At 69.7% G+C, this 54,665-nt stretch carries 48 protein-coding genes and 6 pseudogenes; 25 read left to right on the top strand and 29 right to left on the bottom strand.

Annotated elements, in window-relative coordinates; all coding sequences use genetic code 11:
• Positions 1–141 precede the first annotated feature (141 nt).
• Complete coding sequence (locus ACWDEN_RS41360) at positions 142–1,083, bottom strand: helix-turn-helix domain-containing protein (protein WP_351610870.1); 942 nt, start codon at positions 1,081–1,083, stop codon at positions 142–144.
• A 247-nt stretch (positions 1,084–1,330) separates the two neighbouring features.
• On the opposite strand from ACWDEN_RS41360, the gene ACWDEN_RS41355 reads away from it, so the two are divergent.
• Positions 1,331–2,815 carry an MFS transporter gene (locus ACWDEN_RS41355; RefSeq protein WP_351610872.1) on the top strand — a complete coding sequence of 495 codons (1,485 nt, stop codon included), beginning with the start codon at positions 1,331–1,333 and terminating at the stop codon, positions 2,813–2,815.
• Between the two features lie 425 nt (positions 2,816–3,240).
• Entirely contained in the window at positions 3,241–3,573 is a 333-nt protein-coding gene (locus ACWDEN_RS41350) for a hypothetical protein (RefSeq protein ID WP_351610875.1), read from the top strand.
• Between the two features lie 345 nt (positions 3,574–3,918).
• On the opposite strand, the gene ACWDEN_RS41345 is transcribed toward ACWDEN_RS41350, so the two are convergent.
• Positions 3,919–4,731, bottom strand: a complete 813-nt coding sequence (locus ACWDEN_RS41345; RefSeq protein ID WP_351610878.1) for a helix-turn-helix transcriptional regulator — start codon at positions 4,729–4,731, stop codon at positions 3,919–3,921.
• A gap of 72 nt (positions 4,732–4,803) precedes the next feature.
• Here ACWDEN_RS41345 and ACWDEN_RS41340 point away from each other — a divergent pair, with 72 nt between their 5' ends.
• Positions 4,804–5,520 carry an SDR family oxidoreductase gene (locus ACWDEN_RS41340; protein ID WP_351610881.1) on the top strand — a complete coding sequence of 239 codons (717 nt, stop codon included), beginning with the start codon at positions 4,804–4,806 and terminating at the stop codon, positions 5,518–5,520.
• Between the two features lie 258 nt (positions 5,521–5,778).
• Here ACWDEN_RS41340 and ACWDEN_RS41335 read toward each other — a convergent pair.
• Positions 5,779–6,030 (bottom strand): annotated as a pseudogene (locus tag ACWDEN_RS41335) (transposase family protein); the annotation flags it as partial.
• 171 nt (positions 6,031–6,201) lie between these two features.
• Here ACWDEN_RS41335 and ACWDEN_RS41330 point away from each other — a divergent pair.
• From ACWDEN_RS41330 to ACWDEN_RS41320, 3 genes are all read left to right on the top strand, one after another.
• Complete coding sequence (locus tag ACWDEN_RS41330) at positions 6,202–6,669, top strand: hypothetical protein (protein ID WP_351610883.1); 468 nt, start codon at positions 6,202–6,204, stop codon at positions 6,667–6,669.
• A gap of 370 nt (positions 6,670–7,039) precedes the next feature.
• On the top strand, positions 7,040–7,552 hold the full coding sequence (locus ACWDEN_RS41325) for a GNAT family N-acetyltransferase (protein WP_351610885.1): 513 nt from the start codon (positions 7,040–7,042) through the stop codon (positions 7,550–7,552).
• A gap of 815 nt (positions 7,553–8,367) precedes the next feature.
• A complete protein-coding gene (locus ACWDEN_RS41320) occupies positions 8,368–8,835 on the top strand; it encodes an HIT family protein (protein WP_351610888.1) in 468 nt (155 codons plus the stop codon).
• Between the two features lie 92 nt (positions 8,836–8,927).
• Here ACWDEN_RS41320 and ACWDEN_RS41315 read toward each other — a convergent pair whose 3' ends face one another.
• Complete coding sequence (locus tag ACWDEN_RS41315) at positions 8,928–9,461, bottom strand: MarR family winged helix-turn-helix transcriptional regulator (protein WP_351610889.1); 534 nt, start codon at positions 9,459–9,461, stop codon at positions 8,928–8,930.
• 250 nt (positions 9,462–9,711) lie between these two features.
• Here ACWDEN_RS41315 and ACWDEN_RS41310 point away from each other — a divergent pair, with 250 nt between their 5' ends.
• The gene (locus tag ACWDEN_RS41310; RefSeq protein ID WP_351610891.1) at positions 9,712–10,779 is read left to right on the top strand and encodes an alkene reductase; all 1,068 of its coding nucleotides are present in this window, start codon (positions 9,712–9,714) and stop codon (positions 10,777–10,779) included.
• 113 nt (positions 10,780–10,892) lie between these two features.
• Here ACWDEN_RS41310 and ACWDEN_RS41305 read toward each other — a convergent pair whose 3' ends face one another.
• The gene (locus tag ACWDEN_RS41305) at positions 10,893–11,486 is read right to left on the bottom strand and encodes a TetR/AcrR family transcriptional regulator (protein WP_351615830.1); all 594 of its coding nucleotides are present in this window, start codon (positions 11,484–11,486) and stop codon (positions 10,893–10,895) included.
• A 155-nt stretch (positions 11,487–11,641) separates the two neighbouring features.
• On the opposite strand from ACWDEN_RS41305, the gene ACWDEN_RS41300 reads away from it, so the two are divergent.
• On the top strand, positions 11,642–12,550 hold the full coding sequence (locus tag ACWDEN_RS41300) for an NADP-dependent oxidoreductase (protein ID WP_351615827.1): 909 nt from the start codon (positions 11,642–11,644) through the stop codon (positions 12,548–12,550).
• 257 nt (positions 12,551–12,807) lie between these two features.
• On the opposite strand, the gene ACWDEN_RS41295 is transcribed toward ACWDEN_RS41300, so the two are convergent.
• On the bottom strand, positions 12,808–13,272 hold the full coding sequence (locus ACWDEN_RS41295; RefSeq protein WP_351615824.1) for a MarR family winged helix-turn-helix transcriptional regulator: 465 nt from the start codon (positions 13,270–13,272) through the stop codon (positions 12,808–12,810).
• Positions 13,273–13,364: 92 nt separating this feature from the next.
• On the opposite strand from ACWDEN_RS41295, the gene ACWDEN_RS41290 reads away from it, so the two are divergent.
• Positions 13,365–14,204 (top strand): SDR family NAD(P)-dependent oxidoreductase, encoded by an 840-nt coding sequence (locus ACWDEN_RS41290; RefSeq protein ID WP_351615821.1) that lies wholly within the window; start codon positions 13,365–13,367, stop codon positions 14,202–14,204.
• Between the two features lie 83 nt (positions 14,205–14,287).
• Here the strand turns inward: ACWDEN_RS41290 and ACWDEN_RS41285 are convergent, their stop codons facing one another.
• Positions 14,288–14,716: a phosphotransferase family protein gene (locus tag ACWDEN_RS41285; protein ID WP_351615819.1), complete on the bottom strand. Its 429-nt coding sequence runs from the start codon at positions 14,714–14,716 to the stop codon at positions 14,288–14,290.
• An 838-nt stretch (positions 14,717–15,554) separates the two neighbouring features.
• Here ACWDEN_RS41285 and ACWDEN_RS41280 point away from each other — a divergent pair.
• Positions 15,555–16,250, top strand: coding sequence for a glycerophosphodiester phosphodiesterase (locus ACWDEN_RS41280; protein ID WP_351615816.1), 696 nt, complete (start codon positions 15,555–15,557; stop codon positions 16,248–16,250).
• A gap of 593 nt (positions 16,251–16,843) precedes the next feature.
• On the opposite strand, the gene ACWDEN_RS41275 is transcribed toward ACWDEN_RS41280, so the two are convergent.
• Both ACWDEN_RS41275 and ACWDEN_RS41270 read right to left on the bottom strand, forming a co-directional pair.
• On the bottom strand, positions 16,844–17,440 hold the full coding sequence (locus ACWDEN_RS41275) for a polysaccharide deacetylase family protein (RefSeq protein WP_351615813.1): 597 nt from the start codon (positions 17,438–17,440) through the stop codon (positions 16,844–16,846).
• Between the two features lie 1,734 nt (positions 17,441–19,174).
• Positions 19,175–20,494, bottom strand: a complete 1,320-nt coding sequence (locus ACWDEN_RS41270; protein WP_351615810.1) for an MFS transporter — start codon at positions 20,492–20,494, stop codon at positions 19,175–19,177.
• 65 nt (positions 20,495–20,559) lie between these two features.
• On the opposite strand from ACWDEN_RS41270, the gene ACWDEN_RS41265 reads away from it, so the two are divergent.
• The gene (locus tag ACWDEN_RS41265) at positions 20,560–21,606 is read left to right on the top strand and encodes an ArsR/SmtB family transcription factor (RefSeq protein WP_351615807.1); all 1,047 of its coding nucleotides are present in this window, start codon (positions 20,560–20,562) and stop codon (positions 21,604–21,606) included.
• Positions 21,607–22,560: 954 nt separating this feature from the next.
• On the opposite strand, the gene ACWDEN_RS41260 is transcribed toward ACWDEN_RS41265, so the two are convergent.
• Positions 22,561–23,193 carry a hypothetical protein gene (locus ACWDEN_RS41260; protein ID WP_351615804.1) on the bottom strand — a complete coding sequence of 211 codons (633 nt, stop codon included), beginning with the start codon at positions 23,191–23,193 and terminating at the stop codon, positions 22,561–22,563.
• 45 nt (positions 23,194–23,238) lie between these two features.
• Between ACWDEN_RS41260 and ACWDEN_RS41255 the strand changes: the two are divergent.
• Together ACWDEN_RS41255 and ACWDEN_RS41250 are read left to right on the top strand one after the other, a co-directional pair.
• Positions 23,239–23,500 (top strand): annotated as a pseudogene (locus tag ACWDEN_RS41255) (transposase); the annotation flags it as partial.
• A 71-nt stretch (positions 23,501–23,571) separates the two neighbouring features.
• On the top strand, positions 23,572–24,492 hold the full coding sequence (locus ACWDEN_RS41250) for an MBL fold metallo-hydrolase (protein ID WP_351615801.1): 921 nt from the start codon (positions 23,572–23,574) through the stop codon (positions 24,490–24,492).
• Positions 24,493–24,651: 159 nt separating this feature from the next.
• Here ACWDEN_RS41250 and ACWDEN_RS41245 read toward each other — a convergent pair whose 3' ends face one another.
• Genes ACWDEN_RS41245 through ACWDEN_RS41235 form a run of 3 tightly spaced genes read right to left on the bottom strand, consistent with a single transcriptional unit; the run spans position 24,652 to position 26,155 of the window.
• Entirely contained in the window at positions 24,652–25,455 is an 804-nt protein-coding gene (locus ACWDEN_RS41245) for an SDR family NAD(P)-dependent oxidoreductase (protein WP_450863096.1), read from the bottom strand.
• The gene (locus ACWDEN_RS41240) at positions 25,448–25,996 is read right to left on the bottom strand and encodes a carboxymuconolactone decarboxylase family protein (protein WP_450863094.1); all 549 of its coding nucleotides are present in this window, start codon (positions 25,994–25,996) and stop codon (positions 25,448–25,450) included. The genes ACWDEN_RS41245 and ACWDEN_RS41240 overlap by 8 nt, the downstream gene beginning before the upstream one ends.
• An 18-nt stretch (positions 25,997–26,014) precedes the next feature.
• The gene (locus ACWDEN_RS41235; RefSeq protein WP_450863092.1) at positions 26,015–26,155 is read right to left on the bottom strand and encodes a hypothetical protein; all 141 of its coding nucleotides are present in this window, start codon (positions 26,153–26,155) and stop codon (positions 26,015–26,017) included.
• Positions 26,156–26,320: 165 nt separating this feature from the next.
• On the opposite strand from ACWDEN_RS41235, the gene ACWDEN_RS41230 reads away from it, so the two are divergent.
• Entirely contained in the window at positions 26,321–26,623 is a 303-nt protein-coding gene (locus ACWDEN_RS41230) for a hypothetical protein (RefSeq protein ID WP_351615836.1), read from the top strand.
• Positions 26,620–27,507: a PucR family transcriptional regulator gene (locus ACWDEN_RS41225; RefSeq protein WP_351615833.1), complete on the top strand. Its 888-nt coding sequence runs from the start codon at positions 26,620–26,622 to the stop codon at positions 27,505–27,507. The genes ACWDEN_RS41230 and ACWDEN_RS41225 overlap by 4 nt, the downstream gene beginning before the upstream one ends.
• 67 nt (positions 27,508–27,574) lie before the next feature.
• Here ACWDEN_RS41225 and ACWDEN_RS41220 read toward each other — a convergent pair.
• From ACWDEN_RS41220 to ACWDEN_RS41200, 5 genes and pseudogenes are all read right to left on the bottom strand, one after another.
• A pseudogene (locus tag ACWDEN_RS41220) lies at positions 27,575–27,754 on the bottom strand (transposase family protein); the annotation flags it as partial.
• A gap of 331 nt (positions 27,755–28,085) precedes the next feature.
• Positions 28,086–29,744 carry a S8 family serine peptidase gene (locus ACWDEN_RS41215; protein WP_351615794.1) on the bottom strand — a complete coding sequence of 553 codons (1,659 nt, stop codon included), beginning with the start codon at positions 29,742–29,744 and terminating at the stop codon, positions 28,086–28,088.
• A gap of 219 nt (positions 29,745–29,963) precedes the next feature.
• The gene (locus tag ACWDEN_RS41210) at positions 29,964–30,425 is read right to left on the bottom strand and encodes a hypothetical protein (RefSeq protein WP_351615792.1); all 462 of its coding nucleotides are present in this window, start codon (positions 30,423–30,425) and stop codon (positions 29,964–29,966) included.
• 759 nt (positions 30,426–31,184) lie between these two features.
• Entirely contained in the window at positions 31,185–32,006 is an 822-nt protein-coding gene (locus ACWDEN_RS41205) for a hypothetical protein (protein ID WP_450863089.1), read from the bottom strand.
• A 112-nt stretch (positions 32,007–32,118) separates the two neighbouring features.
• Positions 32,119–32,757 (bottom strand): papain-like cysteine protease family protein, encoded by a 639-nt coding sequence (locus ACWDEN_RS41200; RefSeq protein WP_351615786.1) that lies wholly within the window; start codon positions 32,755–32,757, stop codon positions 32,119–32,121.
• A 246-nt stretch (positions 32,758–33,003) separates the two neighbouring features.
• Between ACWDEN_RS41200 and ACWDEN_RS41195 the strand changes: the two genes are divergently transcribed.
• Positions 33,004–33,987, top strand: a complete 984-nt coding sequence (locus ACWDEN_RS41195; protein WP_351615784.1) for a hypothetical protein — start codon at positions 33,004–33,006, stop codon at positions 33,985–33,987.
• Between the two features lie 13 nt (positions 33,988–34,000).
• Positions 34,001–34,511, top strand: a pseudogene (locus ACWDEN_RS41190) (DsbA family protein); the annotation flags it as partial.
• A gap of 171 nt (positions 34,512–34,682) precedes the next feature.
• Here the strand turns inward: ACWDEN_RS41190 and ACWDEN_RS41185 are convergent.
• A pseudogene (locus ACWDEN_RS41185) lies at positions 34,683–34,958 on the bottom strand (NUDIX domain-containing protein); the annotation flags it as partial.
• A 325-nt stretch (positions 34,959–35,283) separates the two neighbouring features.
• On the opposite strand from ACWDEN_RS41185, the gene ACWDEN_RS41180 reads away from it, so the two are divergent.
• The 5 genes and pseudogenes from ACWDEN_RS41180 to ACWDEN_RS41160 all read left to right on the top strand — a co-directional run bounded on the left by ACWDEN_RS41180 (position 35,284) and on the right by ACWDEN_RS41160 (position 41,161).
• Positions 35,284–35,970: a FadR/GntR family transcriptional regulator gene (locus ACWDEN_RS41180; RefSeq protein ID WP_351615781.1), complete on the top strand. Its 687-nt coding sequence runs from the start codon at positions 35,284–35,286 to the stop codon at positions 35,968–35,970.
• On the top strand, positions 35,967–37,409 hold the full coding sequence (locus tag ACWDEN_RS41175) for a hypothetical protein (protein ID WP_351615779.1): 1,443 nt from the start codon (positions 35,967–35,969) through the stop codon (positions 37,407–37,409). Before ACWDEN_RS41180 ends, ACWDEN_RS41175 begins: the two co-directional genes overlap by 4 nt.
• Positions 37,406–39,235: a GMC family oxidoreductase gene (locus ACWDEN_RS41170; RefSeq protein WP_351615776.1), complete on the top strand. Its 1,830-nt coding sequence runs from the start codon at positions 37,406–37,408 to the stop codon at positions 39,233–39,235. Before ACWDEN_RS41175 ends, ACWDEN_RS41170 begins: the two co-directional genes overlap by 4 nt.
• A 55-nt stretch (positions 39,236–39,290) precedes the next feature.
• Positions 39,291–39,673, top strand: a pseudogene (locus ACWDEN_RS41165) (Hsp20/alpha crystallin family protein); the annotation flags it as partial.
• Positions 39,674–39,982: 309 nt separating this feature from the next.
• On the top strand, positions 39,983–41,161 hold the full coding sequence (locus ACWDEN_RS41160; RefSeq protein ID WP_351615774.1) for an amidase domain-containing protein: 1,179 nt from the start codon (positions 39,983–39,985) through the stop codon (positions 41,159–41,161).
• Between the two features lie 529 nt (positions 41,162–41,690).
• On the opposite strand, the gene ACWDEN_RS41155 is transcribed toward ACWDEN_RS41160, so the two are convergent.
• The gene (locus tag ACWDEN_RS41155) at positions 41,691–41,900 is read right to left on the bottom strand and encodes a hypothetical protein (protein ID WP_450863086.1); all 210 of its coding nucleotides are present in this window, start codon (positions 41,898–41,900) and stop codon (positions 41,691–41,693) included.
• Between the two features lie 562 nt (positions 41,901–42,462).
• On the opposite strand from ACWDEN_RS41155, the gene ACWDEN_RS41150 reads away from it, so the two are divergent.
• Entirely contained in the window at positions 42,463–43,539 is a 1,077-nt protein-coding gene (locus ACWDEN_RS41150; RefSeq protein ID WP_351615772.1) for a hypothetical protein, read from the top strand.
• Between the two features lie 137 nt (positions 43,540–43,676).
• The gene (locus tag ACWDEN_RS41145; protein ID WP_351615769.1) at positions 43,677–44,795 is read left to right on the top strand and encodes a hypothetical protein; all 1,119 of its coding nucleotides are present in this window, start codon (positions 43,677–43,679) and stop codon (positions 44,793–44,795) included.
• Positions 44,796–45,125: 330 nt separating this feature from the next.
• Here ACWDEN_RS41145 and ACWDEN_RS41140 read toward each other — a convergent pair whose 3' ends face one another.
• Positions 45,126–45,995: an alpha/beta fold hydrolase gene (locus ACWDEN_RS41140; RefSeq protein WP_351615766.1), complete on the bottom strand. Its 870-nt coding sequence runs from the start codon at positions 45,993–45,995 to the stop codon at positions 45,126–45,128.
• A 700-nt stretch (positions 45,996–46,695) separates the two neighbouring features.
• Here ACWDEN_RS41140 and ACWDEN_RS41135 point away from each other — a divergent pair.
• The gene (locus tag ACWDEN_RS41135; protein ID WP_351615763.1) at positions 46,696–46,899 is read left to right on the top strand and encodes a hypothetical protein; all 204 of its coding nucleotides are present in this window, start codon (positions 46,696–46,698) and stop codon (positions 46,897–46,899) included.
• Positions 46,900–47,358: 459 nt separating this feature from the next.
• On the opposite strand, the gene ACWDEN_RS41130 is transcribed toward ACWDEN_RS41135, so the two are convergent.
• From ACWDEN_RS41130 to ACWDEN_RS41095, 8 genes are all read right to left on the bottom strand, one after another.
• Positions 47,359–47,667, bottom strand: coding sequence for an EthD family reductase (locus ACWDEN_RS41130; RefSeq protein WP_351615760.1), 309 nt, complete (start codon positions 47,665–47,667; stop codon positions 47,359–47,361).
• Positions 47,668–47,686: 19 nt separating this feature from the next.
• Positions 47,687–49,342 (bottom strand): alpha-keto acid decarboxylase family protein, encoded by a 1,656-nt coding sequence (locus ACWDEN_RS41125; RefSeq protein WP_351615757.1) that lies wholly within the window; start codon positions 49,340–49,342, stop codon positions 47,687–47,689.
• Positions 49,343–49,361: 19 nt separating this feature from the next.
• Positions 49,362–50,177: an MBL fold metallo-hydrolase gene (locus ACWDEN_RS41120; protein WP_450863082.1), complete on the bottom strand. Its 816-nt coding sequence runs from the start codon at positions 50,175–50,177 to the stop codon at positions 49,362–49,364.
• 5 nt (positions 50,178–50,182) lie between these two features.
• Positions 50,183–51,217: a sugar phosphate isomerase/epimerase family protein gene (locus tag ACWDEN_RS41115; protein WP_351615751.1), complete on the bottom strand. Its 1,035-nt coding sequence runs from the start codon at positions 51,215–51,217 to the stop codon at positions 50,183–50,185.
• Positions 51,218–51,236: 19 nt separating this feature from the next.
• Positions 51,237–52,151, bottom strand: coding sequence for a myo-inosose-2 dehydratase (gene iolE / locus ACWDEN_RS41110; protein ID WP_351615748.1), 915 nt, complete (start codon positions 52,149–52,151; stop codon positions 51,237–51,239).
• A complete protein-coding gene (locus tag ACWDEN_RS41105; RefSeq protein WP_351615745.1) occupies positions 52,148–52,690 on the bottom strand; it encodes a hypothetical protein in 543 nt (180 codons plus the stop codon). The genes iolE and ACWDEN_RS41105 overlap by 4 nt, the downstream gene beginning before the upstream one ends.
• Entirely contained in the window at positions 52,687–53,799 is a 1,113-nt protein-coding gene (locus ACWDEN_RS41100) for a ferritin-like domain-containing protein (protein ID WP_351615742.1), read from the bottom strand. The genes ACWDEN_RS41105 and ACWDEN_RS41100 overlap by 4 nt, the downstream gene beginning before the upstream one ends.
• Positions 53,796–54,665, bottom strand: an 870-nt coding sequence (locus ACWDEN_RS41095) for a GMC oxidoreductase (protein ID WP_450863079.1), incomplete at its 5' end; no start/stop codon positions are given. The genes ACWDEN_RS41100 and ACWDEN_RS41095, both read right to left, overlap by 4 nt.

Raw genomic sequence — 54,665 nt, 5'->3', positions numbered from 1 at the left:
CGGGTGGGCGTGGGGGGGGACGCCCCCCCCCCTCGTCTTGACCCCCGGCCCGGGTCTTCGGGTCCTGGGGCGCCCCGGCCCACCGGGGGGGTGCCGACGAAGACCTCCAGGAATTGCCGGCTCCGTCCGGGGGGGCCAGGCTCAGCCGGCGGAGGTGTGGGCCGGGGAAAGCGTGCCGGTGGGGCATGGCTCGTCGGCTGGCTCCGGATGTTCCGAGGGTACCGACTCCGGTCGGGCGCCCGCGGAGTCCAGGCGGAGCATGGCGGTCTCGTCCGGGGTGCCGGGGACTGCCTGGTAGACCACCATTCGCTGGCCGCCCGTCCGGGCCAGTTGCATGACCTCGTAGGTCAGGGTCATCGGTCCGACCTGCGGATGCCGGAAGGACTTCTGCCCTCCGCCGCGTTCGCAGACGTCGTACCGCTCCCAGAGCCGAGCGAACTCCGGTGACTTCACCACCAGTTCACCGACGAGCGCGGTCAGCTCGGGATCATCAGGATCGGCTCCGGCAACGGCCCGCAGATGCGCCACCGAGAGCGCGACGGTCTCCTCCCAGGGCTGATAGAGCGTCCGGCCGACCGGGTGAAGGAAGAGATAGCGGGTCAGGTTGCGCTGCTCCTGCGGCCAGTCCCAGAGTCCGGGCAGCAGTCGACGGCCGGGCGGGTTCGCCGCCAGTATGCGGTTGTAGCGGCTGACCACGTAGGCGGGGAGCGGACGCACCGACTCCAGCATCCGCAGCACCGAGTCGCGGACGGCGTGTTCGGAGGAGGCGGGCAGTTCACCGATCCGTCCGGAGGCCAACTCTGCGAGTTCGTGGAGGCGTTCGTAGGCGTCGCCGCGCAGGCGCAGGGCGCGGCCGAGGGCGTCCACGACGGCGGGGGAGGGGTTGGTCTCCCGGCCGCGCTCCAGACGGATGTAGTAGTCGACGCTCACTCCGGCCAGCGCGGCCAGTTCCTCCCTGCGCAGTCCGGGAGTACGGCGCAGTCCCGCGCCGGCCGGGAGGCCGACGTCCTCCGGCCGGACCTGCGCCCTGCGGGCTTTCAGATATCTGCCGAGTTCGGTGCCCCGTGGGTCTGCTGCTGCCATTCGGCCCATTGTGGCAGGTGGACCGGGGACGTGGGGGGCCCTGTCAGGACCTGGAACGCCGCACCCCGGGAACAGCCCGGTCTGCCAGGCGCCCACGTGAGGGCGGAGAGTTGTTCTCGCAGCGGGCGGCCCGGCCGCCGGAGCCCAGGGCGTGCGAGGCACAGGACCGCGGCCCCGGCAGGCTGAGGCCGCCCGCCGACTCTCTCCGATGTGCAGTCATTTCCCTTTGTTTACCAAGGAGTTCATCATGCGATCCGTCCCTGTCCTTGCCACCTCCGCGTCCACCGCGCCCGCCCACGGGCACGGTCGGCAGTCGTCTGCGCCCACGCTCCGGCGACGACAGCCGCACCGGTCCCGACCAGCCGCGCCGCCCGCCGACGCCCTCACCGTGCCGCGGCGTGGCGGCACCGCGCTGGTCGCTGCGCTGCTCGGCTTCACGGTGATCACTATCGACGTCTCGGCCGTGAACATCGCTCTGCCCGCGATAGGGAGGTCCCTGAACGGCGGGATGACCGGACTGCAGTGGGTGGTGGACGCGTACACCCTGATGTTCGCGGCCCTGATGCTGTCCGCCGGCGCCCTCGCCGACCGTGCGGGCGCCCGCCGTGCCTACGCCTGGGGCGTGGCCCTGTTCACCCTCGCCTCCCTCGGCTGCGCCCTGGCGCCCGGCATCGGCGTGCTGGTCGGCGCGCGCGTGGCGCAGGGCGGCGCAGCCGCGGTCGTGATGCCGGCTTCGCTGGCTCTGATCCGGCAGGCCTACGAGGACGCCCGGGCGCGTGCCCGCGCCATCGCGCTGTGGACGGTCGGTGGTTCGGTGGCGATGGCCGCGGGGCCGGTGCTGGGCGGGCTGCTCACCGAGTCGGCCGGCTGGCGGGCGGTCTTCCTGATCAACCTTCCGGTGGGCGCGGTGATCCTGGGCCTGCTGGTCCGGGTGCCGCGCTCCGCGCGCCGGCCCGCCGCGGTGGACAGCGGCGGCCAGCTCACCGCCGTGTTGGCCCTCGCCGGGCTGGCCTTCGCGGTGATCGAGGGCGGTCACCTGGGCTGGACCAGCGGCCCCGTGCTGGTCGCCGCCGCGCTCGCCGTCGCCTCCGGGTTCGCCTTCCGCGTGGTGGAGGCCCGGCACCGCCAGCCCATGGTCCCCCTGGGCATGCTGACGGACCACCGGGTCGCTGTCCCGCTGGCGGTCGGTTTCGCTGTCAACGCGGCCTTCTACGGCGGGGTCTTCCTCCTCGGGCTGTACTACCAGCAGCTGCGCGGGATGTCGGGGATCACGGCCGGGCTGATGTTCGTCCCTATGTCGGCGGTGGTGACGGCGACCAACCTGGTTTCGCCGCGGCTGGCGGAGCGGATCGGGCGGCGGCCGGTGATCGTCGCCGGTCAGCTGATCTTCACCGGAGCGATGCTGGCCATGCTGCCGCTGGCCGCGCACACCCCGGTGTGGCTGGTGCTGGTCCTGCTGCTGCCGCTGAGCGTCGGCGGGGCGCTCGTGGTGCCCGCGCTGACCGCGCTCCTGATGGACGCCGTCCCTGGAGAGCGCGCGGGGACCGCGTCGGGGCTGCTCAACTCCTTCCGTCAGACCGGAGGCGCGCTTGCAGTCGCCCTCTTCGGCAGTCTGCTCCCCGGCCCCGGCGGGGGCTTCTCGCTCCCAGGCATGCGCATCGGCCTCCTGGCCGTCGCCGCCCTCCTCCTCGCCACCGCCGTCCTGTCCCGCCTCCTCCTGCCCCGGGGCTGACCCCCGCGACCGGCTCCACTCGGCCACCCACAGCGGATCCAGGTCCACGAACACGAGCTCGTTGTGCCGTACCGCCTCACGCAGTTCGGGGTACCTCTCCTGCCGCAGCAGGCAGTACGGCACAGCTCGTCATCGCCTCGGCCAGGAACAAGGGATGCGCCTCTCGGCCGCCGGCGTCCAGTGCATCCTCGCCGAGGATCGCCTGGCCGACGGCGCGGGCTGAATGTCACCCACAGCTACTGTGCGCGACACGGCCGACCCGTGCGGACGGGGAATCAGGGTGAGCAGGTCCGGTGACCCGCTGAGTACCGGGTGGGGTCCGAGGGTCTGGATCAGACTGTCCGCCGGTAGGGTCGGTGCCCGGGCCGCCATGAGATCGGAGAGGCGCCATGCCCAGTCGGAACGGCGGCCGGAGACCTACGCCGTTGAGCGGCATCTTCGCCGCGGATCTGCAGGTGTTCCGGTTCTACGAAGACGGAACCGTCCTCGACGTGCTCGTGCGCCCTGCACCCCGGCCCGAGGACGCCGAGGCACTCGCGAGGTGGCTGCGACGCGAAACGCCTATTTCAGGTGTTCACACGGCACACTTCGAACAGCGCGGGGCGCGTATTGCGTTCACCACCCGCGGCCACCTCAGGCCCGAGGAGATCAGGGTGCGCGGCACTTGGTCCCACGGCCGACTCACCCTGGGCCTCGCGGGTAGTGGCTGGGAGATCAAACCCCAGCACTTCTCACGCTTGGACGTCGCCCGGCGGTGAGCCCGTGCAACGCCCTGCATGTGGCGTGTTCAGGCGTGGAACTGCGCACAGAGCCAATCCAGTCATGCGTTTCGACTCCCACGATCCCGAGGCCAGCTCCGACCGATCGTCGGTGAACGGCACATGATCACGGCCGAGTCCGCCGGTCTGGGCAGCGGGAGGCAAGTCCACGTGCAGTTGCCGGGCCCTGTACGTCCTGACCTCGGGTATCACGCCCCGTATCACGCCCCGAGGCAGCGGATCGCACGGCCCGGTTCCCAGACTTCGTATGCGGCTCGCGCCCACGTGCGGGCCCATCTGACATGCCGGGCAGGGTGCGGCGAGCATCTCCAGGAGGCATCGGTCTCAGGCGACCTGCCTGGCCAGCCTGTGCAGGGCCCGCGCGGATGGTGATCCGGGGTCTGCCGTGATCAGGACGACTTCCTGGTCATCCTCGGGCACCAGCAGGACGTCGCAGTTCAACCGCAGCGGGCCGGCTTCCGGGTGGTTCAGGGTCTTGGTGCGGTGCCCGGGAGCGTGGACCGGATGCGTCTGCCAGATCTGCCGGAACTCCTCGCTGCCGGCGTGCAGTTCAGCCAGCAGGGCGGTGAGCTGTGGGTCGCGCGGGTAGCGGTCAGCGGCCCGGCGCAGCCGCGCCACGACGATGTGCCCGAACTCCTCGGCTTTGGAGCTCTCGTGCATCTGTCGCTCGCCCAGAAAGCGGCGCCGGGCCAGGTTTGCTGTCCCGCCGGCGAGGTCGCCACCGAGCAGTGCCTGGGCCAGGGGGTTCCAGGCGACGACGCCGTACGTCGCGTCAGTGACGATGGCAGCGGTCTCCGGCAGCCGCTCCAGCATCCGGGCCACGTGCGGGCGTACCCGCCGCACGGCGTTGCTGCCGGGCGGCGGTGGCGATCCCGCCAGACGGAACAGGTGGCTGCGCTCGGTCGACGTGAGGCGCAGTGCCTGGGCCAGCGAGTCAAGGATCCGGGCCGACGGCCGCGGGCCCCGGGCCTGCTCCAGCCGCGTGTAGTAGTCGACCGACATATGGGCGAGCACCGCCACTTCCTCGCGGCGCAGGCCCGGCGTACGGCGGGCGGTGCTCGTCGTCAGGCCGACCTCGTGCGGACGGAGGCCCGCCCGACGGTCCCGCAGGAAGCGGGCGAGTTCCTGCCGCGCCATGCCACCTCCCGCCGCCTGCCTGGTACAAACTGTCCCTGGCAGGGTGCCCACCGCCAGGGGACCGTAGTTTGCATGAACGATCGCACAGCTCTGGTCACCGGTGCCAACAAGGGCATCGGCAAGCACATCGCCCGGCTGCTCGCGGCCGAGGGTCTCACCGTGTACGTGGGCGCCCGCGATCCGGGGCGCGGACAGCGGGCCGTCGAAGAGATCGGTGCCGGCGCCCGGCTGCTGGTCCTCGACGTGACGGATCCCGACGCCATTGCACAAGCCGCGGCTCGGGTGAACCGCCTGGATGTGCTGGTCAACAACGCGGGCATCTCACCGTCACTCGCCCCACCGGCGGAGACCCCGGTCGAGGAGTACCGGCGCACGTACGAGACCAATGTGTTCGGGGTGGTGGCGGTGACCAATGCCTTCCTGCCCGCCCTGCGCCGGTCCCCGCACCCCCGCATCGTCAACATCTCCAGTGGTACAGCGTCGCTGACCTGGAGTACAAACCCCAACCCACAATTCGCCCCGGGAAGCGGTGGCGCCGCCGCCTACCGGTCGTCCAAGGCCGCTCTCAACGCCCTCACCGTTCTGTACGCCCAGACACTGGCCGAGGACGGCTTCAAGGTCAACGCGCTCGCCCCCGGCCTGCGGGCCACCGATCTCAACCCCAGGGCCGCCGCTGCCGGCGGTGACCCGGCCGAGGCCGCGCACGGTGCCCTCCGCCTGGCCCTGCTGCCAGACGACGGCCCCACGGGTGGCTTCTTCTCCTGGGACGGAACGCCCGTGCCCTGGTGATCGGTGAACAGCCATGGGCTGCGTCGGGGACGGGTGTCCCAGCGGTGAGTGGTCCAGGCTCTGCGGATGAGGCTGCGGACAGGGGTGATCGTGTCCGCGAGGTCGACGCGGCCGACCAGGTCCAGTGGGGCGGGCCGTCGGGCCGTCGGGACGGCGGGCACCGCGCACGGTCTTGCCGTCCACCGCGAGTGCGGGCGCGGGTTGGTCGTTTTGCTCGGCCGCACCGCTGCGCACCCGTTGGGCCGGCCACGCACCGATGGCAACGTCCAGTGCGTGGCCGTCGACTTTCTGGACCACACGCCGGTTGGCGGCCTCGGCCGTGGCGGCCGGGCCGGTGTCCGGTTCACGGCGCGGCCCGCCGAGTCGGATCAGCAGGTGGGCTGGGGCATCGGCGGCCCATTCGGCGATCGCCGCCAGGCACTTCGCGCTGCCCAGGACCGCACACGTCGCCTGGGTGATGACGAAGACCTGGGGGTGCCGGCGTCCCCGGCTGCGGCGCGGGCCGGTCACCGCTGCCACGTGGGGGAGCAGACAGGAGGCCTCGGCGGATGCGGGCTTTGCGGCCGTACCTGCCCCCGTACCCGGCCCGCGCCACCGTCGTCAAACCTGGCAAGCGAGCTGATTCCCCCTCACTTCCGGCGGCTGTGCGAACGAAGCGCACCTGTCGGCTAGCGTGAACGGGTGAATCAGGTCTGGGCGTCGTTGATCGGTGTCGTACTCGGCGGAGCTATGTCCTACTTGGCCCAGCTGACCACCGCACGCCAGGCCGCCCGCAGCGAGGACCAGCGCCAGGCCGCGCAACTGGCCGAGGCCCGCCGTGCCGAACGGCTCGAGGTGGTGCGGGAGTTCATCCAGCTCACGCAGCAGGGCATACGCCTCGCCGAGGAACGCTACGGGGCACCTGACTGGTCCTCCGGCTGCACCCCCCAATGGCGCGCCGCCGAACGGGACCTCATCGAACGCCTCTGGGTCTGCGAGCGGATGATCCTGGTCCTCATCGGGCCCGAGCTCTACCAGCTCGCCTGGGACTACGCGAGCGCGGTGAACCATGTCCTGTGGGAGGACCTCGGCGAGTCCGAAGCCGCGTGGAACCACCTGCGCGCACCCATGAACACCTTCCTCAACGCGGCCCACGAGAGGCTGGGCTGACCCGGGCCGCCTGGGGGGCGCGTATCAGGCTCCGGACGGCTCCGGCCACCACAGTGGAAAGCACTCGACATCACTTTGCGAGGCGTCTGGATTCGACCACCGAGCTCTGGATGTCCCCGGTTTCGACAGCGGCAAGGCCGGCGTACCGGTGTGTGCACTCGGAGCCGTGTATGGTTGGTGGGTCGTGCTTGATCAGGAGCTGACGCCAAGGGAGGTGAGGTTGATGACCGCGTTCAAGGCCACGCTGTGCAGTGCCCGGGTCTCCCTCACGTCCCGAGCCGTGGCCTGACTCTCCTGTCCGCCCTCGCTGGGAGCGTGAGCTCGCGGGGCCTACCACACGACAACCTCCTGAAACGGATCTTCCACCGGCATGGACAACACCTGGATCACGCGCGCCGAAACCAGCGCCGACGTCCCCGCCATTCGCGACATCAATCTCGCCGCCTTCCCCACCTCTGCGGAGGCCGACCTCGTCGACGCCCTGCGCGCCGATCCGACCGCCTGGATCGAGGGCCTGTCCCTCGTCGCCGCGGACAAGGCCGGCAACTTGGTGGCTCACGCCCTGCTGACACGCTGCCATATCGACACCACACCGGCCCTGTGCCTGGCCCCGTGCGCTGTCCGACCCGAGCAGCAGCGGACCGGTGCGGGCACCGCGGCCGTCCGCGCGGCCCTGGCCGCGGCAAGGTCACGCGGCGAACACCATGTAGTCGTCCTCGGCCATCCGACCTACTACCCTCGGTTCGGATTCACCCGTGCTTCTGACCACGGCATCGGCCTGGCCATCGACGTCCCGGACGACGCCCTGATGGCACTCAGCCTCGACGCCGGCCATCCGCTCCCCACCGGAACCGTCCACTTCGCCGCACCGTTCGGTATCTGACCCCACCTGTGCCCGCGCGGGGGACTCCGGGCTCCCGCGTGGCACGCCCCCATCGGCCGATCTGAAGAAGCCGTGAACAATCGCCGTCGTGGCTGGGGTTCTGGCTCAGCTTTCGTGCAGGGGCCACTGTGAGCGACGTCTGAGCGTCCCCCGAGCGCCTGACGCAGAGCCGTGCTCCAGCTACGAGTTCGGCGGTTCCGGTACCGGAAAACAGTGTGTCTCCGCCGTACCTTCGCGGAGCAGGTACCCGGCCGCATCCGCAGCTACGGCCAGGGCACACCGGGCGGCTGCGCTCCACTCTGGCCGCAGTCGGTCTTGGCCTGGCCGGCCGGGCCGGCACCCGGCCGGCTTCCGTCCTCGGCGTGTCCGTCAGCCGGAGCACGGTCATGCGCCTGGTCGACGCTCTGTCTGAGCCCGAGGTGCCCGGCGCCGCGGGTGGTCGGCGTAGAGGCACGCGCCACCCGCAAGGGCCGCCACTACGGCACCGTGCTGGTGGACGTCGAAACCCGCCGTCCGATCGATCTGCTTCCGGACCCGGGAAGCTACCAGCGGGATCGCGCCACACGTCCGGTCCTTCGCTGTCGTTCTGACCGACGGGCAGGGAGAGCGGCTGCCGGACTGCCTCGATGCCGTCCGGCAGGACGACCTGCCCAGCATCCACACCCTCGCCGCAGGCATCGTTCCGCGACCGAGCCGGTTTCGCCCTCCTACGGAAACGTGTACTGCTGGCGTGACGGGCAACGGCGGCTCGTGGCCCCTCACTTCGGCCCAATGCGTCAAGTCGGCGGATACCTCAGAGCCATACGATTCCTGGCATGACGACAGCCAACTGCTACGCCTGCGGCCAGGAAGAACGATTCGACGATCTGCCACTACGTGAGCGCATCGTCGTGGATCAGCATTGGCGGGTGGCCCATGCTTTTGACACGGCACTTCCTGGATGGCTGGTGCTGCTGCCCCGTCGCCATGTGACGGCCATCCACGAGCTCACCGAGTTGGAGGCCGAGACGCTGGGAATGTGGCAGGTCAGGTTGTCTCGGGCTCTCCACGACGTGACTGGGTGCGTCAAGACCTACGTTGCGCAGTTCGCTGAGGTTGAAGGGTTCGCCCATGTGCACTTCCACGTTGTGCCGCGCATGAGCGATCTTCCCCAAAGTCTGCGTGGTCCTGGTGTCTTCGGGTTGCTCAGGCAGCCTGAACAACGACGGGTGTCCGCCGGCACTACAGATGAAATCGTGCACGGCCTTCGCGCCCACCTACGTCCTGACCCTTACGCCCCGTGACCGGCCCTCTGGATGCCCGTGAGGCAGCGTGTCCCCGTAGCCAAGGACGAGTGGTCCGGGGTTTGCCCCAACAGATGGGCACCGCCGAGGCGTTATCGCTCCTCGTCCGTACCCGCGGGATCGGCGGCGGCCTGCACGAGGTTGTGCTCCAGGCGTTGCAGGGTGAGCAGGGCCGCGGCCCGCTCCTCGGCGGACATATCAGCGGTCGAGAGGTCCTCGAGCCGGCTCCAGATCTGCTCGACCTCACGGCGCAGGGCATGGCTGGCCACCGTGGGTTCGATGAGGGACGCGCGCTTGTCGGTGGGGGAGGGGCGGCGACGGACGAAGCCGGCCTGCTCCAGGCGCCGGACGGTGCGGGTCATGGTGGCGGCGTCGGAGTCCATCAGGCGCACGAGGTCGGCCTGCCGCTGAGGGCCGAGATCCCACAGGTGCATCATGACCAGCTCCTGGCCCGGATGAAGTCCGATGCGGCGCAGCAGCTGCCCCGCGAACATGCGGTGCAATCGGGCCAGGCGGAAGATCGCGTGACTGATCGGGCCGCTGCCGGCCGCGGCCGGCACCGGGACGGTTGCCTCCTGCCCCGTTCCCGTGGGACCCCATCCGGCTTCCGGTGTGGGCTGTGCCATCTCTTCCTCACTTTCCTGCCCGATCAACTTAATCCTACCTGTCGATAGGCCCTTCGGCGGCCTGTCTCGCTTCGGAGCGGGAAACAGCAGGCCGTGAGGTGTGACGCCCTTCACATTCGACCTGGGGAATGGGTGGACGACTTTACCTGTTCGGACAGGTGATTTACTTGTCCGAACAGGTAATCGCCCCGTGCGGGCCGGGCCGCGTGCGCCCGGACCGCACAACAGCACTCATCCAGAGGAAGAGGCCATGACCACTGCTTTCGATCCGATCGTCCTGGGCGGCAAGCGCCTGGCCAGCCGCGTCGTGATGGCGCCGATGACTCGCAGCCGTGCCTTCGGGCCCGGTGCCGAGCCGACAGAACTGATGGCGACGTACTACGCGCAGCGCGCCAGCGCCGGACTGATCGTCACCGAGGGCATCCAGCCCTCGCCGGTCGGGCAGGGCTACCCGGACACCCCTGGACTGCACACGCCCGGGCAGGTGCGGGCGTGGCGGACCGTGACCGACGCCGTGCACCGCGAGGGGGGTGTGATCTTCGCGCAGCTGATGCACACCGGGCGGATCGGCCACCCGAGCCTGCTGCCCGACGGCCTGCTTCCGGTGGGGCCGTCGGCGGTGGCCGCCAAGGGCCAGGTCTACACCCACGAGGGGCCGAAGGACTTCGTGGTGCCGAAGGAGCTGGGCGAGGCGGAGATCCGGCAGACGATCGCTGACTTCGCCGCCGCGGCACGCAACGCGGTTGAGGCCGGGTTCGACGGCGTGGAGATCCACGGTGCCAACGGCTATCTCATCCACCAGTTCCTCGCCCCCAACACCAACCAGCGCACCGACGCCTGGGGCGGCGGTGTCGAGGGCCGGATCCGCTTCGCCGTCGAGGTCGTCACGGCCGTGGCCGAGGCGATCGGCAGCCACCGGGTCGGCCTGCGGATCTCGCCAGGAAACCCGTACAACGACATGTCCGAGGACAACCCGGGCGAGGTCTACGGGGCGCTGTTGGACCGGCTCGCCGGCCTGGAGCTTGCCTACCTGCACCTCATGGAGGGGCCGGACCGCGCCCTGACCGCGTCGCTGCGCAAGGCGTGGCCCGGCACGTTCGTCCTCAACCCGTTCACCCACCCCGACGCCACCGGCCCCGGCGCGCTGAAGCTGGTCGAGGACGGCAGCGCGGACATGGTCGCCTATGGGGCGCTGTTCCTGGCCAACCCCGATCTGCCGCGCCGCCTCGCCGCCGACGGTCCGTTCAACACCCCGGACCCGGCCACCTTCTACGGCGGCGACCACCGCGGCTACACCGACTACCCGACCCTGGACTGACGTCCGTTGCCGCGTTGCGGCCCTCCTGGTGTTCGGTGCCGCCTGATCGACCGAAGGCCGATCAGGCGGCACCCGTCGCACAGCTCTTGGCGCGCGATTCGCGGTGGCATGCCTCAATTCCGCGCGGGCGTGTGGTCGATGGTGGTGAGCCACTGGGTGACGATGGCGTCGATGAACTCGTCGGTGGCTTCGGCCCGGTCGAAGAAGAGGCGGGCGAGGAGGGGGCCGTAGAGCAGGCTGTACTGCTCGGCGGTGATCTGCAGGCCGGAAGGCTCCAGGAGCCTGTTCAGCGCGGCGAGGCGGTCCTCCGTGATCCGGGCCATGGCCTGGGCGCTGTCGGGGTCATGGTCGGCTTCGGCGGCGATCGCCAGCGCGGCGGTGCGGGTGGCGGGGACGGTGATACCGGCGCGGAGGCTGACCAGCCAGGCCGTGGCGACAGCGCGTACGTCTGCGCCGGGTTCGGGGTAGCCGACGTCGGGGCCTTGCAGGGTGACGTCGGAGAGCAGGGCCGCGCGGTTGGGCCAGTGCCGGTACAGGGTCTGGCGGGTGACGCCAGCTCGTTCGGCCAGGAGCGCGGTGGTCAACCCTGTCAGCCCGACCTCGGGCAGCAGTTCGCGGGCAACGGCCAGGATGCGGGCACGGGTGCGCTGGACGCGGGGGTTGTCCGGATTCGGCTGGCGGCGGTGGACGGGCGGCTTGGACGGCATGGCGCCCATCCTATCCGAAATCACACATGGTGTGTGACGAACGTTACCCAGCGCTGCCTTCGCGTTTCACACGGGTCGTGTGATACACCGGAAAGGCAATCATACAAGCTGAATGATTCAGTGCGTGCCCACGCCTCACCTTCCTGGAGTTCTCGATGTCCACCGCGATCACCTACTCCCGCTACGGCGGCCCGGACGTGCTCACCCTCACCCAGGTCGACACCCCCGAGCCGGGTCCGGGCCAGGTCCGGATCAAGGTCCGGGCAGCCGCCGTCAACCTGATCGACCTGAAGATCCGCTCCGGGATGATGGACGGTGTCTTCCCGGTCGAGTTCCCGGTGCTGCCGGGCTGGGACGTGGCCGGTGTCGTCGACAAGGTCGGTGAGGGCGCCACTGCCCGGGTCGGTGAGGAGGTCTTCGGCGCGGCCTCCGTCGGCGGCTACAGCGAGTACGCCGTACTGGATCGGCCGGTCGCCAAGCCCAAGGAGGTCTCCTTCGACACCGCCGCCGCCCTGGTGACCGTGGGTGAGACCGCCTACCGCGGACTGCACCACCTGGATGCCGAGATGGGCGACACCCTGCTGATCCACGGTGCGGGCGGCAGCGTCGGCGCCATCGCCGCCCAGCTCGCGGCTTCCCGGGGCATCACCGTGGTCGGGACCGCCGGCGAGCACGACATCGAGCGCGTCACCATGCTCGGCGCCACCGCCGTGGCGTATGGCGAGGGATGGGTGGAGCGGGTCCAGGTCGCCGCCCCGCAGGGTGTGGACTACGTCTTCGACGCCTCCGGCGCCGGTGTGCTGACGGAGTCGACAGCTCTGGTCGGCGACGCCGCCCGGGTGATCACCATCGCCGACATGTCCGCCGCACAGCACGGGGTGCGCTTCACCGGCGGAGATCCGGCCGACCGGTTCTGGCAGGCCCTGCCGCGACTGGCCGCTCTCATCGCCCTCGGCAAGCTCGATGTCACCGTCTGGCGCACCTACCCGCTCGCCGAGACCGCGCAGGCGCACGCCGACATCGAGGCCCGCCGCGCCCGGGGCAAGGTCATCCTCACGCCCTGACCCCGCAGCACGCTGCGGTGCCCGTTCCTTGCTTCATGCGGGGTAGGTGAGACAACTCCGCCGGGCGCCGCACCACCCGCTGTCCGGCCGCTCCGCGGCCGCAGCCGGTCCCCCGCCCCGGCCACGACACCGGCCACCGGCCCACGGTCGAACACCCCGAGGAATGGCAGCAGCTCATCACCGACTTACTCGCCTACCTCATTTTCCCGAGCCAGGGAGTGGATGGCGGTGATCTTCGCCTGCTGTGAAACCGGGCGTTACTGGGCGTCCTTGTGGGCCTTCAGCTTGCGCCATACCCCGCCGAGGGCCTCGAGGTCCCGCTGGTCGAGTACGTCCGTGAAGACCGGGGCCAGGCATGCGCGCCGGGTCGCGTCGGCCTCTTCGAACAGGCGGCGGCCCTCCGGGGTGAGCGCGACCTCCACGGAACGCGCGTCCGTGCGGGACGGGGTACGCGTGACCACACCGCGCGCCTGGAGGGTGTCGAGGACGCGGGAGACCTGGCTGCGGCTGAGCATCGTGCTGTTGCCGAGTACCGAGGCGGCGACCGGCTCGGTGCTGTTGGCGAGCCACAGCAGCACCTCGAACCAGGAGACGGGCAGATCGTGGGCCCGGGTCAGGGCGCGGTCGACGCGTTCGGTGAGTACGGTCCCGGCCCAGACCAGACCGTAGAAGGCGTAGTCGGCCTCGGACATCTCCGCCTGGGTGAGCTTCCTCGTCGCCATGGACCGATCATAGCCGTTTGCGTGTACGCACACACAATGATTAGAGTGTGTGTACACGCACGGAAATTGGTGCTCGACGCGAAAGGCCCACCATGTCCTCCAAAACTGTTCTGATCACCGGGACCTCCTCCGGCATCGGCCTCGCCGCCGCCGTCGCCGCCGCACGGTCCGGCTGGCACACCGTCGCCACCATGCGCAACACCGGCCGCGCCGACGCCCTGCGGGAGGCGGCCGCGCAGGCCGGGGTGGAACTGGACATCCGGCAGCTCGACGTCACCGACGAGGACTCCGTCTCCACTGCAGTCCAGGGCGTGATCGCCGACTACGGCCGCCTCGACGCCGTGATCAACAACGCGGGAACCGGTCACCTCGGCACGCTGGAGAACGAGTCCGTCGCCGATGTGCGCCAGGTCATGGAGGTCAACTTCTTCGGCGTCCTGAACGTCTCCAAAGCCGCCTTCCCCCACCTGCGCACCTCGGGCGGCCGGCTGATCACCGTCACCAGTGTCGGCGGCGTCGTCGGCCAGCCCTTCAACGAGGCATACTGCGCGGCCAAGTTCGCCGTCGAGGGGTACATGGAGAGCCTGGCGCCGGTGGCCGCCTCCGTCGGCGTGACTGTGTCCGTGGTCGAACCCGGAGGCGTGGCCACCGAGTTCGTCAACAACATCGGTCTCGACCTGGAGGCCGAGATCGCCGCCGCGGGACCGTACGCTTCGGCCCTCCAGGCGTACATCCACCGCACCGTCCCGCAGCTGTCCACCGCGGCGCAGACCGCGGCCGAGGCGGCCGAACCGCTGCTGGACGCACTCACCGCGGACCGCCCCGCGTTCCGCATCCAGACCTCCGAGTGGGCCCGCACCTTCACCGGTACCAAACTGGCCGATCTCGACGGCTCGGCCGCTCTGGCACTCACCAGCGGGTGGCTCGGCTGAGAAGGCCCGTGCCTCAGGCCTCTTGCGGCGGTGACGGGAGCGTGGCAGGAGGATCCCGCCACGCCACCCTGCTCGTGTGACAGCTATGTCCAGCGCATGACGGTGGCGGACAGCCGTTGACCGATGGCGGCTTTTCTGATCAGTGGCTGGTGAAGACAGCGGGCCGGGCGATCGGGCGGTGTCAGTTGCGGTGCATCATCGAGCACCGTCCGGCCTGCCAGATGTGTCATCAGGAGCGAGGGATACGCGCAATGCGCGGCGGTCGGATCAACCGCGACCAGTCCCGGAGTTGGCACGCGGGTCCCCGCCAGCAGTGTCAGGGCGCCGGCCTCCCTGTTCAGCCAGTCCTCGGCGTGCCCCACGTAGCACGGGTCGACGAAGCTCCGCAGCACCAGGTCACGGGTCCCTCCGTCCCACGTGCCGATCGTCAGCCTCCGCAACTCGGCAGTGATGCCGCCGTGCAGCGCCTCGGTTCTGAGGATCCGTTCGCCGACCTCCAGGTGCCGGCTCACCCAAGCATTGTCAACGGTCGGACAGGCGCCGCCTCATCGTGGTCGGTCACCTGCCACCTCATCATCCGGGCCGCGGCACGCGCGAAAGTTCTCTGGAGGCGGTGGCCGTGCTGCTCAATCAGATACTCCACCGGCACGAGGCGAAACGTGGCCGGCATCGACGTCCCCCCCCGGCGAATCTTTCCGCGAACCCCAGCAGCCGCATCACACAGCCGGGGACTGCGGCTGCCTCGGAAGGGTGCCGGGCCCACCTGGCCCTCGCCTGTCAGGGACGCGGGCCGAGCCGGTCCGGGACCACGGGCGGCTCACTTGCTAAATGTCGATCACGGACATGGTGCCGTCCTTGACAGTCCCGCCACCCGATCACACGTAGCTCCCGTTCGGTCCGTCCCACCGGCTCCCACTCGACCGTCGGGAAGAGCCCCTCCGTTACGGCGCCCGTCCGCAAGTCAGCGTGCAGGTGGTGGGGAAGTCGGACGAACAGGTCTGTCCGCACCCATAGCGAGGGGTGGGGACATCTCGAAGCTCCCACTGGTACTCACCTGGTACGCCGGATCTGCTCATGCCCCCAGTGCGAGGGCGGTGCGCGCGGAGTGGCGTGACACCGGTACGCCGGTCGAGAAGAGTCGGGCCCTGCTCGGCCAGACGGTTCAGCGCTTGTCGCCCTGGTGAACCGAATCGGAGCGGGTCCCCTTTCCGTATGCACCCTGCCTCACCCTGATCGGGCCCGCCCGGCCGATTAGGCTTGGGGCTCCGACGGGCGGTCGCCCGCCGCCCGGCGGGGAGTACGGCCCTCGTGCGGCTGCCCCGCACCACCACACCCAAGGACGGCAACCGAGTGTCTTTCTTCACCATCGGCCACCGCGGCGTCATGGCCGCCGAGCCGGAGAACACCCTGCGCTCCTTCCTGCGGGCCGAACGCGAGGGGCTGGACGGCATTGAACTGGACCTGCACCTGAGCAAGGACGGCGAGTTGGTCGTCATGCACGACGAGACCCTGGACCGTACGACGGACGGCTCCGGTCCGATCGCCGACCAGAAGCTGCGGATGCTCAAGGAGCTCGACGCCGGCCTCGGCGAGCGCATCCCCACGTTCGGGGAGGTGCTGGACGCCGTTGGGCCGACGCTGCCGATCCAGGCGGAGATCAAGGACGTGGCCGCCGCCCGCTCGCTGGCCAAGGTGCTGACCGACCGGGACCTGCTGGACCGGGTCTCGGTGCTGTCGTTCCACGACGCGGCACTGATCGAGATCCACAACGTGCTGCCGCAGGCCCGCACCGTGCTGGTGGCAGGGCCCAGCGCCCACCGCGACACCTTCGTCGGCCGCGCCCAGAAGGTCGGTTCCACTCTGGTCAGCGTGGAGCTGCGCCAGCTGAACCGGGCCATTGTGGAGAAGTGCGGCGCCGCCGGTATCGACGTGATGGCCTGGACCGTCAACGACGAGCGCGACCTGTCGCTGGCCCGGGCGCTCGGACTGGTGGGCTGTGTGACCGACCAGCCCGGCATGAAGCGGCTGGTCGAGGCCACGGCCTGACCTCAGGGGCGGGACTGGCCGCCCGTGTGGTCGGACGAGTGCATGAACACCGTGGTCGCGGACCCGCGCACGGGGGAACCGGGACCACGGCGCGTTCGCCGGCTTCAGGTCGGCTGCTTGGCCGGCGTCTCGAACGCCAGGTCGTCGCGGAGCGGCAGGCCGAACCGTTTCCGTCGCACGTCCGGCCCCAGCCACGGCGGCTTGCGCGGACCCGGCCGGCCTCCCACGGCCATCCTCTGGCCGGCATGGGCCGGACGATGCGATCCGTGCCCACCCGAGGTACAGGTCAAGCCGCGTCTGGCCGCAGAATCCCGCCGGTCTTGAAAGCGGTCGTGGCGCGAGTCACCGTGGGTTCAAATGCCACCCCCACCGCGCATGTGAACGGCCCCTGACCAGGTCATATCGTCAGGGGCCGTTGTGCTGTGCTGTGAGCGCTCGGCGCCATGGTTCCCCGTGGTTTCCCGCAGGACCGGGCACGGACGGGGGACGGGTCTGCCACTAGGCCGTGGCCTGGCACGAGATCCCTTGGCTGTGGACCTGGCGGGCCGTCAGCGAATGACCTCGCCGACTGCAAGATCCCGACAGCGTCGAGCTCAGATCGGGAAGCCGTAGCCGTAGCCCTGAGCGTCCAGCTGGTTGAGGAGACGGGCGAGCGCCTGCACGGTCTGCGAACGGTCACCGCCGCCGTCGTGCATCAGGATGATCGCGCCGGGTCGCAAGTCCTGGTTGATGTTGCGCAGGATGCCGTCCACACCCGGGCGCCGCCAGTCGTTGGCGTCGTCGCTCCAGCCCAGCGGCTGCAGGTGGTTGGCGCCGGCAATCCCCCGGATGGTCGGGCTCCAGTCACCGCCGGGTGCCCGGTAGTACATCAGCTTCGCGCCGCTTCCCGCGGCATCGGTTATCTCGCGCTTGGCGTCGACGATCTCGTGGATGTTGTACTCGACCGATTTGCGGTTCTGCTGCTCGTCATGATGGACCGAGTGGTCGCACAGCCGGTCCCCGTCCGCGACGATCGCCTTGGTCAGGTACGGGTAGCTCTGGGCGAGCGGCCCGATCTCGCAGAAGGTGGCCTTCGCGTGGTGCTGGGCGAGGAGCGCCAGCACCTGCGGGGTCCACCGCGGGTCCGGGCCGTCGTCGAAGGTGAGCGCTACGGACTTGCCGGTGCCCTCCACCCCGTGGCCGATCAACATGTCGGAGCCCGTCGGGGCGCTCGGAAGTTGCCCGAAGGCGTTCGCCGGGCTGGACTGGGAAGCGGGCCCTGACGGGACGGCGGTGGAGCCGCCATTGTGGCCGGACTGCGTTACTCGTGCCGCGCGGCCGGAGGCCGACGGGGATGGGGACGGAGAAGCGGACGAGGGCGACGGCGTCGGGGACGACGAGTGCGGCCTGGGCGAGGAGAGCTTCGTCGAGGGAGTCACGCTGCTGGGAGAGCTTTGGGGTGTGTGCCCGCCTGCGTGCTGCCCGCACGCCGTGAGCACGGCTCCCGCGATCGCCGCGGTGAGGACGGTTGCTGTCGCCCCTTTGATTCTGGCCAATGCCACAGATCTACCTCCGTCGGCACCACTTGGTGTCCGAATCGGTGCTGGTACTGGTCACGTCGAGGCAGGGGCGAGCACAGGCGCGCCGCCGTTCCGGCACGGCGTCGTCCATAGGTGCGGCAGGTCCGTTGGAGATCTACGTCCCTGCGCGTCAGCGCCCAGGGGATACCGGTCGCTCCGAGCCATGCGGGGACCGGTGAGGCGGCGGGCTCCGTCGCCCGGTCGCGGATCCCCGGCTCTCGATGGAGACGAGCAGTACATCCCGTTTATGCCTGATGTCCGAACACACTAAGGGGCTCGCGTCGCATTGCTTAAGAATTCCGAGCTGTGATGAATGTCGCATTGCATCCTGAGATGTAATAGCTTGTGCCGAAAACAAAACCGTCGGCATTGAAATCGGGGGTGGATCAGCCCCCGGTGAGTCCGGTGGATGTCGGCGTATTGGTCAGATCGTGTCTGACGCGTAGGTGGCGTGGGTTCGGGGTGTGGCATCTGTGCCGAGCACGAGGGGTCAGGTCCCACCACTCTCCGTGACGGCCCTATGGGATCTGCGGCAACTGAAGAGCGGGCTCATCTGGTCCCGCCTCGGCAGGGTGATCGGTCGGGATGCGGCAATGAACCTGGACAGCAGCGGCGCCTGTGGCGGCTCTACTCATTCCTTTGGGTCGACGCGCTGACTCAGAAGGTCCGTGAGGGCGGCGGCGTCATCAACGTCCATGTTCCTGCTCGACACCGGCCTGCTGTTCGCCGACGAGGAGAACCCGGAGGCGCTGCGGGGGGCCTTCGGGACACTGGTCGACACGCTGGGCGGGGTCGCCGGGCAGGCCGACCCGGGAGCGTTCGTCGAGGTGTTCTGGTCGGCGCTGCACGGGCTGGTCTGGCTCACCCCCTCCGGACGCACTGCCGCGCGAGGCGGCGGCGTAGCGGCTCGCGGTCCTGGTGGGCCGTTTCGCCGGGCGCTGAGGCCGACCGGCTCTCAGGTCGCCACCGTCGGCGGCGCGGGAGGGTGCGCATCCGGGCGGTGGCGGCGGGCGCGCCGGCGCCCGTCTCGTCCAGCTGTGCCGGGCAGGGCGTCCATTCCGGTCCTCGCCGACCGCCGAACCGCTCACCCTGCCGCTCGACCACTGCACCCCGGTCACCTGCCAGACGCGCCGACGGGTGATCAACGGGATCCTCCACCGGGACCCACCGGCGTGCCGTGACGGGACCTGCCACCGCGCTTCGGCCCGTGGACGACCATGGTGTACGACCGGCATCGCCGCTGGTGCGCCGACGGTGACCGCCCTGCAGGCCGCGGACCGCCGAACCCCGGCCGCCCGCGCGGAGGACTGGCCGGCAGAATCCACCTGGTCTGGGAGGGGTGTTGCCGCCCACCGGCTCTGCTCGTCACACCCGGCTGGGCCGGCGGCTCCGCATACGCGCGGCGCCGGAGCCGGGCAGTTCGCGCCGGGTGCGGAGCGGTGAGAAGAAGATCGGTATCCAGACCGTGGCGAGGCCGGCCGCGCCGACCCACAGGGCGGTACGGACAGAGGCGAGTTCGCCCACCAGGCCGGCCAGGGCCGCGCCGACCGCGAGTGAGCCGGTCAGCAGGACCCGCATGGTGGCGTTCATCCGGCCGAGCAGGTGGTCCGGGGTCACGCTCTGGCGGAAGCTGACCTTGATCACGTTGTCGATGCCGACCTTGCACGTGGTGATCAACCAGGCCCCAGCGGCGAGCCACAGGGCCGGTCCGCGATCGGCCAGCGCCAGCAGAACGCCGAACGGTGCGACGGCCAGGCCCATCAGCCAAAGGACCCGGCCGGCGCCGATCCGGCGGGCCAGCCAACGGGCCGACACCGAACCGATGAACACTCCGAGACCACCGACTGCGAAGAACAGGCCGATGACACCGTCGGGGAAGCCGAGTTCACGGGCGAACAGCACCGGCAGCATCGTCTGGCACAGCTGGATGGACAGGTTCGTCAGTGCTCCGGCGAGCGCGACGGCCCGCAACGTCGGGTGGCCGAGGACGAAGCGCAGGCCCTCCCGGATCTCGCCGCTGAGGCGTGTGCCGCGCCCGCGCTGCGGCTGCGGCTCCGCCTGGCGGATCCGCAGCAGGAGGATCGCCGACCACAGGTAGCCGGCCGCGTCGACCACGATCGCTGTCGGGGCGGACAGCAGTGCCACCAGGAAGCCGCCCGCGCTCCTTCCCCCGATCTGGGTGAGGGCGTCCACCGTCACCAGATGGGCGTTGGCCTGGGTGAGCTGGCTGCGCCCAACCAGTTCGGGCAGGTGGCTCAGTGTGGCCACGTCGAAGAAGACCGTGGCCGCGCCTGCCAGCAGGACCACCAGGTAGAGCTGCTGGATCGTCAGGCAGCCGAGCAGCCAGGCGGCCGGCACGGACCCGAAGAGCGCGGCCCTGACCAGGTCGGCGGCGATCATCACCGGCCGCTTGCGGAACCGGTCCACCCAGGCTCCGGCCGGCAGGCCGATCAGCAGGAAGGCGAGGGTGCTCAGCATTGCCAGGAAGCCGACCTGTCCGGCTGAGCTGTGCAGGGCCAGGACGGCGGTCAGCGGCATCGCCAGGGAACTCACCGCGGTGCCGAGCTTGCTCACCGCAGCGGCGCCGACGAGCAGGCGAAAGCCGGGGTTTCGCAGAGCCGAGGGATGCGGATCGGTGGTGGGAGCGGCCGTGCCCGGCCCGTGGGCGAGATCAGTGCTGGTCATGGAGTGAGGTTCCCGCCGCGCCGACCGGCGAGCGAGGAATTTAGGCTGTACTGAATCCTGGCCCGTTGGCCGCAGGGTTTTCCGAGCAGAGGGGCGGCACCGTGCTGGACCTGGCGTTCTCCGTCCGCGACCTGGCCCGCACCCGGTTCGCCCTGTCGCCGCTGTGGGAAGTGGTGGCAAGTGTCAGGGTGTTGAAGCACCCGGCCGGGCACCCGCTGTACCGTCCGTGGACCGACGAGGTCCTTCATCGGTTGACCGCCTCGGGTCTGGACTGGAGCCTGCTCGCCGATCTGGTCCCGCAACCGCCCCGTTCGATACCGGTCTTCGTCGCACCGCCACCGACGACCGCGGTCGCTGATCTGGGTCTTGAGCTGGCGGTACTGCGCTCCACGCCCCCCGAGCAGGTCCGGTCCGGCCTCAGTGGTCGACGCGCGCCGCGTTCCGAGCGGATCGATCAGTTGCGCGCCGATCCACGCCGCGGTCTCGCCGAGCTCGCCGAACTGGTGGAGGCCTACTGGGACATCGCGCTCGCCCCGTACTGGCCCCGGATGCGCCCTCTCCTGGAGGGTGACGTGCTGCACCGGGCCAGGCTGTTCGCCGAACACGGGGCGGACCAGTTGCTCGGTGACCTCGGCTCCAGCGTGACCTGGGACGACGACACCCTGTACGTCGGGCACCACTACGCTCGTGGCAGTCGGCAACTCGGCGGTCGTGGCCTGCTCCTCGTTCCGTCGGTGTTCGCCTGGCCCCGGGTCTTCTCCGTCATCACCCCGAACTGGCAACCCACCCTGCGCTATCCACCGCGCGGCGTGGCCACACTCTGGGAGCGGCGGTCCGCCCTCCCGCAGGCCCTGGCCGCGGTCATCGGCCGGTCCAGGGCCCGACTGCTGGCCGAACTCGACACCCCCGCCTCGACGATCGACCTGGCCCGCCGCACCGGCGTCACCGCCGGCGGCGTCTCCCAACACCTGACCGCCCTCCGCGCGGCCGGCCTGGTCGACGCGCACCGCAGCGGCCGGTACGTGCTGTACGTCCGCACCGCGGCGGCGGAGGTCCTGTTGGCTGCCGCCGACGCCCGACGTGACGAGGCGTATGTGCTGCCATCGGACTGAAGACATCGTGAAGCACACCTTCACCGGTGACACCTGGTAGAGCGGGCCGCCCGGCACGGTCAGTCAGACCCCGCCGGCCGCATCCGTGCGGTACCCGTGATGCCACGCGAGCGTCTGGCAGGCGCCGATCAGCCGGTCGGTCTGGGGCGGCGTCGACCAGGTTGTAGGTGGCACGGGTCGCGGCACACACAAGGTGAGCGGCCAGGGCGGCCTTCCGCTCGCCGTCGTCCTTGTACTCGATCTCCTGCGGGACGGGCAGGGCGACCACTCCGCTTCAGCTCGGGAGCGGTTGGGGGGACGCCGGAATCAAGCGGCCCGTTCCAGGGGGACGTCGCTTGGCGTCCCCAACCAGGGCATTCGATGGACGAGGATGTCGCGCAACGGTGTCAGGGCTGCGATCTCCTCCTCCGGCTCGGCGACTCGTTGTGGCTGTGGCCAGCCTTCCCCGAGCCGTACCTGCGGGTCTCCGCGTCGGGCGACATGCCCCACGGCGTCCTCCGCGACGACCCGCCCGCGCAGTGCCCCCCCGTCACCTGTTCCTGGCCGACCCGGAGCGTTCCAGGACACCCTGCTCCGGCTGCCAGCCGTCCGCAGCCCGTGGCCGCGCGAGATCCTCGAGAACCTCACGCAGCACATGCGCGCCCGCCTTTTCCAGCCGGCTGGCAGAAGGTGCCGACACCCCATCTCCGACCTGTCCGGTGACCGTGCTGCTGCAGGTGCACAGTGGCCGCAGACACCTCGGCCGCGCCGCTCCGGGCGCCCGTCGTCACGCGGGCACCCCGGCCTCGTCCATGACCACGGCCATCTCACCCGGGGGAAGGGCCGGGTTGGCGCCCGCACTGGAGGCCGGCTCGGGCAGGGCGAGAGCCTCGAGGAGCCGGGGGAGCGGCAGGCGCGGGTCGCGGGCCGCCGCCTGGCGCGTCCGGACGTCCGGGTCGTGGCTGAGCCGCTCGATCAGACCGGGGCCGGCGGCGGGGTCGTGGACTGCCAGCTGTCGGTAGATTCCGTCTGGATGGTCCGCGTAGCGGGCGGCGAGCCCCTCGCGGGGGAAGCGGGGTGGCCGGTCGCCATCCAGGCGGAGAACGTCCCGCCGAGCCGTGCGTACACGCTCATCAGAACCTCCTCAGGGGTGTCGGGGTGATACACAGCCAGGTGGGTGCGCACGACGATGTCCGTGTCCTCGGCCAGAAGCCGCAGGAGCCCGGGTGGCAGATGGGGGCTGCAGGCCGCGGCGCGGCGCAGCAGAGGGTGGGCGGAGGTAGCGGCCCGGTGCAGCACGTCCTGATCGGCGATGCCGGCCGCCACCCAGTCCACGTCACGCCGTGCGTGCGGGGCCACTGTGAAGTCGATCGCTGTGCGTCGGGCTTCCGTCAGCTCGGGCCGGAGGGAGACGGCGAGCCGCACCTCGTCGCCGGGGTGGACGGCGAGACGGTCCACCAGGTCGGCCGCCAGGGAAGGATTACCGGCGAGTTCGACCAGGTGGACGCCCTCGGCAAGGAACCGCTCGGCGTCCGCGCGGTCGAGAAGCCCCCGGCGCAGCGCCTCGGGCAGGGCGGCGGGGCCGCGGTGGATCGACGCCGGCTGCACTGCTCACGAAGGGCCTCTGCACGTGTCGTTGTTCGCGATTGGGGCAGGGCCGCGCGCGACCTGCTGGACCTGTACGACTGCGCTGTGGACGGTTCGCACGTCCGGCGCTCAAAGACATCTCAGGGGGGAGCATGCCGGTCCCTCGCCAGTTGACCGCGCCCGTCCCGGTTCCACGTACCACCTGATCGTCGACCGCCAGGGAACACCGCTCGCCGCTACGCTCACTGGCGGGAACCGACACGACATAACTCAGCTGCTGCCGCCGCCGGAGGCGGTTCCGTCCACGACCGGACAACGAGGACAACCAGCACAGGACACGATGTCTGACCGGAGTACCAAGTGATCGGCTGGAGCCGCTGAACAGGTGAGGATGCAGGCATGAGAATGCCTGTCGGTCGTCCGAGCCTGCGCCCCTATCTGCCCTACCAACAGCGCCCGATGACGAGCGGCCACGGGGTGGTCGCCCATTTCCTTGGCACCAGTACCGTTCTGCTGTCGGACGGGGAGACGGCCGTACTCAGCGACGGGTTCGTCACCCGGCCGGGGATGCTTCGCGTCGCCCTGGGCTCGATCGCGCCCGACCGCTCTCTGGTGCGGGCCACGGTCGACCGGCTGCGGGTGGAAAGTCTGGCCGCGGTGTTCTGCGCTCACTCCCATTACGATCACGCCCTCGATGCGCCGGTGTGGGCACTGGAGACCGGCGCGGAGCTGGTCGGATCCCCCTCCACCGCGAACATCGGCCGCGGCCTGGGAGTGCCGGAGTCGTCCTTGCGCGTGGTCGCGGACGGGGAGACCGTCTCCTACGGCCGCTTCGACCTCACCTTCCTGGACTCCGTGCACAGCCCCGGTGACCGTTGTCCCGGAACCGTCGACGAGCCTCTTGTGCCACCGGCCCGGGCCCGCGCATGGAAGACCGGCACCGCCTACAGCGTGCTCGTCGCCCATCCGACGGGCCGCATCCTGCTGCACGCCAGTGCCAACTACCGTCCCGGCGCCCTGCGAGGCCGGGCCGCCGACGTCATCTATCTCGGCATCGGCACGCTGGGCAAGCAGTCGACGGAGTTCCTGCGTGCGTACTGGGACGAGGTCGTGGCCGCGACGGGGGCCCGCCGGGTCGTCCTGGTGCACTGGGACGACTTCTTCGTCGGTCTGCACCGGCCCCTGAGGCCCATGCCCTATTTGCTGGACGACATCGATGCCACGATGAGCCGACTGCTGCCGCTGGCCCGCCGCGACGGTGTCGACGTCGTCCTCCCCGTCACCTGGCAACCCAGCGCCCCTCTCGCCGACCTACCGTGAAGGCGCGCGCCGGCGGAACCGCGCGCGACGCCGGGCATTCCTAGCTTTCGGCCCGCGCTCCGAAGTGACCCTGAGGGGGCGGTCCTCGGTCGATGCCCTGGCCCGCAGGGACCGTCCCCGCCCGGCGGATCCGACAGGCGCCACGTGCTCAGACGGCGTTCAACCCCCCCCGTCCACCACCAGGCTCTGCCCGGTGATGTAGGAGGCGCGGTCGGAGAGGAGGAAGGTGACGGCTTCGGCCACCTCCCAGGCGGTGCCTTGGCGCCCGAGCGGTATACGGCTGAACGAGGTGGAACGCGACGCCCGCCGGGCCGAGGCCTCGCGGCCCATCGGGGTGTCGATCAGGCCCGGGACGACCAGGTTGGCGCGGATCCCGCGCGGCGCACCCTCCTTGGCGACATGGCGGGTGAGTCCGAACGGGCCGGCCTTGAAGCTGTCGTAGGCGGGCGAGTTTGTGGCGGCGCGCAGCCCCGCCACGGAACCGACGAAGACGATCGATCCTCCGCCGGCGATCGCGGGCAGTCCGTACTTGGCGGCGAGGAAGGGAGCGCTCGGATTGAGCGAGAGCACGCGTTCCCACTGCTGCGGCGAGGTGTCCGCCAGGCCCATGCCGAGGCCGATGCCGACGTTGACCACCAGCGCGCCGAGCGCGCCGAGTTCGCGGAGGGCCTCGGCGACCACGGCCGAGGACTGGCCGGGATCCGTCGCGTCACCGACCACAGGGAGGCCACGAACGCCTTCCTCGCCGACCAGGGCGGCGGTGGCCGCCGCGGCGGAGGGGGAGACGTCTGCGCAGGCCACGGAGGCTCCCTCGCGGGCGGCGAGCACCGCCACCGCCCGTCCGTTGCCCGCCGGGGCCCTCGGATCGTCGCTGGGGCGGGTACCCGCGCCGATGACCAGTATGTTCCGGCCGGTCAGGAGGCCGACAGGGTGGCTGGTTGCGGCGTGCCGGGGTTCAGCCATGGCCGTGTCCCCCTTCCGCGGTGTCCGCGAGGGCTCCGTCGGGCCCGGGCAGGGCGTCCGATGCGTAGCCGGGCTCGAGCGGAGTGCCGGCGGAGTTCAGGAAGAACGCGACCATGTGGTACTGGCCGACGAGCATGGTGATTTCGATGAGCTGTGCCTCGTCGTGGTCGGCGGCGAGTGCGGACCAGGTGGCCGCGGACAGGCGTGCGTTCCGGTGCAGTTCGTCGGCGGCACGCAGCAGACGGGCGTCGGCCGGCGTCCACCCCTGGGTGTCCGGGCCCGTGCCGACCCGCCGGATCTCCTCGTCCGTGACCCCGGCCGCCCTGGCCAGCGGTACATGCCGCCCCCATTCGTAACCGGCCCGGGTGTTGTACGCGGTACGCAGGATCAGCAGTTCCCGGGCCCGGCCCGGCAGACGGCCCTCGCGCAGCAGATGGCTGCCGAACGGCAGGAAGTGCCGGAAGAGGCCGGGGTGCCGCACCAAGGTGGTGAAGATGTTGGCGAGGTGACCGTCGGCATCCCGGGGGATCGGGGCGAGCAACTCCCGTGTGGACCGGTCTCAGCTGTCCTCGGGCAGTGGGGCGAGGCGCGGGCCGGTGTCGGCGGCGGGGCGGTCGGAGCGGTGCTGGTGCTCGTCGGTCATGGTGGTCTCCGCACGGTTCGTCAGGGTGGCCGATGGCACGAGGGCGGTACTGAGCACGGTCGATCGGTGCCTTGCTGTGTACGCGCCGCTGTGCTCCTTCCGCTGCCGTGCCACTGTGCTGTCGGGGGTGGGGCGTTGTCGACGGCTCCCTGGTCAAGGCCCGAGGTCGGCACATTGTTCAGGTGTACAACGGGCGGTACCCGAGGGGCGGAGGTGAGGTCCATGCCCGGACAGTCGTGCGCGGCGGTGCCCCTGGAACGGGTCATCGCTGCGATGACCGCTCAGCAGAGGCACGTGGGCGGGCGGTTCCACGCGGATCTGACGGACCACATCCCGTCCTACCGCGCGGTCCCACGGGAACTCCTCGACCAGATCTGGCATCGGCACTTCCAGCGGGCTCTCGCGGTGGTGCGGGAAGGGACGGCGCCCCAGCCGGAGGACTTCGGCGAAGCCGATGTGGCCCGGGACCGGTCGCCCGAGGCGTACCGCTCAGCGACGGGCTCCGCGCCTTCCGCCGGGCGCTGAGCGCGATACGGGATCTGTTCATCACCGAGGCGGCCGGACACGGACTGGACCCCGGCCTCATCGTCGACCGCACCAGGTGCCTGTGGGAGCTCGCGGACGTCGCGAGCCTGCAGATCGCCGCAGTCCACCGGCAGGCGGAGGTCGCGTCCGCCCTGTTCGACGCCCGTCGTCGCGCCGATTTCCTGCGCGGACTGCTCTACGGGACGCTGAGCGCGGCGGAGATCCACAGCGGTGCGGCGATCTACGGGCTGGACCCGTCGCGGCCGTACCGGGCCATCAGAGCCGTCCCGAGCGGCAACGTCGGTCCGGACGCGCTGGAACGCTCCCTGGAGACCCAGGGTCGCTGGAACGGCCGGGGCGCGCTGCTCACCGTGTTGGACGAGGCTGTCGCCGGAGCCGTCGAGGCCAGGCCGGAGACCGGTGACCCGGAGGTGACGGCGGGGCTCGGCCCGCCGACGGGTCTGGTCGCGGTGCACCGCTCCTTCCGTGCCGCCGGCAGGATGCTGGAGGCCGCCCGTGCGTACGGCCTGCGCGGCGTGTACGACCTGAGCGACCTGTCGTGGCGGGTGGCGGTCGTCGCCGAGCCGGAACTCGCCGAGTTGCTGCTCGACCGCTATCTGCGCCCGCTGGAGGCGGAGGGGGAGTTCGGTGCGCTCATCGAGGAGTCGGTGCGGGAATACCTGGAGAGGGGACGGAACATCCGTGAAGTCGCGCTCAGAGCACACGTCCATGTCAACACCGTCCGCTACCGTCTGCGCCGTCTCGAGGAGCTGACCGGCACCAGCCTGGACGCTCCGGACACCGCGGTGGAACTCAGCTGGGCCCTGGCGGCACGCGAGCTGGGGACACCTCCACGAGACCCGGCTCCCACCACGTTTCAATGACGGAGTTCGGCGAAGTCGTACACCGCTGAGCTGCCGGCTCGTACCGACGGCGGCGGCCGCCGGCGCCCTGCTGTCGCTCCAGTGTGAGGACGGCCGCGAAGATGGACGTCATTCGATTCGGGCTGCACCGGGCTGTGCGGAAGATGCGCCAGGACTTCAGCCGGGCCACGCTACGCCCGACCGGCGCCCGCGCCGTCGAGAGCGCGTGGTTGACGGTGCGCTGGGTCGGCGACAGCTCACCGCCGGGCGGACGTCTGGCGGGTGTGGTCACCGGAAAGGCCGGCGCCCAGGTTGTGCGGCGATGAGGGCGGCGGCCAGCCTGATCGGCGGAGTCCCGGCGCAGACGGCCCTGTCGATCCGGGTGCGGTGCCCGGCCGACGACCGACAGACCGCGATCAACAACGGCACACCAGGGTGAGTTTGGGACACTCCGGCACCGCCATTCGGCTCGGTGACCAGCTCCCGCCTGCTCTGCACTCGGACCGCGCGTGGACCTGTCGGGCCCGCCGTCCGATGCGGCTCAGGACCCGCTCCCTTGGAGCGGGTGCCGAACCGTGTGCTTGCGCGGTGGGAGGTGGCTAACCGGCCATGGACGGGGCGTAGGGCGCCAGGGTGGGTGCGAGCTGGATTCCGGGAGCCAGTCCGAGGGCGACGAGGGCGTCGGGCAGACCGCGGCCGACGCGGGCCGCCTCCAGCGTGCCAGGGGTGGCCAGCTGGCGACAGCTGGCCGCGATGATCTCGAAAAGGTGCTGCACCCTACCGGGTCCCCGCGACAGCAGCTGGCCATGGAAGTCCTCGTGGTGAGCGAGAACGAGCGCCGCCAGGCCGGCGACGTGGGCAGAGGCGGTGCCGGTGCCGTCGAGGGCCGTGTATCCGCCTTCCGGCGCGCACGACAGGACCGCCACACCGGGGGCGGCCGCGTCGACTCCCGGGCCGTGGCAGCTGAACGGTGCGGCGAAGAGCCCTTCCGGTGTCAACTGCGCCCCGCGGTGTGTGGCTTGGGATGTGTCCTGGGGGTACGAGCCGAAGACGCCGAGGGCACCCACGGCGAACACCGTGGGCAGCGATGCCGGGAAGGCGACCGGCCCGCCGGTGTCGCCGGCCGGGGCCACGCAGGCGATGCCCGCCGCGTTGGCGTCGGCGAGCTTGAGGGAGACCAGGGTCGAGGGGTACGGGGTCGCCACGCCGATGTGGGCGATGTCGACGCCAGTCTCGATGCAGTGGTCCAGGGCGGCGATCAGGTCACTGAAATACCCGTCGGGCATCACCTGGCAGACCTCGATCTCGGCGTCGACGGCGATGCCGATGAGGCCCTTGCCCGTGTCCGCCCCGGCCATGATGCCCGCGGCGTGGGTGCCGCTGCCCAGCGTGTCGTGGGCCCAGCCCTCGTTTGTGCCGCGGACGATGTCGACCCCGGAGCGCACCCGTTGCTCCAGATCGGGGTGCGCGGTGCTGACGCCCGATCCGATGGCCGCGATCTTGATGCCGAAGGCGCGGAACGTCGGGGGCAGCCGGTCCACTCGCATGGCTTGCTGGCCCCAGCCGTACTGCTGCCGCTGCTCCAGATCGGGGTAGACCTTGGCGAGCGGGGTGAGCGTGACGAGGTTTTCCTGGGTTGCCGAGAGGTCGGGGCGGAGGATCCACCGGTCGGTGTAACCGCCCGCGGGCCGCACGTACAGGGACTGGATGGACTCCGCCGTTTCCGTCGCGAGCATGACAGTGGCCGTCCCGTCGGCCCCGGTGATGCCCTGGGCCGGCCAGGTCGCACCGATGAGGAACACCCCTGCACCGGCCAGCGGTTCGCCGTCCGGGCCGCAGACGCGCAGCGCGATCTCGGTGGGTTGCTCCAGCGGCGTGACCAGCCCCGGGTCGCGCAGCGCCGGCATCCCCGCCGCGGGCGCGGAAACCGGCCCTGCCCCGGCCAGTGGCAGGTCCGGCTCGATGTGCACATGGAGCGACCGCATGGCCGGCACCTGGGCCTCGGCCGCCTCGACGACCACTACTTCCGGGCAGGAGGGGTACAGCCCGGCGGCCTTCAGCTTCTCCGACGGCCGGAGCCTGCGGACCACCGTGACCTCGGGCATCTGCTCCAACTGGTCGCACACCGCGTCCATGCCCAGTTCGGGAACTCCCGGTGACAGAAGATGCTGCGGCAGCGGGGTGACCATGTACCGCACCCGGCGCGGCTGCACCGTGATCGGTGACGGCGCGCCCGTCCGGCGTGGTTGCGCTTCCATGCCTTCGGGTCCCGGCCCACCGGCCCCCGAGCCTTCTGATCTGCTCTCGCGGTTGTTTCGGGGTTTGCTCCCGGGCCTTTCCTTGACCATTACGTCCACCTTCACCACGCCTCTGTCGTCCTTGGTTCCTGATCCGGTGCCGGGCAGCTCGCGCTTCCACGGTGATGCGGTGTGCCCAAGAAGCAACCCTGAGCACACCGCATCACGCGCCGCCGTACGTCAGCCGATGCCGAAGGGCTGACCCATCGGGCCGAAGCCGGGCTGCTGGTACTGCGGGAACTGCTGGCCGAACGACTGCGGGCCGTACCCGCCGCCCCACTGCTGCTGGCCCGGCATGCCCTGGACGCCCTGCTGACTCTGCTGGAGCAGCGTCACGATCGCCGTCGGCAGTGCCTGCTGCACGGACTGCTCCACCGCGCTGCGGACGCCCTGCTGCAGCGTGTGGTGCAGCGCGAGCGCGAGGTAGGGGTGCGCCTGGTGGGCCATGCCCTGCTGCTGCAGCTGCTGCTGGACCTGCTGGATCTGCTGCAGCGTCTGCTGCATGCGCTGCGCGATCTGCTGGCTCGCCTGCTGACAGGCCTGCTGGATTGCCTGCTGGACCACCTGTGCGAGCTGGCCCTGCGGGGCGCCGATCTGCTGGCCGAACTGCTGCTGGGGCTGGGTACCGGTCATCACCGACATGAATGCTCCGTTCGATGCCGCGGGGAAAGGTCAACATAAGGAATGATGTTGGCCTTATCGGAATAAAACCGACGTCTTGAAGCTAAGTTGATGAGGTCGCGATCGCAATCGGACGAGCGGCACCTGGGGAGCATCCCGATCGGACCGGTGACCGGTGACCGGTGAGCCGATGGCTGAGCGGCGGGATGAGCTGCCGCTGCTGGAGTCGGCGGGCGATCGCTCACTCGGTCGGGCTCATAGACGTAGCGGACGAGACCCGGCATGGTCCGCGAGGCGGAGCAGCACGCCGAGGAGCGCCGCGGCCGCCGGGAGGCCGCGGAGACCCGGAACCAGGCCGAACAGCTCCTCCGCTCGACCGAGAGGCTCGTCAGGGACAGGGGCCGCCGGAGGCGACGACACAGCCGCGATCCGTCAGGCCATGGAAGGTACGGCCGAGGCGGCGCAGAAGATCGGCACGGCGATGCACGAGAGGTCGCGCACCGAGAGCCAGACGTCCTCCGGTGCGGACACGTCCCGTGGGTGGTACACGTGTGTGAATCCTCCCCACCTGCCAAAATGGGCCGGGCCGCCGACACCGTCAAGAACGACTTGCTCGCCGGCCACGCCTCGGGGGCGGCTTCGGGTGGCGGCTGGAGGGGGCAGCCATTGGTTCACGCTGCTGGTCAGGACGGAAATCCGCCGCGTGGGCCCGGCGGACAACCCCCGTGCACCAGGCCGGGTGGGTCTGGGGCACGGGGGGCGCGGGGCTGGGCAGGCGGCTCAGCTGACGCGGCGCGTCCGTCGTATGCGGCGGACACCGAAACAGGCTCCGAGCAAGGCGGCGACGGACACGGCGGTGGTGCCCGCCATGATGGCTCCCCCGGCGGTCGCCGCGGGTGCGGTGGACGCGCGCGGGGGCGCGGTTGTACCGCCGTAACCGCCGCCTTCGCCGGCCCGGTCGTAGGCGGACCCCGGGAGCTTGTCGCCGTACCTCGCGTGCACCAGGCGTTGGTAGGCGCCCAGGGTCACGCCGCCCCTCCCCACGGCGCGCCGCGCGTCGGGGTCGAGCGGCAGCACGCGGCCGTCGCGCACCACGTACCAGGCGTCGATCTGCGGTTCCCGGAAGACGGGTCCGAGGCCGTGCGCCTCGCCGACGTAGTGGGTCTCGTCACCGCCCGTCGCGATGTTGACGACTTTCCACCCCTTCTCCGTCCGTACCGTCCACACCGAGGCGACCTGGCCGTCCGCGGAGACCGCTTTGCTCGCGATGAACTGCGGATCGGCGACAGGGGCGCCCGGGCGTCCGGCGACGAACCCCGGGTCCAGGAAGTAGACGGTTACCGAGGGACCGACCAGATGTGGCCGGGCCGCGCTCTGCGCGATCGCGCCATCGCGGGCGAAGAAGCGCGAGAGGGTGAGGAGGGAGGCTGGGGTTGACGCCGCCTTGCGCGCCTGAGCGGTGTCGGCGGCGGTGAAGGGTGTGGGGAAGTTGCCGACCGCCGCCGCGTGGGCGGTGGCGGGGGAGAGTGCGCCGAGGGCCGCGGCGGCGGCGAGCACCACGACTGCCGCGCCCTTGCGGATGGGGGTGCGGCCGGCGGACACGTGCCGGTTCGGTGTGCGGCGCCTCGGTGACCACGGGGTTGGTGACGGGCCGCTGGATGAGGCCTGGGCCGGTGTGGCCTGGATCGGTGACGTGCGGATCGCGGTCATGGGGTCACGCTCCGATCCGGTAGAGCGAGTGGGTCCACATGAACGCGTTGTTGTTGACGTAGTAGTTGTAATCCCCCCAGTTGTAGCGGTAGTTGGAGGGCCACGGGTCGCCCCAGTAGACCTGGTTGCCGGAGGTGTCGTAGCCGTACAGCACATGCATGTGCCCGCCTCCGGAGCTCCACTCGATGCGCGTCTCGACGGGACGGTCGGCGTTGATCTCCTTCTGCACGGTGTCGTAGTGCAGGTAACCGCTCACGTACGTACCGGGGTTGATGCCCATCCAGTCAAGGGCGCTCTGCACGTCGTCCAAGGCCGCCTGCCAGTTGCCGCAGGTGCTGCCCTGGGGCCGGTTGAAAGCCGCGTCGCAGAACTGGTTCTGGGTGTAGTCGCGTCCGAACCATGACGCGATGGTGTTGCCGCTCGCCGCCCAGCACCAGTTGCTGTTCTGCTGCGCCTGCATGGTGATGTTGAGGCGTTTGGCGACGGCAACGGCCGGGTGAGCGGCGACCCGAGCAGCCGTGGGCGCAGCGGAGACCGGAGCGGCGTGAGCGGTGGCCGTTGGCACCAGGGCGGGTGTCATGACGGCGATGGCGGCGAGGACCGCTGGCGCCAGCCGTCTGCGGCCCCGGGTGGTATGGGACATGGCGTTCCTCCCAGTCGGGGGTGGGGGTGGAGGAGCGCGTCCGGACGCTGCGACAGCAGCATCGATCTCTTGTCGGGTGCAGGTCAATGAAGTTATCCACAGGGCTGGCGGCACAGTGAACTGCACCCGTACGGTTGTGAACGCCACAGCAGGTACCAGCAGGTGGCAGCGCAAGCAACGCCCGTTCCAGGACAGGGAAGTGAACGTTCACGCTTGAACGATCAGAGCGGATGGAGGAGGGGCCCAATGGCAGCACACAGTACCGACCGCCGTGCTACCCCGAGCCGCGGCGATCCAGCCCTCGGCTCGTCCCGCCGCCCCACCCCCGAGGCCGCACTGGCCGAAGCCCTGCGCACCGGCCCGTTCTCCGCCGCGCTCCGGGCCGCGCTTGCCGCACGGGGGCTGGCTCTGCATCGCGTGCAGCACCGGCTCGCCCAGCGCGGCATCCGTGTCGGTGTGACCAGCCTCAGCTACTGGCAGCGCGGTGTGCGGCGGCCCGAGCGGCCCGAGTCGCTTCGTGCCGTCACCGCGCTCGAGGAGGTCCTGGAGCTTCCCCCGCACGCCCTCACCCGCCTGATCGGCCCACGTGCCACCGGCGACCATCCCCCAGCCCGTCCATATCGCACCCTCCTCGAGCCCGCCGCCGCGCTCGAATCGCTGCTGAGGAGCCTGGCGGCACCGGCGGACGGCGGGCTGCACACCGTGATCCACTACGAGCACGTGCACATCGGTGCCCATCGAGAGCTCGCCGCCCGCGACTCACAACACGTCGTACAGGCCCACCGCGATGGCGTCGACCGCTACCTCGCCATCCATCACGGCGACCCGGGCTGCGACACGGAACAGGTCCGGGTGCGCGGCCTCGGCAATTGCCGGGTCGGGCGGATCCGGCGGCACGGCGCTTCGGGGGTGGTCGTTGTCGAGTTGCTCTTCGACGGGCGGTTGAGAGCCGGGGAGACCGCTGTCCTCGGGTACCGCTTCGAGGACGGAACCGGCGTGTCCAGCCATGAGTACGTTCGCGGCTTCACCTATGGCGGCGGCCAGTACGTTCTCCAGGTCGGCTTCGACCGCGCCGCACTGCCCGTCCACTGCCGCCGCTTCTTCCGCCGCTCGGCGACCGCCCTTCGCGAGGCGGTCGCCGATCTGACAGTGAACGCCTATGGCTCGGTCCACCTCGTGGAGCAGCAGATACGGCCGGGCGTCCTCGGCATCACATGGGAGTGGGACTAACAGTCCATTTCACCGCGATCACATCCGAGGGCCGTACCGCGCTCCTGTGACCATCGTGGAGTACGGCGACTACGAATGCCCCTACTGCGGGCAGGCCGACCCGGTCGGCCGCGAACTCCTCGCCGGCTTCGGAGACCTGCGGTACGTGTGGCGCCACCTCCCCCTCACCGACGTGCACATCCACGCCCAACTCGCCGCCGAAGCCGCCGAGGCAGCGGCACGCCAGGGCCGCTTCTGGGACATGCACGACCTGCTGCTCAGCCATCAGGAGGCTCTCCGCACCGAGGACCTGCACGCCCATGCGGCTGCCGTCGGCCTGGACGCGGAGCGCTTCGAACGAGACATGTGCGCGGACGTCGGCGCAGCCCGCATCGCCGAGAACGTCGACTCAGCCGACCTCGGCAGCGTGGCCGGCACCCCCACCTTCTTCATCAACGGCCGCAGACACCACGGGCGCCTACGACCTCACCAGCCTCACCAACGCCGTCCGCGCAGCCCGCGAACGCTCCGCCGTCACCACGTGACGGAGCACGGCGGAGGGTCCTCGCCGTGAGCCGTCGACCATGTGGCTCTCGCGCCGAAGCCCGGCCCGCGACCTGAGCGCCGGGTCCGTCACGGGGTACGGACGTCGAAGGAGCCAACGCGCCGGTGGACCGGACCGATACGAGAACCGCCCGGTGAGCGGCCCCCGAGCTGGTCGTCCCAGGGTCCGTGCGGGGCCCCCGGTCGACAACCAGCAGCCGACGCAGGGTGTGGTGAAGGCCGAGTTGCTCGACCAGTTCCCGCCGGACGGAGCCCTTCGGTGGGTCGTTGGACTCCGCCATGCGGCCGGGCGGGTCCCATCCGGGTGTGGAGGCGGGGTTCACCAGGAGCACGCGCCCGGCCGCGTCCCGCAGGAGGACGTCGGCCGCCGCGCGCTTGCGGGCCCGCCTGGCATTTCCTTCCGCCGAGGATTCGTGCGCGGCGTGCATCGTCCATTGCGCCGGGCGGGTCGCGGCCGATGTGCACGGCGGCGTCCAGGTCGCCCCGGCGTCCGTGGACGTCCACCAGGGTGATCCGGCTCAGTACCGGCAACCGCGCGCTCCGCCTCCCGCAGAGTGATGGGCAACCTTGAGGAGCCCAAGCCAGGGAACGTCACTCGTCTTTGGCCGACTGCGCATGGCCTACCGACGCGCGGATGACGTTGCCCGACGGCTGTCAGGTGTCGGAAACAGCGATGGATCATGTCATGTCCATTGACCTCAGGGGCAACGTATTGGTTGAGTGGCTCATCCACTGAGTCACTGGGAGGACGGCGTGGAGGCACTGCCCCGCGAAACCATCGTCGATGTCCTGGAAAGCCGGCTGCGCGAGGACATTTTCACGGGACGCCATCCGGCCGGCAGTTACTTGCCGCCGGAGCGCACACTCGCCGACGGCTACGGCGTCACCCGCACCACCCTCAAGCACGCGTTCGGGCGTCTGATGCAGGCCGGACTGCTGGAGACGCGGCACGGTGTCGGCACCCGCGTGCGGGACTATCTGCGCCTGGGTGGTGCCGACTTGCTGCCCATGCTGGTGCGGCACAGCCCTGACTGGATCGGAGAGGTTTTCGAAGTGCGGCGTCACATCGGAGCGTTGATCGCCGAACGCGCCGCGGTCCGGGCGACCGACCGGCAGCGAGCCGAGCTGCGCACGCTGCTGACGGCTGTGGAGGAGGCGGCGGACGCCGACGCCGTACAGCTCGCGGACATCGAGGTCCACCGGGCCCTGGCCCGCGCCACCGGCAACCGCGTCTACGTCCTGCTGACCAATACCCTCTTCAACGCCTACCTGCCGGTGCGCGCCGCGCTCAGGCGACCCTTCGAGGATCCCGGACTGGCACACGGGCGCCTGGAGCCGTTGGTCGACGCGGTCGCGGCCGGTGACGGGGCGGGCGCCAGGCGGGCGGCCGAGCAGTATCTGACCGCGACCGAGCGGATCATGCTGGAGGGTCTCGCATGAGCGCGGACACGACCGCACACATGGCCACGGGCTCGGGCGGCTCGTCCACTCGTGGCACCCGCTTCAGCGAGACGATGCTCGGCACCCTGATGCTCGACGACGAGGGCCGCACCCGCCGGGTCCGGCTCGATCTGAGCGTCTCAGCGGACTGTGTCCTGCGGCTCCTCGGTACCACCCCGGCCCGGGCCACCGGCCGGATCCGCGTCACCGGCTGGGCCGACGACCCGTACGCCCAGGGCGAGTTGGAGATCTCGCCGCTCGCGCGCCGCCGTATCCGCTACCGCATCACCTTCACCGCAGGTGGTCGCCCGCTCACCCTCGACGGCTGGAAGTCCGTCACCCCGCGCAGGCCCGTCGCCTCGATGACTGTCCTGCCGTACACCCTCTACGACGACGGCGCGCGGATCGGCACCGGCACCCTGCGCTTCCCCCTCGGTACGCAACTCCTCCCCTTCCTCGCCGGTTTCCGCTTCCCTCGACGGGAGGATCCGGGCCTGTTCCTCGCACCCCGGTGGCGCGGCGAGCCGGGCCGTACCGAGGTCTGGTACACCACCGTCACCGACCCGGACACCGGCAGCGGGCTGTGGCTGCACCACGAACTGACCGCACCGGCCGACGGATCCGAGCCGTACGCACACGGCTGGGCCGCGGTGTTCCCCAAGGACCAACCCGTGCGGCACGCCCGGTTCGGCCCCGCCCCCTGGACTCCCGGGCAGTCCGGCTTCGACGCCGGCGGGGTCGCGGTCCGGCCCGGGCGCCTGACCGGGTCGGCCGAGGACGGCGCCCTGCGCTGGGAGCTCGCCGAACGGCCTGCGGACGAGCCGCTGTTCACCTTCCCCCGCTGGTCCTGGCGCCGGCCCCTGCTGCCGGCCGCGCAGATGCTCCCCGCCGCACGTGCCTTCTACGACGGCACCTTCACCCATGACGGTACGACGCTGACGCTCACCGCAGCCCCGGGCGCATCGGCTCGGATCCACGGTCACGGCAACGCCCGCCGCTGGGCCTGGCTGCACGCCGACCTCAGCGGCGGAGACGTCCTGGAGATCGTCGCGGCCGTGTCGATGCGCCCGGGCCTGCGCCGACTTCCACCCCTGGTCTTCCTCCGGCTCCGCCGGGACGGCCGCGACTGGCCCCGCCGCCCCGAGCGGCCGGCCGTCGGCTGGGCCGGAGCAGGGCGTTTCCGCGCCGACATCGGCCTGCCCACGTGGACGGTCACCGGACGCAGCGGCCTGCGCCGGATTCGGGTCGAGATCACCCAGCCGGCGGACCACACACTCACCCTGGACTACACCGACCCAGACGGCCGGCACGCTACCTGCCGCAACAGCGAACGCGCCGACGCCCACGTCCTGCTGGAACGGTGGTGGTTCGGCGGCTGGCGCACGGAGGCCGAGTGGACGCTCGACGGCACGGCCCACGCGGAGGTCGGCACCCGATGAGTCTCACCGGCCTGGTCTCCGCCCTCATCGCCGACGACGGCACCGATGACTGGCCCCGGCGCGTCCCCGCCCGGCTGCAGAGCGTCCTCACCACCATGCCGCTCGCCGCCCGGGCCGGCCTACGGACAGCCGCGCGCGGCATCGACGCCTATGCGGTGGTGCGCACCGGACGCACCCTGGGCGCCCTGACCACGCCCGAAAGGGAGTCCGTACTGAGCGCACTCGCCGCACATCCCGCCCTCCTCCCGCTGCTGGACGTGCTCAAGGTGCCCGTCCTCCTGGCCGCCGGAACGGAGCGGATGCTGCAGCACGGGCTCGCACCAGTCGGCCTCATACGCCAGGACCCGCCGCTGGATCTGACACCCGCGTCCGCGTGGCCCGCTCGCTCCACCGCCGACGCCGTGGTCGTCGGCTCGGGCGCCGGCGGGGCGATGGCCGCGCGGACCCTGGCCCGGGCGGGACTCGACGTCGTCGTCCTCGAAGAGGGAGAACACCACTCCACCGCCTCCTTCGGCCGGCGCACGCCCCTCGACCGGTTCACCGAGCTGTACCGGGACGGCGGGGCGACCGTCGCCGTCGGCAACCCCCCGCTGCTGCTTCCGGTGGGCCGCGCCGTCGGCGGCACCACGGTCGTCAACTCCGGTACCTGCTACCGCACTCCAGGACACGTCATCGCCGGCTGGCAGGGAACCGGTTTCACGCTCGCCGACGGCTTCGACCGCCACCTGGACGAGGCCGAGCGCACCCTGCGGGTGGCCACCCAGCCCCTCGACGTCCTTGGGAACAACGGTCGCATCGCGCTCGCCGGCGCCCGTCAGCTCCGCTGGCAGGCCACGCCGCTGCGCCGCAACGCACCCGGCTGCCAAGGCTCCTGCCAGTGCGTGGTGGGCTGCCCCACCGGGGCCAAACAGAGCGTCCAGCTCTCCGTGCTGCCCGACGCCTGCGCCGCCGGGGCCCGCATCGTCACCGGAGCACGGGTGGAGCGCATCCTCGTCGACGCGGACCGGCCCGGAGGCCCGCGCGTGGCCGGGGTGCGCGTCCACCGGGACGACGGCGGGCTCGAAATCCTCGCGCCCCTGGTCGTCGTCGCGGCGGGTGCGCTGCAGTCCCCGCCGCTGCTGCGCCGCTCCGGCCTTGGCCGACATCCACGGCTCGGCCGCAACCTCAGCGTCCACCCGGCCACGAGCGTCGCCGGACGCTTCGCCGAACCGGTTACCGCCTGGGAGGGTGTGCTGCAGAGCGTCGGCGTGGAGGAGCACCACGACGCGGGCATCCTCGTCGAGGCCACCGCCACCCCGCCCGGCATGGGCTCCTTCGTCCTCCCCGGACTGGGGGAAGAGCTGCGCTGCGAACTGGAGCGCGCCGACCGGCTCGCCACTCTCGGCGCGATGATCGCCGACCGCCCCTCCGGCCGTGTCCTCGGCCGTGACCGAACGCTGATCCGCTACGACCTGGACCGCCGCGACGCCGGTCGCCTGCTGCGGGCAGTCGGCGCCATGGGCCAACTGCTGTTCGCCGCGGGCGCCGAGGAAGTACTCACGGGCATCCCCGCCGCTCCCCGCGTCCGCAACCTCGCGGAACTGGACGCCGTCCTCGCGGGCGCACAGGCCCGGCACCTCCATCTCTCCGCCTACCATCCCACGGGCACGGTGGCTGCCGGCGGCAGTGCGCAGCGCTTTCCCGCCGACCCGATGGGCCGGCTCCGCGGCGTCCACGGTGTACTGATCACGGATGCCTCGGTACTCCCCAGCTGCCCCCAGGTGAATCCGCAGCTGAGCATCATGGCAGCGGCCCTGGCGATCGCGGAGGCGTATCTCGGTGCCTGACGGCATGTCGCCGCAATCCATGGCGACCGATATGTCGGGCTGGAGGCGTCTCACGATGTTGATGCGCACCGACGATTCCTTCCGTGGCCTCGACCGGCCGGCTCGGCAGCTGATGGGCCCGGGCACCTGGTCGCGGCCCTCCGCGGTGGCGACGGACGCCGGCTGCGGGGGCGAGGAGCACGTGGTGGCCTTCGACCTGCCGGGCGTCGGGCCGGAGACGATCGACATCGACGTCGAGCGAACACGCTGACCGTCAAGGCCGAGCGTCGTCGCGTGGCGAAGTCCGACGACGTGCAGATGGAACTGTCCGAGCGGCCGCTGGGCGTCTTCTCCCGCCAGATCGCGCCGGCCGACACGCCGGACACCGACCACATCAAGGCTGACCACGACCCCGGGGTGCCCACTTTGCGCATCCCGATCGCCGAGCGCCCCAAGCCCCCAAGCCCCCCAAGATCACTGCTGGGCGCCACCCGGTCGGCGAGGTACGCGCCCAGCCCGTACACCCCGCAGGGCACCGGCCCCCCGACCTCGGCGGCAGAAAGGCAACCGCCACCTGAACTTGAAGCCGCACGCATCCTCACGGCCCGGTGTGCGCCACGCCCCTGTGTGATCTGACCGCGGCGTCGAGCGGGCACGGAGCCGTCACATGGGTTGCAGGATCCTGGCAAGCCCATCCCGCAGTTCCGGGGTGGTGTGCCCCTAGCCTGGTGGGCGAGTTGATGCGCCATCAGTGAGGAGTGATTTGTCATGCACCGCCGCTCCCTGCTTCTCTCGGGACTGGGCGCCACCACGGCCGCTGCCACTGCCCTCACCGGGGCCGCGCCCGCGCCGACCACCGACCGGACAGAGCAGAGCCGAGACCGCAGCGGCGGCCTTCCCGCCGCGCAACACCGCCAACTGACCCTGCTGGTACAGCAGTACCTCGCTGACCGGGCGGCCCGGGTGACCGCCGCCCGGCCGGCGCCGCGCCAGGCCGCAGCCCTCTCCCTCACCTCTGATCTGCTCCGCGACTACCGCAGTGACGCCGACCGCCTCGACGGCGTCCGCGAACAGACCGCCGCGTTGCACAGCGGGTACACCCGCGCCCGCACCACCGCCGAGCTCACCGATGTCACCGTGCACGGCGGCACCGTCACTGCCCGAGCGGTGGAACACACCACGCTGTACTTCGCCCGCATCGCGCCCGGCACCCCGGCAAGCACCCGCTACCGCAGCGCGCACCAGGTGGTCTTCCACCAGCTCAACGGTGCCTGGGCGCTGGCGGGTTGTCGCTATCTGCCGACCAATGCGTACTCGCGCCCGCTGACTCAGTTCCCCGAGTCTATACCGGAGCCGATGCGCCCCCGGGTGGTACCGAACGCGGTTCCGCGGGCCGGTCGGCGCCCGGCCAAGGCCGATCCATCCGGCCGACAGCCCGCTGCCAAGCCTGCGGACGGCGGCTACGACTACGGCGCCATGATCTCCTACGCCGAGCAGTGGTGGAACGACCGCAACTTCCTCTCGTACCCGGTCTACGACGACGACTGCACCAACTTGATATCGCAGTGCCTCGTCAACGGCGGCTGGCTGACCGAAGGCTCCTGGCCGGACAATTCCCGCGACGACAACTCCTGCTGGTACTGCTACGGGTTCTTCTACAACACCTCATACACCTGGGCCGGCGCCGAGAACTTCTTCATCTACGCCACCCAGAACTCCAAGCGCACCACCGTGCTCGACAACGCCTATGAGCTGGCTCCGTCGGACATCCTGCAGTACAACTTCTCCCACGCTCCCAACGACATCCAGCACACCCAGATCTGCACCGGCTGGAACGAATCACCACTGATGACCCAGCACACCGACGACTACGCCGACCGCCCCCTCTCCGAGATCCTGTCCGATCCCGCCAACGGCAATGCGTGGCTCTACCCCCTGCAGACCTGAGGGCCATCTACACGGGCACAGCCCGTCAGACGAGGACGGCGTCCGTCTGGACTGCGTCCGCGCCGACCACGACGCCGGCGAGCTCCCTGCGGTCCACCACCGCAGGGGACATGACCTCTCTCGGCCGATGTCGTGCACTTCCCGCCTCCGGGCGGTGCGCATCCCGTGTCCAGGTGCAGCGCCACCCCGCACGCGCCCTCCCGCCCTCGGGAAAGGACCCCTTGACCAGCCGCGAGTTTTCGGGGTTTGTCCGTGACCGCGCTTGCCACCACCCCGGCGATGCCACGCGCAGTGCCGTGCGGGGTACGGACGTTCGGGCCACCACCCGGCGACCTGGATCTGGAGGGGTTGTCCGGTGGTGTCGGTTCTCGCTCATGTAGCCATTGCTGCCTTGACGCCCGCGAGCACTGTTGGGCTGGGGCGCCAGTCACGTGGGGACGAAGTCGAGTGGCCTGCAGCGGCCGTGGCAGCGAAGTGGATCTTCGTGGTCGATTCACGGGGTGACCGGCCGATGGCGTGATGGTCGGGCTCATCTGCCGGGCTCGGGCATTCCTTTGCGGGCATGGTCGGGTCTTGGTGGGTCCGCACGATGGCGGAGTCCACCGAGACAGCCCCACTTCACATCCTCCTCCGCGTTGACCCGGTCCATCAGCGTGGTGAGCACCCGCACCCGCGAGCCGTCGACGGACGACACCCAGCTCGGCTGTCCGTCCTGGGAGTAGCGACTGGACTCCCGCACTCGATAGGCACCCCCCACGATCCCCTGTGCTCTCATCCAATTACCCAGCCAAGGGCTGTCGTCTTTTCGTGTTCGGCACCAGTAGTGCGTGCCCTCGGGGCGCTGCTTCAATCGGCTCCGCCCTCAAGCCCCGAACACAGAGGATGTGGCATGGAACTGCGCACATGGCCGCATCCGGCAGCGGCGGCCGTCGTGGTGATCCCCCGACGGACCGGCGGCGCCCGGGCGGTGGCAGCCCGTGTCGCGGCACTCACGCGTTTCCGGCTCCCTGGATCGCCGGAACGTGACCGGCGACCGCGCTGGTGTGCCCAGCCGGCTGAGCCGACGTCGTGGGCACCGGGCTGCGGAGCGTAAGGCTCTCCGCGCAATGGGGCCCGCGCAATGGGGCGGTCGGCGTGTGCACCCCTTCCACTCCCGGCACCCCCAGCCGACCACCGTTCGGCTTTCCACCAGTCGGCCTTCCAGTCGACGGACACGACGGCACCACGGGCCGAGGACTGCGCATCGAACCACGCCGCCGTACTCGTGTGCACCACATGGACACCTCGAAAGGGAGAACTCGATGACAGACATGTCCCTGCGGCGCTTTGCTGCAGGAAAAACGCTGGTCGTGGGGGTCTTGCTGGTCCTGGCGGCGCCAGGGGCCGCGTACGCCAACACTGTGAGCGTCACGGTGCGAACGCCCGGCGCCACTCCCGGACCCGCAACCATCGACTCTTCGATCTCCACCAGCGCCCACTGCGCCAGCGGTCTCCTCTCCGGCGGCGGGATCGACCAGGCCACCGGCACCGGGGCGGGGGTGAACGGCAACCACGTGCTGGGCACCGAGCCCAGCTCGGACGGTGGCACTGAATACACCGGCTCAACCGGGGTCGTCGGCACCGACACGGCGTACTGGATCGCGAAGGGCGGAAGCGGAGGGCAGGTCAACTCCTCCTTCTCCACCACCCCTTACGCGGTCTGCTTCACCAGCAACCGGGTCAACCACACCCAGGTGGTCATGAACAAGGTGAACGCACCCACCACCGCGGGGACAACGGGTCTCGTGACGGCGACCTGCCCGGCCAACACGGTCCTGCTCGGTGGCGGTGCTCTGGTCACACCGGGCAATACCGGCAACTTCAAGGCGATCGCCAGCTTCCCCACCTTCAACAACTCCGCACACGACTTCGGAAAGAAGGCCGCTGCGGACGGAGAGACCAACCCCGACTCCTGGAGCGCCGTCGGGTGGGACAACAGCACCAACGCCGGCAACGAGACGTACGCCTACGCGATCTGCAGTGGCAGCGGTATCAACATCAGCGGCGTCACCGTGAAGGTCCGCTACAGCGAGGCGAACGGCCCGAACACCGGGAGCACAGGCCAGAACACAACCGTCAGCTGCGGAGTTGGCGACGGGAACCTGGTCAGCGGGGGCGCGGCCATCAGCGGGGGCAACGTGACCACCACCGACTTCACCGGACCGGGCTCGGCCGGCGACCACCTCAACGGAAGCTTCCCCAGCGACTCCAGCGGCAACCCCGTGAGTGACGGGACCACGACGACGGCGTCCTGGACGGCGTTCACTCACACCGGCGGGATGACGTCGACGGCCAACCACTCCGACGTCTGGGCACTGTGCGCCAACGACGGCGTCTGAGTCAGCGGCACACCACTGACCTGCGGGCGGGCACGCAACCCCGGCAGCCCGCCCGCAGAGCACCCGGCCCGCCGAGGTCACCCACAGAACGCTGTCCCGCCACGTTCACCGCGTTGACACCAGAAAGGCAGAATTCGATGAAGAAGAGGCTTTCCCGGAAGTCCGCCCTGGCGAAGATACTCATCCCGGGCGCCGTTCTCGCCGTAGCGGTTCCAGAGTTCGCGTACGCCGACACCGCGAGCGTCACGGTGATGAGCCCCGGACCCACCATGGGCCCGGCAACTCCCTTCACCGGTGTCTCGTCCCACGCGGACTGCGGCCAAGGTCTCATTTCCGGCGGCGGGATCGACCAGACCACCGGCAGCGACAGGGCAGGGAACGGCAACCACGTGATGGGCATCGCGCCCAGTCCCGACGGTGTCACCGAATACACCGGCTCAACCGGCGTCGTCGGCAGCGACGTCAAGCACTGGCTCGCGTTCGGCGGAAGCGGGAGCAACTCCAGCCCCGACTTCTCCACCACTCCCTACGCGGTGTGCCTTTCCAGCAACCGGATCAAGCACACCCAGGTGGTCATGAACAAGATCGCCGGACCCTCGGTCGGGCAGACGGCGAAAACCGTCGTGGCAACCTGCCCGACGGGCACGGTCCTGCTCGGTGGGGGCGCCCGAACCACCCCCGCCGGCGTCGGCAGCCTCAAGCCGATCGCCAGCTTCCCCACCTTCAGCGACGCCGCACACGACTTCGGCCAGGAAGCCGCTGCGGACGGGGAGACCAACCCCGACTCCTGGACCGCCGTCGGGGGAATCGGCGGCGGACGCGACAGCGACAACACGACATACGCCTACGCGATCTGCAGTGGAGACGACGTCAACGTCCGAGGTATCACGACGACAGTCCACTTCCGTGAGCTGAGCGGCCCGACCACGGCAGGCACGAGTCAGACGGCAACAGTCGGCTGCGCCGACGGGGCCGGAGAACGCGACAACGGAAGGGAGCATCACGTGCTGGTCAGTGGCGGCGCAGCCGCCAGCGGAGGCAACGTGACGACGACCGACTTCACCAAGGCAGGGTCGGGCGGAACCCACCTCATCGGAAGCTTCCCCAGTGACTCCGATGGCAGCCCGGTCAGCGACGGGAACAGCACGGCCGCATACTGGACAGCCGACATCCACGTCGGAGGGTCACCCTCACCGAACACATACTCCGACGTCTGGGCGCTCTGCCTGAACCTCGATCATGGACACGAAGAATGATCACGGCGAACCGCGCTCGGCCGACGTCCGCAGGGTGGTCGATCAGTCGGCCGGCGTCCAACGCGCGCCGTTTGAAGGCGATACGGCCCTGGAGCTCGGTGGCGTGCCTGGGCAGTGCGGTGAATTCCCAGGCGGCGCGTACGGTGTTGTGGTCGCCGGCGTGCCGACTTTGCCACTCGGTACCAGAGCCTGCTCGTCGACGTCTTCGCGGGGGAGTAGGCGACCGGGCAGCGGCCCGGTTCGTGAGGCAGGATCACGTTCTCACTGTCAGCGTGCCAGGGAGGGGGTACGGGGTCCACGGCCGCCGCAGCCGCCCGTACGCCCTGCGCGTCAGGAGAGGACGCGGGCGAGGAAGCCGCGAATGTGCTCGGTGATGGTCTCGAGGTGGCTCTCCAGGGCGAAGTGCCCGGACTCGAGAAGGTGGATCTCGGCATCGGGCAGGTCCTGGCGGAACGCCTCCGCGCCCGCGGGGCCGAAGATCTCGTCGCCTGCTCCCCATACCGCCAGCAGCGGGACCTGGGAGTCGCGGAAGTACTGATGAACGCGCGGGTAGAGGTCCACGTTGGTGGGGTAGTCGCGGAAGAGCTTGAGCTGGATCTCGTCGTTGCCGGGGCGGTCCAGCAGCGCCTGGTCGTGGACCCAGTTGTCGGGGCTGACCAGGCTGGGGTCGGCGACACCGTTCACGTACTGCCAGCGTGTGATCTCGGGGGTCAGGGAACCCCGCATGGGGGCTTCGGTGTCCGGTCCCGGGGCCTTGGCGTAGGCGAATACGCCGTCCCAGAAGGGCTTGACGAAGCCCTCTTCGTAGGCGTTGCCGTTCTGGGTGATGATCGCGGTGATGCGGTCGGGTGCCTGGAGGGCGAGTCGCCAGCCGATGGGGGCGCCGTAGTCCTGCACGTACATCGCGAACCGGTCGATGCCCAACTTCTGGAGCAGGCCGGAGGTGACCTCCGTGAGGGCGTCGAAGGTGTACGGGAAGTCCTGCAGGGCGGGCATCGCGGACTGGCCGAACCCGATGTGGTCGGGGGCGATCACGTGGTAGCGGTCGGCGAGCGCCGGGATCAGGTGGCGGAACATGTGCGAGCTGGTCGGGAAGCCGTGCAGGAGCACGACTACGGGTGCCTGAGGGGTGCCGGCCTCCCGGTAGAAGACCTCGAGGCCGTTGACGGTGGCGGTGCGGTGGTGGACTGCGGAAGACATGCTACTAACCTCTCAATCAAGGTTCACCGGTTAGATCCCTAGTCGAGCACACTCGAACTAACTCGTCAAGACGCATTTGGTGGTTAGATTGCGATCAGGGTGCCACCGCGCCCAGGCGACGGAACGTCGGCCTCCCTTTCAAGCCTCCGTCCGCGAATGGTCATCAGCCAGTGCACAGCCAGCCCAGGCCGGTAGCGCCGCACAGCCAGGCGCAGGACACAGAACTGCGCCTCCATGGGCGAGCGCGGCGAGGCCGTGGGCGCCGCGGTGGCGCTGTCTGTTGAAGAAGGAGGTGGGTGTCCCTGAGACCCTGATGCGGTCGGAGGAGGTTGGCCGCCGCGGCTTCCACGGGTTCCGCGGCTTTCGCCGCCAGACGTGCGTGCGCGTGAATGTCGCCCAGCGGCAGATGGCGCCAGACGCAGCGCACGTCAGGCCGTGGGGGCAGCAGGTCGCGGTGGCGGGGTCGGCATCACTGCCGTACGGCACTCATGGTCGCGTACTCGTCCACGCCCCGGTCCGGGACGACCTGAACATCACCCTGCTGGAGCCGCTGCTGCGGCGCACCGCGGCCGGTACCAGGCGCAGCTCTTCGTGCTGCTGCATCTCGGGGCAACGGCAATGCCTTGGCGCGCGATCAGGGCCCTGTCCGTTCTGCCGGGCTGCTGACCGTCCGGATGGCGCGGGCCTGGTCCAGGACCAGTTGGCGGATCCGGAAGCGGCCACGCCCTGGCAGCAGGCCCACGGCGACAGCGGAACCGCGGACGTGCTCCGCAACCCCGTGCAGGCGCGCGATGCCCTCCAGGACGTGGTGCGCGGCAGCCGATCCGCCGCGTCAGGGGTCGCGGTCCTGGAAGTCGTCGTCTCCCGCCCGCTCCTCTCGCCTGCGGGGAGCCGTGGAAGCTAGGAGGCTCCTGCAGCGCGTCGGATGGGGGCAGAAGCGGTCACTCCGGGTCGACGCCGGGCTCGGTGCGGGTCGGCCCGGTGACGCTGCCGACTCCGTCGGACGTGAAGACCTCGGACGTGCAGCGGATGGCGCCGCCGTCGCCAAGCGCGCCCGACCACGCCTTCTACGTCAGTGGGACGCTGACGGCTGCCGAGCGGATGAGGGGGTTCGTCGATGGCGAGGACGGCTTGGAGCCGGCGATGCTGTGGTTGTCCGAGGGCGGGTTCCCGTCGGCCCCCGCCTCGGCCCGGGCCCGTGAGGGTGTGCAGGACGCGGGTGCAGCGGGTGACGAACTCGGGCCCGTAAAGCGCAATGCCCCCGCAGCGGCATGCGACGACCCGCCCCGCCACGGCACGGCGCGGGACATATCGGGTAGTCAGCGGCTCGCTGCGAGGACACCACGCCTCGGAGGAATCGAGATCAAACCTCCTCGACATCTGTGAAGAGGAGCCGCACACCGCCAGTCGCCAGCTCGAAAACCTTGGCGACAAAGGCCGATGCCTCTTCGGTCGTCACGGCCCTGCTGGCCGCGTCGTAGTCGGTGAAGTACATGTCGAGTACGCGATAAGCCGGCGTCGCGCTGCCGTCCTCCTTCGGCCAGACCTTCGCGCTCTCGATCCTGTTGACTCCGGGGATCTTCTTCGCCAGCGCGATCTGCTCGTGGTGACCGGCCTCGAACTCCTCGGGGGATTTGGGGTTCTCGTAGATTGCAGTGATCTTCGTCGGCATTACTCTCGCTCCTTGTCCGCTACTGGGTCTTCCATTTCGCATTTTCGGGAATCGATTTGTCAGGCACCCGGACCTGGATGATGGATGGGCTGTTCGAGTTCTTCAGAGCACCCATCACGGCATCCGTCAGCTCTCCATAGGTGCCGACTTCCCACCCCTGACAACCGAATACCTCTGACAGCATGCTGTAGTTCCACCGGTGCAGGACACACGGCTTGTAGAACGGCTTGTCGGCATGGAAAACCGATGCATCGGCTAGCCACTGTTCCACAGCGTAGACGCCATTGTCGATGACGAAGATGATCGGGTTGAGCTTGAAGCGGGTCTGCGTCGAGAGGCATTGGGCGGTCATTTGGAAGCCGCCGTCGCCCGAGAAGACCATGACCCTTTGGTCGGGCCCCTTCGCCAGGCAGATACCCGTCGCAGCCGGCGCGCTGTAACCGATCGACGAATAGGACGACTGAACAATGAACCCACCGGGCCTTGGCACATCGAGCAGCAGGCTCCCGAAGTAGTTCATGCTGGCATCGCTGCTGACGATGGTTTTCCTGTCGATGTACTGCTGTATGAAGTTGTAGAACCCCTGATACGTGATCACGTCGGACGAGCCCACGGTCGGGGCGCTACGAGCCGGCTTTTCCGGCAGCTTCCGCGTCTTGGACTCGACTTTTTCTGCCAGTATGCCGTCTATCAGGTGCTCCAGCGCGACCTGTCCGCCGAAATAGGTTCCGAACTTGACTGCGTCCATCGACGCGAACGCGGTCTTGTCGAAGTCCGGGCTCCAGCCCAGCGAGTTGATGTCCGTCAGCCACACGCCGAGGGCCAGTATGAAGTCAGACGTCCTGGCCAGATCTGTGACGGCCGTCGATGATGCCTGGCCGTCGAGTACGCCGACGAACAGCGCGTCATCCTCGGAGAGGACGGACTTGCTGAGGAGCTCCGTGACGAACGGGACGTTCAGTTGCTGGATCAGCCTCATGGCCTTCTGTTGAAGGCCGAGCCGGTCGATCTCCACACCGACCCAGATCAGAGGGTTCTCAGCGCTCTCGAGCTTCGCGCAGATCTGTGCGACCGACTGTTCCAGGCTGGTCTCGTCCGAGAGTATCCTGGCCGGCTTCAGCACACCGCGCGGCGGCTCGCACTCCAAGTCGACCATGTCCTGGAGCAGTTCGATATAGATCGGGCGTCGTTCGCTTATGCACTGGGTCAGTGCATAATCTATCAGCATCGGCGCGAGGTCCGGATTGTCGAGTCGCACGGCTGCGACCGTCAGGTGCTCGAACGACTGAAGGTCCGTTTCGCGTCCACTGATGAAGTGATGTGCGCTGAAGCCGGTCTGCTCGAAGGTGAGGGTCTTCTTGATGCTCGGCGTGCCGTTGATCAACACCAGCGGCACCTTCTCGACGTAGGCACCGGCGACCGCGTTCACGGCGCACAATGCACCTGCGGAGTAGGTGACACAGAGCGCTCCGATACCCTTCAGCCTCGCGTATCCGTCCGCCGCGTAACCGGCATTCACCTCGTTGACTTCTTCGATGATCTCAATGCTGCTCGGCGTGACGTAGCGGTTCAGCCAGTCTATCGAGTAGTCGCCCGCGATGGAGAACAGATGCTCCAGGCCCAGTTGGCGGAGCCGGTCTACCAGATACTGTCCTACGGTGCAGGTCTCGTTCATGGTCTGATTGCCTCCGTGGTCAGTAGTCGCTCGCGCCGCCGAACAGCCGGGGCATGTAGATGTCGAATATGCCCGGGCACTTCCGTTCGGGATACCGCTGGAGCATGAAATCCTTGAAGGCGTCGTCCGTCAGCCCATTGCCGATTGCCTGCCGGGCGGCAGCGAGGTACTCGATGTTGCGCGCGACTTCGTTCTTGTCGGCCGGCAGGCCGTGGCCCGGCATGAACAGCGCGTAGTCCGACAGCAGCATTTCCTGGAGCACTCGCATCCAGTGGTCCATATGCTTCGTCAGGTACAGATGGGTGCCGCTGTAGATCAAGTCCTGAGCGAAATACACTCCGAGCTCAGGAAGCCTGATGGTCAGGTGGTAGTCGATTTCGGTGTCTGTCACCCGGTCGAAGACGTACCTGACCCCGTCGATCGTCTCGGTGCCGGGGCTGACGGCTTGCTTGGGCACGACGATCTGGTCCGGAGCGAGGTCGCCGAGTTTCCAGTGGTCACTTCTCGAGGCTTCTCCGTGCTCCTGGATGAAGCTCATGGTCTCAGGCAGCGAGTGGATCGCGATGTCGCTGAACGCTGTCCCCGAACCGAACCAGTGGTCGGGGTGCCGGTGGGAAAGGTACAGCCGCTCGATCGGCTTGCCCAGGCTGTCCGCGTAGTCCCTGAACGCCCTTGCATAAGGCACGAGAAACTGCGCGTCGACGAGAACCAGCTGGTTCCTGGTCTCGATGATGTGCGTGGCGTTCGCGATGTTGCTGTACGCGAAGGATGAGACGAGGGTGTGAATACGGACATCGCCTGTCTGCTTCACGACCATGATGATGGGATCTGACACCTGGGCTAGCATTCGGGACCTTTCCGAGGTACGCGGGCGGAAGGAGTGATGATCTGCTCTCGCAGTTCCTCCAATGCGGCCCTGGCGACGTCGTAGGCGCTGTCGACGTCGGGCACCGGGTCGTCCTCGCCGGGCCGCCAGAAGCGCCGGCGTGCCATGCGCATGGAGTTGACGAACGGTGGGATCGCGTTGAACACCTCGATCAGGTACGGCCCGCGATACACCGGCTCGATCTCGGTCCGGATGATGTCCCAGGGGATCCAGCTGTCTTTTACCGCACCTCGGTCGGGTGCAGATATGTGGACGTAGTGGAGCCGACCCTGCCGCGCGGCTTTCGCGACATTGTCCTTGAAGATCGACGGGCCCTGGCTTTCCATCACGACTTGCGCGGTGTCGATCGTCACGCCGGCCTGCGCGTGCTCGAGGCCAACGAGGAAGTCCAGTGCCTCCGACACCATGTTGGGTGGAGGCGTCTCCCAGCTCTTGACGGGCTCGATGGCGAGCTTTACTTCTCGCGCGGTGGCGTACTCCGCCAGATCCTCGAAGACGGAACGTGCCGCGTGATAGCGCGACTCCATCCAGTCCTGGAGGGCGTCGCTCCATATCGGCTCATCGGCTTCGGTGAACGGAAAGACGCCGTAAGGGTAGAGGAACGGGCCTGACATGATCGAGTCGCCGCCCAGGACCCGCGTGATGTCGACGCGTGACTTGAGGTAGGACAGGGCCTGCCTGCGCTGCTCCTCGTAAGGTGATGTCGGGTCGAAGGTCCGCGTGGTCCCGACATTGGTCGTGAACTTCACGTCCTTCAGCCCGGCCTGGTCGAATGCCTTCTTGAGGGCGACATAGCTGTCGGTCTCGAGCTTGTGATCGACGGTCGCGGGCTGGGCGGCGATATGCAGGTCGAAGCCGTCGTAGCCCATGTCCGTGAGGGTCTTCAGGTGATTGATCAGGACCTGCGTGTAACGTGAGTCCTGCGGCCTCAAGTCGGCCGTGAACATGAAGAAGCTGAAGAACACGTCCCGTTTGAACGTCGCGTTCATTCCCGGTGTCCTCCTTTCGCTACCAGCCCAAGATGTCGGCGAGATAGGCGCGGGCCTTTTTGGCGTACTCGAGCGGGACGGCCTTGTTCGGGTCCTGCTCGGCTTCCACGACCAGCCATCCCCGGTAATCGGCGTCGGCCAGCACTTCGAGGATGGGCCGGAAGTCGATCGCGCCGTCTCCGGGCACGGTGAAGACGCCGAGCTCGACGCCCTCCTGGAACGACAGGCCCTCTTCCCGTACCCTGCTCACGACCTCGGGCCGGATGCTCTTCAGATGGACGTGGCCGATGCGGTCGGCGTAGGTCCGGGCCATGTCCAGCGGATCGTCGCCGGCGAAGGCGATGTGGGCCGTGTCGAGCAGCAGGTGGACCAGGGCCGGATCGGTCGAGGCCATCAGCCGGTCGACGTCGGCCCGGGTCATGACACCGGTACCCATGTGGTGGTGGTAACTGAGCTTCATCCCGGCCGAGTTGGCTATCTTGCCGAGCTCGTGCAGGCCCGACGTGAGGGCGTCCCACTGGGCGTCGGTGAAGACCGGGCGGTTGGCGAACACATCGACCGGGAGCAGGTGTGAGGAAGCTCCGAACTCGGCCACGACCAGCTCGGTCCCGCCCAGCGCCTTGATATGGGCCAGGGTCTCCTCGAAGGCGGCGATCGTCTTCTGCCGCATCTTGTCGATCGTGAAGTACGTGCTCGTCCAGGGCTCGGACACACTCAGGCCGCGGAGATCGAGGGCGGCCTTGAGCGCGGCGGCGTCCGAGGGGTACTTGTGTCCGATGCTGCAGCCCTGGAAGCCGGCGAGCGCCATCTCGCTCACGGCCTGGCCGAAGGAGATGTCGGCGTCGATGGTGGGGAAGTCGTCGTTCCACCACAGGGTGCAGCAGACGCCGAGCTTCACCTTGTCCGGGCCGAGGCGGTCAGCCAGTCCTGTCATTTCGTCGCCTCTTTCAGGTAGCGGTCCGCGATGCGGGGTGGCTGAGCCCAGGAGCCGTAACCGGGCCCCTTGGCACCTGGAGGATTGGCCCCGATGGCCTGCCACAGCAGCCCCTCCTGGTAGGAGGCGGCGGTGACCGTGGATGTTTCGCCCGCGGTACGGGCCCCGTAGCAGTCGGTCCACTCGGGCGGCAGCGCGTACCACATCCCGGCGTACCAGAGTTTGATCACATTGCGGGCCACCGGGCCGAGGCGGTCATCACTGAAGATCCGGTGGCGCAGGGCCCGGTCGAGCAGGGCCCGGTCGAGCACGAACCGGTCGTGGCTTCCGGCGTCGCCGGCTGCGTCGGCCCGGGCGGCCCGGTGGGCGTCCAGGAGGGCGGTGACGATCTCGTCGCCGCAGGCGGCCCGCACTTTGGCCAGGTACCGGTGGGCCAGACCGGTGCCGAGCAGTTCGGTTTCCTCGAAGGCGGTGAGGTCGACCGACAGGCGGAGGAACTCGCCGAACTCCTCGAACTGCTCCAACGACGGGGCGGTCACCGTGTCACCTCCTGCGCTGTCTCACCGGCGGACCGAGAGGCTTCGGGATCGGATCCGACCGTGGTCGGGATCTCGAAGGTGGGTGCGGCGTGCAGGCCGTCGCTGCCCGGCAGGGGGTTGCAGACCAGCCGGTTGAACCCGTCGCGCAGGCGGAACATCGCGCAGACGGCGTCCTGCAAGAGGCCTGGCTGCCCGTTGAACGCCTTGGTGAGCAGGGCGAGGAAGGCCCCGTAGTCGGCGTTGAAGTCCCGGGCGGTACGGGCGAGTTCCGATCCGGGCGGGAAGTCGGCCAGCCGGGCGCTGACCTTCACCTTGTACACATCGTCCCAGGAGATGCTCAGCGGCGGCCCCGATGGTGCGTCGGGTTCGTCGCCCAGCTGGTAGTAGCGGCCGAGGTGCAGTTGCCGGAACCGGTAGTAGTGGGCCAGCTCCCCGTCCGCGTCGTAGATGCCTGAGTCGAGGCCTTCGCCCTGAGCGGCGATGAATCGGAGCGCCTGGCGGGCCGAGTCCAGATCGGAGACGACGATCACCGCCCCGCCGCCGGAGTAGTAGTACTCGGGCCCCACCTGCAGGGCCGGACTCCCGCAGAAGAGCCCGGGGTCGTCGGCCGCCACCTTCTCGAGTCCTTCGATGATCTCCTCGTAGAACTCGCCGATGCTGTAGAAGTGCATCCCCTCGATCGTCGGGCTGGAGGCCAGGAGTGGCCTCCCGCTGTCCGTCGTGCGCACCAGCCGTGCGTCGGCGCTGGGGGCCTTGCCCGGCCGTTCGATCTTGCAGAACGTCTCCACCGCCTCGGGGGAGAAGGGTCGCAGGTCGACGGTGAAGTCGTTTTCCCCGTCGGGCAGGTAGGCGGGGTAGGACGGCACGAAGCCGGGGTGGGTCAGGTCGGGCTTCCCGCCGATGGCGTTCAGGACGTTGGCGACGAGGGTCAGATGCAGCATCTCCTCCACCGCGGCCACCCGGATGATGTGGGCGGCGTCGGAGTTGGTGGTGGAGCGTATGGAGTAGTACGCGGTCAGGTACGGGGGGATGGTCGCGTGCTCGAGCGCCAGCGCCGCGTTCAGATAGCTGATCAGGTCGTCACGCTTTTCGATGGTCGACGCGGTCACTGGGTCACCTCCTGAGGCCAGCGCCGGGCGGCGGCGTTCGAGGTGACGCTGATCGGTGCGGTGTCGGAGTCGAGCTGGGCCAGCATGGCCCGGGCGCTGCGCAGGCACAGGGCGGCGATGGTGAGGGTCACGTTCGACGTGCCCACGGTGGGCATGCTTCCCCCTCCGACCAGGTACAGGTTCTCGTAGTCCCAGCAGCGCTGATCCGGGTTGACCACCGAGGTCGACGGGTCGGCGCCCATCGTGTGGGTGCCGGCGAGATGGTTGCCCCCGCGGATCTCGTACCCCTCGCCGGCGTGGACGGTGTAGCCCCAGAAGTTCGGGTCGTACACGGTATGGTCCTCGGCGCCCAGCCGGGCGAAGATCCGCCTCGACAGCTGGCGGGCGTAGGCCACCCCGCGCATCGTGTAGTCGGGGATGTCGTAGGCGAGGACGGGCCGCATGTTCCCCAGCGCGTCGGTGAAGTCCGGGCTGACCGTGATCCGGTTGCTCGGGTTGGCGGGGACCTCGACCATGAACGCCAGCTGCAACTGGCGGGACACCCGGTCCACCAGGCCCTGGCGCAGGGCCTCGCCGTAGCGGCCACCGGCGTCCACCAGGTCGATCAGGTCCGTCATCGGCGCCCCCCGCGCCCAGCCCCAGCCGTCGTTGTGGATGTCGACACTGAACGCCGCCTGGTGGCTGCGGAAGCGGCCCCCGCGCAGGTCGGTGATACCGCCCGTGCAGTTCGTGCCCCGGAAGGTGCCGGCCACCTCCGGCAGCAGGCCCCAGGCCAGCAGGTAGGCGTGGTCCATGAAGTTCCGCCCCATCAGGCCGCTCGAGCCGCGCAGGCCCGAGGCCAGCATCAGCCGGGGGTTCTCCACCGC

This window comes from Streptomyces sp. NPDC001153 (assembly GCF_053598315.1).
The sequence above is the reverse complement of the archived record's forward strand: the minus strand, read 5'-3'. Positions and strand labels throughout refer to the sequence as shown.

Excerpts from the sequence above, each read along its gene's own strand:
- ACWDEN_RS41360 (WP_351610870.1), bottom strand. The coding sequence starts at position 1,083 with ATGGCAGCAGCAGACCCACGGGGCACCGAACTCGGCAGATATCTGAAA.
- ACWDEN_RS41355 (WP_351610872.1), top strand. The coding sequence starts at position 1,331 with ATGCGATCCGTCCCTGTCCTTGCCACCTCCGCGTCCACCGCGCCCGCC.
- ACWDEN_RS41345 (WP_351610878.1), bottom strand. The coding sequence starts at position 4,731 with ATGGCGCGGCAGGAACTCGCCCGCTTCCTGCGGGACCGTCGGGCGGGC.
- ACWDEN_RS41340 (WP_351610881.1), top strand. The coding sequence starts at position 4,804 with ATGAACGATCGCACAGCTCTGGTCACCGGTGCCAACAAGGGCATCGGC.
- ACWDEN_RS41325 (WP_351610885.1), top strand. The coding sequence starts at position 7,040 with ATGGACAACACCTGGATCACGCGCGCCGAAACCAGCGCCGACGTCCCC.
- ACWDEN_RS41320 (WP_351610888.1), top strand. The coding sequence starts at position 8,368 with ATGACGACAGCCAACTGCTACGCCTGCGGCCAGGAAGAACGATTCGAC.
- ACWDEN_RS41315 (WP_351610889.1), bottom strand. The coding sequence starts at position 9,461 with ATGGCACAGCCCACACCGGAAGCCGGATGGGGTCCCACGGGAACGGGG.
- ACWDEN_RS41310 (WP_351610891.1), top strand. The coding sequence starts at position 9,712 with ATGACCACTGCTTTCGATCCGATCGTCCTGGGCGGCAAGCGCCTGGCC.
- ACWDEN_RS41305 (WP_351615830.1), bottom strand. The coding sequence starts at position 11,486 with ATGCCGTCCAAGCCGCCCGTCCACCGCCGCCAGCCGAATCCGGACAAC.
- ACWDEN_RS41300 (WP_351615827.1), top strand. The coding sequence starts at position 11,642 with ATGTCCACCGCGATCACCTACTCCCGCTACGGCGGCCCGGACGTGCTC.
- ACWDEN_RS41295 (WP_351615824.1), bottom strand. The coding sequence starts at position 13,272 with ATGGCGACGAGGAAGCTCACCCAGGCGGAGATGTCCGAGGCCGACTAC.
- ACWDEN_RS41290 (WP_351615821.1), top strand. The coding sequence starts at position 13,365 with ATGTCCTCCAAAACTGTTCTGATCACCGGGACCTCCTCCGGCATCGGC.
- ACWDEN_RS41275 (WP_351615813.1), bottom strand. The coding sequence starts at position 17,440 with ATGTTGATCGGCCACGGGGTGGAGGGCACCGGCAAGTCCGTAGCGCTC.
- ACWDEN_RS41270 (WP_351615810.1), bottom strand. The coding sequence starts at position 20,494 with ATGACCAGCACTGATCTCGCCCACGGGCCGGGCACGGCCGCTCCCACC.
- ACWDEN_RS41250 (WP_351615801.1), top strand. The coding sequence starts at position 23,572 with ATGAGAATGCCTGTCGGTCGTCCGAGCCTGCGCCCCTATCTGCCCTAC.
- ACWDEN_RS41245 (WP_450863096.1), bottom strand. The coding sequence starts at position 25,455 with ATGGCTGAACCCCGGCACGCCGCAACCAGCCACCCTGTCGGCCTCCTG.
- ACWDEN_RS41230 (WP_351615836.1), top strand. The coding sequence starts at position 26,321 with ATGCCCGGACAGTCGTGCGCGGCGGTGCCCCTGGAACGGGTCATCGCT.
- ACWDEN_RS41215 (WP_351615794.1), bottom strand. The coding sequence starts at position 29,744 with ATGGAAGCGCAACCACGCCGGACGGGCGCGCCGTCACCGATCACGGTG.
- ACWDEN_RS41210 (WP_351615792.1), bottom strand. The coding sequence starts at position 30,425 with ATGTCGGTGATGACCGGTACCCAGCCCCAGCAGCAGTTCGGCCAGCAG.
- ACWDEN_RS41200 (WP_351615786.1), bottom strand. The coding sequence starts at position 32,757 with ATGTCCCATACCACCCGGGGCCGCAGACGGCTGGCGCCAGCGGTCCTC.
- ACWDEN_RS41195 (WP_351615784.1), top strand. The coding sequence starts at position 33,004 with ATGGCAGCACACAGTACCGACCGCCGTGCTACCCCGAGCCGCGGCGAT.
- ACWDEN_RS41175 (WP_351615779.1), top strand. The coding sequence starts at position 35,967 with ATGAGCGCGGACACGACCGCACACATGGCCACGGGCTCGGGCGGCTCG.
- ACWDEN_RS41170 (WP_351615776.1), top strand. The coding sequence starts at position 37,406 with ATGAGTCTCACCGGCCTGGTCTCCGCCCTCATCGCCGACGACGGCACC.
- ACWDEN_RS41160 (WP_351615774.1), top strand. The coding sequence starts at position 39,983 with ATGCACCGCCGCTCCCTGCTTCTCTCGGGACTGGGCGCCACCACGGCC.
- ACWDEN_RS41150 (WP_351615772.1), top strand. The coding sequence starts at position 42,463 with ATGACAGACATGTCCCTGCGGCGCTTTGCTGCAGGAAAAACGCTGGTC.
- ACWDEN_RS41145 (WP_351615769.1), top strand. The coding sequence starts at position 43,677 with ATGAAGAAGAGGCTTTCCCGGAAGTCCGCCCTGGCGAAGATACTCATC.
- ACWDEN_RS41140 (WP_351615766.1), bottom strand. The coding sequence starts at position 45,995 with ATGTCTTCCGCAGTCCACCACCGCACCGCCACCGTCAACGGCCTCGAG.
- ACWDEN_RS41130 (WP_351615760.1), bottom strand. The coding sequence starts at position 47,667 with ATGCCGACGAAGATCACTGCAATCTACGAGAACCCCAAATCCCCCGAG.
- ACWDEN_RS41125 (WP_351615757.1), bottom strand. The coding sequence starts at position 49,342 with ATGAACGAGACCTGCACCGTAGGACAGTATCTGGTAGACCGGCTCCGC.
- ACWDEN_RS41115 (WP_351615751.1), bottom strand. The coding sequence starts at position 51,217 with ATGAACGCGACGTTCAAACGGGACGTGTTCTTCAGCTTCTTCATGTTC.
- iolE (WP_351615748.1), bottom strand. The coding sequence starts at position 52,151 with ATGACAGGACTGGCTGACCGCCTCGGCCCGGACAAGGTGAAGCTCGGC.